Source organism: Streptomyces sp. NPDC005648, assembly GCF_040605395.1.
In the GTDB taxonomy this organism is placed as follows: domain Bacteria; phylum Actinomycetota; class Actinomycetes; order Streptomycetales; family Streptomycetaceae; genus Streptomyces.
Genome location: NZ_JBEXCS010000085.1, coordinates 1 through 42,960, shown reverse-complemented (window position 1 = coordinate 42,960; position 42,960 = coordinate 1). Strand labels below are relative to the sequence as shown.

Here is a 42,960-nt window from a genome sequence, read left to right as displayed (position 1 = left end):
GCCGCGTCAGTCCGCGGCGCCGGGGCCGTCGTGCTCCAGGCACAGCACCGGCACCCGCTGGACGAGGTTGTTGGCGAAGCCGCCGCGGTTCCAGGGCTGGCGCAGCGGCTGGGTGTGGCCCTGCTCGTCGGTGGCCCGCGCCATGAGCTCGTGCTCGCCCGGGGCCGCCGTCCACGGGTAGTGCCACCGGCGCCACGCCCATCGCCGCCCGTCGTCCGGCTCGAGAGCCGCCTCGTGCCAGCCGCGCCCGGCGTCCGTGCTGACCTCGACCCGGGTCACCGGCGCCCGCCCCGACCAGGCACGCCCCTCCAACGCGACCGTACCCGGCCGCACCACCCTGGCCCGGGACATGAAGTCCGGGAAGCCGGGCGGGACGAGCAGGGCGCGGGGCACGATCCGGGTGAGCGGCTCACCCTCCTCGCCGGACTCCTGCCGCAGCCGGTAGGCCACGGTCTGCTGGAATCCGGTGAACGGGGCGTCGACGACGGTGACTTCACGCAGCCACTTCACATGGGCCATGCCGTACCAGCCCGGCACGACCAGCCGCAGCGGCCACCCGTGCTGCGGCGGCAGCGGCGCGCCGTTCATCGCGTAGGCGACGAGCACCTCCGGCTCGGTGCCGGTGGCCACGTCGACCGGCAGGGCCCGCTGGTAGTCCTGCTCCACCCCGCGCTCGACCCCGTGGTCGGCGCCCGTGAAGACCACGTCCACGGCGTCGGCCTCCACGCCCGCCTCGGCGAGCAGCAGCCGCAGCGGAACGCCCGTCCACTCGGCGGTGCCGACCGCCTCGACGAGCCAGGGCTGGCTGACCGGGCGGGGGGTGAGCAGCGCCCGTCCGTTGCCCGCGCACTCCAGCGTCACGCGCGTGGTGACCGCGGGGAAAGCGCGCAGTCCGGCCGGGTCCAGCCGCAGCGGACGGCGCACCCGGCCCGCGACCGTCAACGGCCAGGGTGTGTCCTCGGGGACGTACGGGATGTCGTAGTGGGTGAGTACGTAGTGCAGGCCCGGTGGGGTCACGTCGTAGCGCAGGGCCTCCAGGGGGAGGCCGTGGTTGCGGGTGGCCAGCGCCAGTTCGTCGTGGCCGATGCCCTCGTCGGGGGCGGCCAGCCGGGCGGGTGTGCTCGTGTCGGCGAGTCGATGGCCCATGGCGGCATTATCGCCCTTTGTGACGGAATGCGGCCGGGTCCGTGCAAAACGGGGCGCGTTCCGGTCCGACGGGACCCGAACGGGAGTCAACCAGCGCATGATCACGGGGAGTTCGAGCCGGTCGTTGCCCGTTCACCCTTTCGAAGAGGGGCTTCGGGCTGACAGACTCCGGAGGGTGCCCGACTTCGACATGCTTGTCATCGGATCCGGCCCGGGCGGCCAGAAGGCCGCCATCGCCGCGGCCAAGCTCGGCCGCCGGGTCGCCGTCGTCGACCGCCCCGACATGGTCGGCGGGGTCTCCATCCACACCGGGACCATCCCGTCCAAGACACTGCGCGAGGCGGTGCTGTACCTGACCGGTCTCACCCAGCGCGATCTGTACGGGCAGAGCTACCGGCTCAAGGAGGACATCACCGTCGCCGACCTGACCGCGCGCACCCAGCACGTGGTCAGCCGTGAGGTCGACGTCATCCGCAGCCAGCTCTCCCGCAACCACGTCTCCCTCTTCGCCGGCACCGGCCGGTTCGTCGACCCGCACACCGTCGCCCTGCGCGAGGTGACCGGCCATGAACGCCTGATCAGCGCGGAGAACATCATCATCGCGACCGGCACCCGGCCCGCCCGGCCGGACAGCGTCGAGTTCGACGACCGTACGATCATGGACTCCGACAACGTCCTCGACCTCGAACGCGTCCCGCGCTCCATGGTCATCGTCGGCGCCGGGGTGATCGGCATGGAGTACGCCTCCATGTTCGCCGCGCTCGGCAGCAAGGTGACCGTCGTCGAGAAGCGCGCGGGGATGCTCGACATGTGCGACGTCGAGGTCATCGAGTCGCTCAAGTACCACCTGCGGGACCTCGCCGTGACCTTCCGGTTCGGGGAGACCGTCGCCGCGGTCGAGCGGCATCCGCGGGGCACGCTCACCATCCTGGAGAGCGGGAAGAAGATCCCCGCCGACGCGGTGATGTACTCGGCGGGCCGACAGGGCCTGACCGACGAACTCGACCTGGACAAGGCCGGGTTGACCGCGGACCGGCGCGGCCGGATCACGGTCGACGAGCACTACCGCACCGAGGTCGGGCACATCTACGCGGTCGGTGACGTCATCGGCTTCCCCGCGCTCGCGGCCACCTCGATGGAGCAGGGTCGGGCCGCGGCCTACCACGCCTGCGGGGAGCCGGTCGGCCACATGGACGACCTCCAGCCCATCGGCATCTACACCATCCCGGAGATCAGCTTCGTCGGCCGGACCGAGGACCAGCTCACCGAGGAACGCGTGCCGTTCGAGGTCGGCATCTCCCGCTACCGCGAACTGGCCCGCGGCCAGATCATCGGCGACTCGCACGGCATGCTCAAGCTGCTGGTCTCCCCCGAGGACCGCAAGCTGCTCGGCGTGCACTGCTTCGGCACCGGTGCCACCGAGCTGATCCACATCGGCCAGTCCGTGATGGGCTGCGGCGGCACCGTCGACTATCTGGTCGACGCGGTGTTCAACTATCCGACCCTCGCGGAGTCGTACAAGGTCGCCGCGCTCGACGCCACCAACAAGCTCCGGCAGATCGACCACATCGGCGACTGACACCGGCCGGCCCCGCGCCCGTTCACAGGTCGGGCAGTTCCCTGTCCTCGACGACGTGGACGGCGGCCTCCTCGGCGCCGGCCGCCCCGCCGTCGATGCCCACGTCCGAGGCGATCTCCTCCTTGTTGGTGTCGACGTGGGCGCCCTCGTCCGGGGCGACCAGGCGTCCGGCGCGCTCCTTGCCGGCCTCGGGGTCGACGGGTTCGCCCTCGGCCCCGGGCAGGTCGCCGACCTCGTCCCCCAGGGGCACGCTCACGTCGGGGACCTCCTCGGCGAGGCGTTCGTCGAGGCTCTCGCCGTCGTGCTGTTCCGCGGCGGTGACGCCGTGCTTCGTCACGCCGAGCGGCTTCTCGGGCGGCGAGTAGCCCTCGTCCAGGGTGTCGTCGTAGTCGCGCTCGTCGACGGCGTCCTGCAGATCCAGCGGCGCCGCGTCCTCCTGTTCCTCGTTGCTCCCGGTGGGCTGGTAGACGTCGTCGGCCATCGGGTCGGTGCCCATGGATTCCTCCTGGCGCCCTGCGGCGGGTTCGTTCTCCCTACGGTGTCCCGATCCGCGTTTCCCGCCTCGCGCGGTCCAACCCCGGGTGTCACGGGCGGCTCAGGAGGTTACCCCCTGGTCAATCTTGAAAGGTCAAGGAGTGGGGCTATCATCACTCGCACACACGCTGTGACCGCCCGGCGACGCACCGGCCGAGCGCGATCCTCCACGCCTTCCCCCATCCCTGCCGCGAGGTGAACCCCCGCCGGTCCGGGGCGGGTTCACCACCCCCCACTCCCCCAACGCCGTCGGAGCCGGGCCGGACTGACGTCGTGCACCAAAGGAAAGCAGCGCAACCATGAGCATCAACAGGGGAAGAGGGCTACAGGCCAACGCCCTCGGTACGTTCGACACGGTGGTGATGGCCGTCGCGGGCAGCGCCCCCGCCTACTCCATCGGCGTCACCACGGCGGTCCTCCTCGGCGCGGTCGGGCTCGCCAGCCCGGCCGCTCTTCTGTACTGCGCGATACCCATGCTGGGCATCGCCCTCGCCTTCAGCTACCTCAGCCGTATCGACGTGAACGCGGGCGCCAGCTACTCCTGGGTGGGCCGTACGCTCCATCCGTTCCTCGGCTTCATCAGCGGCTGGGCGCTGGTGATCTCGGCGACCATCTTCATGGTCGCGGGCTCCCTGCCGGCCGGCTCGATGACACTCGCCCTGTTCGACAAGCACCTCGCCGACAACACGGCGCTGTCGACGGTGGTCGGCGCGGCCTGGTTCGTGGTCATGCTGCTCGTGGTGCTGGGGGGCGCCCGGCTGACCGTCCGCGCCCAGCTCGTCATGTCCGGAATCGAACTCGCCGTCCTCGCCCTGTTCGCGGTGCTCGCCTTCTTCCACACCGGCAACGCCCGGACCTTCGAATGGTCCTGGCTCGGCTTCTCGCACTTCGACGGGATGGGCGGCTTCGCCTCGGGCGCGCTGATCGCCGCCTTCTACTACTGGGGCTGGGACGTCACCAGCAACCTGAGCGAGGAGACCCGCAACAGCCGTCGTACGACCGGACTCGCCGGCCTGATCGGGGTGGGCATCGTCTTCCTGCTCTTCGAGGTCTTCACCATCGCCGTGAACGTCGTCCTGACCTCGAAGCAGGTCGACGACAACGCGGCCAACGTGCTGGGCGTGCTGGGCGACGAGATCTGGCCGGGCCTGGGCGGCAAACTGCTGATCGTGGCGGTGATGCTGTCGACCGTCGCCACGCTGGAGACCACCCTCATCCAGGTCACGCGCTCCCTGTTCGCGATGGGCCGCGACCGTACGATGCCCTCCGCCCTGGGCCGGGCGCACCGCACCTGGAACACACCGTATGTGGCGATCGCCGTGGTCGGCGGAGTGGCGCTGGCGATGTTCATCGCCTCCAACGCGCTGGGTTCGGTGGGCGACATCCTCACCGACGCGATCGCGGCGATCGGGCTGCAGATCGCCGTCTACTACGGTCTCGCGGGCCTCGCGGCGGTCGTCGCGTACCGCAAGATGCTGCTGAAGTCGCCGGCCAACTTCCTCTTCGGCGGCCTGTGGCCGCTGTTCGGCGCCCTGTTCATGTTCTGGATCTTCGTGGAGTCGCTCAGCGAGCTCTCCACCGCCGCGATCTCCATCGGCATCGGCGGACTGGCCGTCGGGCTCGTGCCGATGTTCTGGTACTGGCGGCAGGGCAGTGACTACTACCGGCCGGCCAAACTGGACGCCAGCCGCACGGTGGAGGCAGAGTACGTCCCCGACGATCTGACGGCCACGAACTCCCGTGCCTACGAGGGTCTCCCCACCGACTTCTGAGGACGGCCCCGATGGCGCGAGACCGTTTCGCTCCCGACTTCGATCCCGACTGCGGGGACGCCGGCCTCACCGACGCCTCGCAGGACATCGTCATCGGCCGCTGGCAGGGCCTCAGGGACCTGCTGCGGACCACCGGTCCCGACTGGCTGGCGCGCGGTCACCGGATCCGGCTGCTCGCCCAGGCGTGTGCGGGCAGTTCCACCGCGGAGACCTGGCTGGCCGCCGAGCCCACCAGCGCCGACGCGATGGTGCTGCGGGCGGCGACCGAGACGGCCCGCGCGTTCAACGTGGCGATCGCGGCCGGCCGGGGCACGCCGATCGACCAGCACCGCGTCGACACCGCGGTGACGGCGTGTCTGCAGGCGGCGGGGGCCTACCTGGACGACCCGACGCCGTGGATCTCGCTGATCTCCGTGGCACGGCTGTATCCGCAGGGGGTGCGGCGGCAGGAACTGGCGCGCTGGTGGGACGAGCTGCACCAGCGCGACCCGTACAGCGTGGAGGGCCATCTGCAGGTCCTGCACTACTACTCGGCGCGCTGGCACGGCAGCCACGGACTGATGTACGACTTCGCCCGCGACGCCGCCGGAGTCGCGCCCCCGGGCTGCGGGCTGCCGGTGCTGGTGCAGTACGCGCGCGTGGAGGAGTACCGCCACGCCGTCGACGCCGGTCAGGGCGGGCGGACCTCCGTGGGCCTGGGGCAGCACTGGAGCAACGACGGCGCCCGCAGCGACGTACGCCGTACCTGGCAGCGCTGGATCGTGGGCCGCACCGACGGCACCGTCGCGCCGGGTGAACTGCGTGACGTGAACTATCTGACGCACGCCGCCTGTCTCTCGGGCGACAAGGAGGTCGCCGCCGCCCTGCTGCGGATGCTGGGTCCCCGGGCCACCCGGACGCCCTGGTCGTACACGGGAGATCCGGAGCAGCAGTTCACCAAGTGGCGCAGGGAGCTGAAGGTGCGCGCCTGAGCGCGTGCGGGCCTACTCGGCGGGCTGTTCGGCCGGCCGGGCCAGGCCCGCCGTCCACTTCTCCTCGATCCGGCCGAACTTCCACACCAGCAGGGCCACCACCCAGGTGGCGAAGAACAGGCCGACGATCACGAACCCGACGATGTTCAGGTCGAGTCCGGCCACCCAGTCCCAGAAGAAGCCGTGCAGGTCGAGCTTCTCGGCGAGCAGACCGAGGAGTTCGACGGTGCCGATGAGCAGGGCGACGGCGACCGAGAGGCCCGTGATGGTGAGGTTGTAGTAGACCTTGCGGACCGGCTTGGAGAAGGCCCAGCCGTAGGCGAAGTTCATGAACGAGCCGTCGATGGTGTCGAGCAGCGACATGCCGGCGGCGAACAGGACGGGCAGGCAGAGGATCGCGTACCAGGGCAGCCCGGAGGCCGCGCCCGAGCCGGCCAGCACGAGCAGCGCGATCTCGGTGGCGGTGTCGAAGCCGAGGCCGAAGAGGAGGCCGAGCGGGTACATCTGCCAGGACTTGGTGATCGACTTCATGACGCGGCCCAGGAGCCGGTTCATGAAGCCGCGGTTGTTGAGCTGCTCCTCCAGGGCCGCCTCGTCGAAGTGGCCGTGGCGCATCTGCCGGAAGACCTTCCAGATCCCGGCCAGGATGACGAGGTTGATCGCGGCGATGACGTACAGGAAGGTCCCGGAGACGGTGGTGCCGATCAGGCCGGTGACGTCGTGCAGCCGGGAGTTGTCGTCGCGGACGGGCCCGGCGACCGCCTTCACCCCGAAGGAGAGCAGCAGCGCCAGCACGAAGACGACGCTGGAGTGCCCGAGCGAGAACCAGAACCCCACCGACAGGGGCCGCTTGCCCTCGCCCATCAGCTTGCGGGTGGTGTTGTCGATGGCCGCGATGTGGTCGGCGTCGAAGGCGTGCCGCATGCCCAGCGTGTAGGCGGTCACGCCGATGCCGATGCCGAAGGACTTCTCACCGATGCTGTAGTGCTCGGGCGCGACGATCCCGACGAGCGTGAACCATCCGATGACGTGCAGGGCGATGACGAACGCGGCCATCCCGCCGACTCTGGCCCACTCCTCGCGCGTCATGGAGGTGCGGACGCGGTGCCAGGTGGAGCCGGTGGCGGGAGCGGGCGGAGCGATGTCTTCGATGGCCGTCACAGACGCCATGCTCTCGTACTTGCAAATGATGTGCAGTAAAGGCCGTGACCGCTCTCCGTCATGAAAGGGTAAAGGAGCGGTCGGCCGCTCCCCGCTCAGGGGGTCGCCCGCGGCCCGTCCGGGCGGCTGCGGCGCTGCTCCACCATCTCCCGGCTGAGCTGCTCGATCTCGTCCTCGGTCAGCCGCTCGAAGCCCCCCTCGGTGATGACCGACACCAGCGGGAAGATCCGCCGGCCGATGTCCGGCCCGCCGGTCGCGGAGTCGTCGTCGGCCGCGTCCCACAGCGCCTGGAGGGCGGCCAGAGCCGCCTCCCGCCGGTCCATGCCGGTGCGGAAGAGCTTCTTCAGGGCGCCTCGGGCATACGGCGATCCGGAGCCGTCGGCATGGAAGCCGGACTTCTCGTAGAGGCCGCCGGCGACGTCGAAACCGAAGATGCGGCCGCCCCGCCCTTCGGGGGCCGCGGGGTCGTAGCCGACGAGGAGCGGGACGACCGCGAGGCCCTGCATGGCCTGGCCGAGGTTCTGCCGGATCATGCCGGCGAGCCGATTGGCCTTCGCGCCGAGGGTCATGGGGATGCCCTCGATCTTCTCGAAGTGGGTCAGCTCCACCTGGTACAGCTTCACCATGTCCAGGGCCAGTCCGACCGAGCCGGCGAAGGCCACGGCGGTGTAGTCGTCCGCGGGGTGCACCTTCTCCAGGTCGCGCTGGGCGATGAGGTTGCCCATGGTGGCCCGGCGGTCGCCGGCGATCATCACGCCGTCGCGATAGGTGAGGGCGAGCACGGTGGTGCCGTGCGGGAAGCGGTCGGGCGCCGCCCGGACGCCGTCGGGGAACGGAGGGCGGGTGGGCAGCAGTCCGGGGCGGTGCGCGGCCAGGAACTCCGTGAAGGACGAGGTCCCGGGGGTGAAGAACTCCTCCCCCAGCTGTCCCGCCGTCTCACTCTCCGCCATGACACTCCCCCTCCTCGTCGTGCCGACAACGGACTCCTACCTGAAGCGGCGCGCCGGGAAACGCCGCGGTCGCTCACAACGCGCCCCGCCGGACGAGCACTCCCAGCACCACCAGGCCCGGCAGCAGCGGCAGCCAGACCGTCAGCAGCCGGTACCCGAGCACGACGGAGGCGGCCGCCGCCCCGGGCGCCCCCGCGGTGGTGAGCGCGAAGGCGAGGGCCGCGTCGAGGGAGCCGAGGCCACCCGGCGTGGGCAGCAGGGCCGCGGCACCACTCGCGGCGAGATAGAGAAGGGCCACCCTGGCCGGGGCGAGCGGCAGCGAGACGGCGCGGGTGACGGCGACGAGCACCAGGGCGTGGAGCGCGACGAAGGCGAAGGAGCCGCCCCACAGCGCCGCCGCCCGCGCCGGCCGGCCGTGCAGAACCCTGATGTCGGCCGCCACGACGGCCAGAGCCGGGCGGCACCGGCGCCACACCGGGACGCCCGCCAGGACCAGGGCGACGGCGACCACGCCGGCCACACCTCCCACGGACACCCGCGGCACCCTCAGCACACCGGGACAGAGCGAGGCGAGTACGGCGATCAGCGCGCCGCGCACCACGACCCCGGCCGCGGCCTTCACCGCGAGGGCGGCGACGGCGCGGCCGGCGGGCAGCCCGCAGCGCGTCAGGAAGCGCAGGTTGACCGCGCCCGCGCCGACACCCGCGGGCAGCAGGTGCCCCGCGGCGGTGGCGGCGAACTGGGCGGCCAGCAGCCGCCCCCGGGGCAGCCGTCGCAGCACGGCACCCTGCTGGGAGAGCGCCGCACCCACCCAGGTCGCCGCGGCGGACCCGGCCGCGATCAGGAGCCAGCCCTGGTCGGCGACGGCGAGCCGCAGAACACCGGTGTGCAGCACGGCCCAGTGCCGCCGGGCCAGATACCCGGCCCCGAGCAGGACGGCGAACGACAGGGCGCCCTGCAGCCAGGCCCGGCGGCGGCTCGGCGCGAGGGCGACCGGCTCGGACGTCATACGGGCCGCCCTTCGACGCCGTGGCGAAACCGTCGTGAACAGGCTCAAATTAACCCGGGACGGGCGGCGGTGCCCTGCGCGGTACCTCCAGGAGTCTGACGCCCCGCGTGCTCAGCGGGTGGTGGGCCTGCGGTGCGGCGGCTGTTCCGGAGCGGGGGGCGCCGGCGACTGCGGCACGGGACGCACGACGGGAGCGTCCGCGTTCACCGCCAGCGGCGTCCCGTGGTGGCGGATGGTCAGGGGCGGCCCGGACAGCAGGGTGTACGAGGCCTTGTCCGGGCCGATCTCCACCCGCAGGCGGCGGCCGAGGAGCTGGACGTTGAAGGCCAGTCGGCTGAGCCGCTCCGGAAGCCGCGGTGCGAAGCGCAGGGAGTCGCCGTCCCGGCGCAGTCCGCCGAACCCGGCGACCAGGGCGGTCCAGGTGCCGGCCAGGGACGCGATGTGCAGTCCGTCGCGGGTGTTGTGCTCCAGGTCCGCCAGGTCCATGAGGGCGGCCTCGGCCGTGTAGTCGTAGGCGAGCCGCAGATGGCCCGCCTGCGCGGCGATGACGGCCTGGACACACGCCGACAGCGAGGAGTCCCGGACCGTCAGGGGTTCGTAGTAGGCGAAGTTGCGCGCGATGTGCTCCTCGTCGAACCAGCTGCCGCACGTGTACATGGCGAGCACCAGGTCGGCCTGTTTGACGACCTGCTTGCGGTAGAGGTCGAAGTACGGGTAGTGCAGCATCAGCGGGTACCGGTCCGGCCCGGTCGCGGCGAAGTCCCAGCGCTGGTAGCGGGTGAACCCGGCGTGCTGCTCGTGCACGCGCAGTTCGGGGTTGTACGGGATGTGCATCGCCTCGGCCGCGTCCCGCCAGGCCGCGCTCTCCTCGTCGTCGACCCCGAGGTGCTCCGCGCGGTCCGGATGGCGTTCGCAGGCGTCGGCGGCGGCCAGCAGGTTCCCGCGGGCCATGAGGTTGGTGTACGTGTTGTCGTCGGCGATGGCGCTGTACTCGTCCGGGCCGGTGACGCCGTCGATGTGGAAGACGCCCCGGTGGTCGTGGTGGCCGAGCGAGCGCCACAGCCGGGCCGTCTCCACCAGCAGTTCGACACCGGACTCACGCTCGAAGCGTTCGTCCCCGGTCGCCGCCGTGTACCGCACCACGGCGTCGGCGACGGCCGCGTTCACATGGAAGGCCGCGGTGCCGGCCGGCCAGTACGCCGACCCCTCCGAGCCCTCGATGGTGCGCCAGGGGAACGCGGCGCCCCTCAGGCCGAGCTGGGCCGCGCGCTCCCGGGCCGCGTCCAGGGTGCTGTGCCGCCAGCGCAGCGCCTCGGCGACCGAGTCGGGCGCGGTGTAGGTGAGCAGGGGCAGCACGAAGGTCTCGGTGTCCCAGAAGGCGTGACCGTCGTAGCCGGAGCCGGTCAGCCCCTTGGCGGGGATGGCGCGCTGTTCGGCGCGCGCCCCGGCCTGCAGCACATGGAAGAGGGCGAAGCGGACCGCTTGCTGGATCTCCTCGTCGCCCTCGACCTCGACGTCCGCGCGCGCCCAGAAGTCGTCGAGGTAGGTCCGCTGGTCCTCCAGCAGGCCCTCCCAGCCGCTGTGTCCGGCCGCCGCCAGGGCCGCCTCGACCTGGTCGCTCATCGCGGGCCGGGAGCGGACGGCGGACCAGCCGTGGGCGACGAGCTTCTCCACGCGCAGGCGTTCGCCGGGCTCCAGCACCGAGGTGACCGTCAGCCGGGCCACGTCCACATTGCTCTCGCTGGCCGTCGTGGTCCGTTCCGGGCCGCTGACCTGGTGGTCGGCGGCCACCGCCACCCGCAGCCCGCTGCGCTTGGTGCGGTGCACCAGACGCAGCCGGTGGCCGGTGGCGACGTCCTCCTCGGCCTCCAGCGGCGATTTGAGGACCTGGGAGGCGCGCGGGTCGCCGTTCGGGCCGGGCAGGCTCTCGTTGGCGACCAGCTCCGACTGGATCACCACCCGGGAACGGCTGCCGACGGCCTCCACCTCGTAGGCGACCGCGGCCACGGCCCGCTGGGTGAGCGAGACCATGCGGGTGGAGCGGACCCGGACGGTGGTGCCGGCGGGCGAGGTCCATTCGCAGGTGCGTTCCAGTACGCCCCGCCGCAGGTCGAGGACCCTCTCGTGGGAGACCAGACGGCCGTAGCGCAGATCGAAGGGCTCGTCGTCGACGAGGAGCCTGAGGACCTTGCCGTTGGTGACGTTGATGACGGTCCGGCCGGACTCCGGATAGCCGTACCCGGCCTCCGCGTACGGCAGCGGGTGTGTCTCGTACACACCGCCGAGGTAGGAGCCGGGCAGCCCGTGCGGCTCGCCCTCGTCGAGGTTGCCGCGCCCCCTTCCGGTTCACCGGACCGGTGGAACGATTCCGAAAAGCCTTTCAGGCTGTTTCGGCGTCCAGTTCGAACCACACCGCCTTCCCCACCCCGTGGGCCCGTACGCCCCACGCGTCCGCGAGGGACTGCACCAGGACGAGGCCTCTGCCGTGCGTACCGTCGTCGGCGATCGGTACCCGCAGTCTCGGCCTTCGGGCCACGAAGTCCCTTACCTCCACACGGAGTCCATGTGGTCCCACGGTGGCGGTGAGCACCGCGTCGTGGTCGGTGTGGATGAGTGCGTTGGTGACGAGTTCACTGGTCAGCAGCTCCGCTATCTCGGAGCCCCCGGGCCTCCCCCAGTGCCGTAACAACTCGCGCAGCGCCCTGCGCGCCTCCGGAACCGCTTTCAGGTCCGCCCGTCCGAGTCTCTGCCGGAGCTGGGACGGCTGCCTCTCGGTGCCGCCGTCGGCCTTGTCCTCCACTGTCCTCGCCGTCTGAGCCGAGGAGGCCCCGATCGCCATGGGACCGCCCCCTCGTGCCTGCCTCTTCATGACCCCCGCCCGCGTGCCGATGTCGGTTCCCCTCCTTGTCGAACACGTTCACGGGATCCATGCCCCATGGCACACGCGCCAGTCATGTCGAATCGTCAACGACCAGGTGTTCGGCCACGGACGCCGTCGTTCCGGCCGGAGAGCGGCACCCCGGGCACGGCCGTACGCGCGGCGGTCGGCCGCCGCGCACGACGACCGACCGCTGGTGGAAACGCGCTGGGAACGGGCCATGAACCAGTTTCTACGGCCCGCGCGGTACGCGGTGTGCGTGCCGCTGGTCCGGTCCGATGGCCTGAGCCGGGCGAGCCGGTTCCCCCGGACCGGACGCCACGGACCGCCCTTGCCCCCTCCCCCACCGGCGAAGCACGGAAAACGCCCTGGTCGACGAGTCGGTTCCGGCGGCAGGGACGCGTCCTCACGGGTCCTGGAGGAGTGGGCGGGGCCACCACCCGGAGGCCGCCGCCCACGCCGGGATACGGTCGCGACGGGCCCGGTCCCCGGACCGAACGGCTGCTCCACGACGCCTCGGGCGTCCCCTTCGGGGGCGGTCGGCGACCCGGTCGTGCCGCACGGTGTCACGCCTACGCGCCCGTTGACGTTCCGACCACCGGGGATCCCCCCGTCCACCGATCCCGCCCTGCCGACCCGGCCGTACCCGTCGAACCCGTGTGGCAGTTGGTCCTGGACGTCGAGGTGCTGTCTCGGCGGATGAACGAACCGCCCCTGGACCGCCCGTGAAACTGGCCGGAATACGCCGCTGCTCGCAGACGCGGAGACCGCCGGGTCCCGCTCGCCCGAACGGCCGCAGCTCGAAAGCGACTTGGCTTTCGAGCTGCGGCCGTCGAAGGTCCTCACGCTGTCGCCGAGGCCTGCGGAGCGCGGGTCACTTCTTCGCGGCGGGCTTCTCCGCGATGCGGTAGATCTTGTGGCTGTCGCGGGTCACGTCGACGACGAGCCGGGTGCTGGTGCTGCTGCTCCAGGTGAGGGTGACGACGAACTCGGTGTGGTGCGCGGTGCCGTTGTCGGTGACCTTCCAGGCGAGCGGGACGTTCTGGGCGCGCAGGACGCCGTCGGCGTGCTCCCGCTCCTCCCAGGACTTCAGCTCCTTCTGGAAGGCGTCCGTCAGGTAGTGGGCGCGCAGCGCGGTCCCGAGGTTGCCGCTGTCCTCGTCGGTCACCGCGTCGATGTAGGCGCCGTAGAAGTCGGCGACACGGGTGATGTTGTCCGACGACCTGCCGCCGACGCTCTTCGGCGCGCCGGCGGAGGCGGCCTGGGCGGTGGCGCCGAGGCCGAGGGCGACGGCGAGGACACCGGCGGTGAGGGCGGTGCGGGTCTTGCTGTTCATGAGTGTTTCCCCGTTTCTGGAACGTTTTCCGGTCGGTCGTGGGGCCGCCCGCCCGACCCCCGTGCGGGAGGGCGGCCCCGGTGCTGCTCGGGTGGTGCGGTCAGTGGAGCTTGGTGACGGCCTTGGTGGTGGTCTTCTTGAAGGCCTTCACCGGGGCGTCCTTGAAGTCGCCCAGCTGCCCCCAGTCGACGACGGTCACGGTCCTGCCGTCCCGGCCGACGGACAGCAGGCGGATGTCGGAGGCGCCCCAGGAGGTGGCGGTGTGCAGCCCGTAGACATGGGCGCCCTCCTCGACGCGCAGAGTGCCGTAGTCCCGGAGCGTGGCCAGGATCTCGGGGTCGGCCTCCTCGATCCGGTCCGCGCATGACGCGATGTCCTGCGCGATCCGCCCGAAACGCCCCTTCGCCGCGGTGATGCTCGACGACTCGACGCTGACCTGACGGGCTCGGGTGTCCAGGTCGGTGTGGAAGTCGCGGTACCAGGTGTTCTGGCCGCCGCCGAGCGCCATCCCGAGGCAGGTGTCCTGCTCCACTTCCTCCGGTACGCCGTCGGTGACCTTGCCGGCGGTCCAGGTGGAGGTCGGGTGCGGCGGCAGGTCGCCGGCCGCGAGGAAGCCGGGTGCCCTGGCGGTGGCACCGGCCGGTGCGGCGAGCGCCGTGCCGAGGGCCAGGGCCGTGACGGCGAGTGCGGTGAGCGCGCCTGCTCGGGTGCGCTTGGGCATGGGTGTCCCCCGTGAGTGAGTGCATGGGTGTGGGCTGTCGCCGCGACGCCGGTTGGTCGGTCCGGCCCTGGTCGGTGCGACACCAAGAGCATCGGCGCTCACGCCCGCCCGCCGCAACGCCGGACGCCCCTTCGGCGACGGTGGAACCATCCCAGCCCGTCTGACGTGCAGGTACATGGAGTGCCTGGGATACGGAAATCGACAGAGCGACGGGGGAACTGTGTCGGGCGGGGACGAGGTCGAGGAGTTCGCGGCGTTACTGCGCCGTCTGAAGGACCGTACGGACCGGAGCTATGGCTCACTGGCCCGGCGCCTCACCATGAACACCTCCACGCTCCACCGGTACTGCGCGGGGGAAGCGGTTCCACAGGAGTACGCGCCGGTGGAGCGGTTGGCGGCGTTCTGCGGGGCGACGGCGCCGGAGCGACTGGAACTGCACCGGCTGTGGCTGCTGGCGGTGGCGGCCCGGCAGCAGGTACGGGCGGGGGCGAACGCGGAGGCGGGGACGGGGGGTTCATCGGAGGAAGCGGTTCCGGAAACGGACTCATCGGCGGAAACGCCAGCGGGGCCGACCCAGGAAACAGCGCAGGAAACAGCGCGGGGGCGGGCGCAGGAGACGGAGGCGGCACAGCGGCCGGCACGGGAAACGGAACAGAAAACGGAGCTGGAACAGGAACCGGCGGACGATCCTCGGCCGGGCGCGCCCTTCCCCTCCCCGGCTCCCCGGCCCTGGTACCGCCGCCGACGGGTCCTGGTGTCGACTGCCGTGGCGTGCGCTTTGCTCGCCACGCTGGGCAGTCTGTCCGCGCTGTCGAACGACCGCTCCTCGGCGGCGGACGCCGGCCGCCCCGACGTCCGGCGGGCAACCGCCTCCGGTTCGCCCCGTCCGTCGGCCAAACCGTCGGGGAGCGCTTCCCCCACGGCCCCTCGGGGCTCCTCGTCACCCGACGCCGGGAGAAAATCCGTGGCGTCGCCGCCCCCGAGCAGCGGTTTCACCGGAGGCGGGAAGCAGTCCACCGGCACCGGCACCCCCCTCGCCTGGAGCGCGAACTCCCAGATCTGGCAGGGCGGCTGCGGCCATGACTACGTCATCGACAAGCCACCCGCCCAGGTCCCCCCGCCTCCCGTCGTGCAGGACGCCGGGGCCTGGGCGGCGACGCAGGGCGCGGTGCACGGGCGGCAGACCATGGTCCGGATCTCCGTGCAGGGCCGGTCGTCCACGGCCGTCGTCCTGGAGGCGCTCCGCGTCAGGATCACCGGCCGCACCTCCCCGGCCCCCGGGACCGCGTATGCGATGGACCAGGGCTGCGGCGGCGGACTCACCCCCCGTGGCTTCGACGTGAACCTCGACATCGACCGCCCCATCGCCCACCCGGTCGCCGGCAACGACACCGGCCAGACCATTCCGGCGGTGCAGTTCCCCTACCGCGTCTCCGCCACCGACCCCGAGGTGCTGCTGGTCACCGCGACCACGGAGACCTACGACTGCAGCTGGTACCTCGAACTCGACTGGTCCTCCCAGGGCCGCACCGGCACGGTCCGCATCGACGACCACGGCCGCCCCTTCCGGACGACCGGCATCAAGGGCCTGCCCCGCCTCTGGTACGGCACCGACAGCTCGGGCGAGCGCGCGTGGGTGCCGTACGACAGCTAGGGCCGCGGCACGTTCCGCAGGTTCGAGCGGGCCATCTGGAGCATCCGGCCGACGCCCCCGTCCAGCACGATCTTCGAGGCCGACAGGGCGAACCCGGTGACCATCTCGGCGCTGATCTTCGGCGGGATGGACAGGGCGTTGGGGTCGGTGACCACGTCGACGAGGGCCGGGCCCTTGTGCCGGAAGGCGTCCTTCAACGCGCCGGGGAGGTCCTTGGGCTTCTCGACGCGCACACCGTGCGCACCGCAGGCGCGGGCCACGGCGGCGAAGTCGGGGTTCTTGTTCGTGGTGCCGTACGAGGGCAGTCCGGCGACCAGCATCTCCAACTCGACCATCCCCAGCGAGGAGTTGTTGAAGAGGACGACCTTGACGGGGAGGTCGTACTGCACGAGCGTCAGGAAGTCGCCCATCAGCATGGAGAATCCGCCGTCGCCCGACATCGAGACGACCTGGCGCCCGCGGTCGGTGAACTGGGCGCCGATCGCCATGGGCAGCGCGTTCGCCATCGAGCCGTGCGAGAAGGAGCCGATGACCCGGCGGCGGCCGTTGGGCGTGAGGTAACGGGCGGCCCAGACGTTGCACATTCCGGTGTCGACGGTGAACACCGCGTCGTCGTCGGCGAGTTCGTCGAGGACGGAGGCCACGTACTCGGGATGGATGGGAACGTGTTTCTCCACCTTCCGCGTGTACGCCTTCACCACCCCTTCCAGCGCGTCCGCGTGTTTCTTCAGCATCCGGTCGAGGAAACGGCGGTTGGTCTTCTCCCGCACCCGCGGGATCAGACAGCGCAGGGTCTCCCGTACGTCGCCCCAGACCGCCAGGTCCAGCTTGGAGCGCCGTCCCAGGTGCTCGGGCCTGACGTCGACCTGAGCGATCGTCACGTCGTCGGGCAGGAACGCGTTGTAGGGGAAGTCGGTGCCCAGCAGGATCAGCAGGTCGCACTCGTGGGTGGCCTCGTAGGCGGCGCCGTAGCCGAGGAGACCGCTCATCCCGACGTCGTACGGGTTGTCGTACTGGATGAACTCCTTCCCGCGCAGGGCGTGACCCACCGGGGACTTGATCTTCTCCGCGAACTTCATGACCTCCGCGTGTGCCCCGGCGGTGCCGCTGCCGCAGAAAAGGGTTACCCGCTCGGCGCTGTCGATCAGTTCGACCAGTTTGTCGATCTCCGCGTCGCCCGGACGGACCGTGGGCCGGGAGGTGACGAGGGCGGTCTCGGCGGCCTTCTCTGGGGCGGGCTGGTCGGCGATGTCGCCGGGCAGGGAGACGACGGCGACGCCCGAGCGCCCCACCGCGTGCTGGATGGCGGTCTGCAGGAGGCGGGGCATCTGCTTCGGGCTGGAGATCAGCTCGCTGTAGTGGCTGCACTCGCGGAACAGCTGGTCGGGGTGGGTCTCCTGGAAGTAGCCCAGGCCGATCTCGCTGGACGGGATGTGCGAGGCCAGCGCGAGGACGGGAGCCATCGAGCGGTGGGCGTCGTAGAGGCCGTTGATGAGGTGGAGGTTGCCGGGGCCGCAGGAACCGGCGCAGGCCGTCAGCCTGCCGGTGATCTGGGCCTCCGCGCCGGCGGCGAAGGCGGCGGTCTCCTCGTGGCGGACATGGACCCAGTCGATGCCGGGGTTGCGGCGGACGGCGTCCACCACGGGGTTGAGACTGTCGCCGACGACGCCGTAGAGGCGTTTCACTCCGGCGCGGACGACGATGTCTGTGAACTGTTCGGCGACATTCTGCTTGGCCATGGTGCTCTCATGCCCCTTCGGTCTCCAAGGATCCCTCGGGGTCCATCCATGCACGGCCCGCGCTCTCACGCCTCCCAAACGGCCGCAGCCGTACGGTCGTCGGCATATCCCTTGACCCTGACCTGGGTGTCGGCGAGGAAGGCCGCCAGGCCCGGCGGGACGGGACTCGACCACCGGCCGGTGAGATAGCGGCAGAGGTCGGGTTCCCCGCGCAGCGGTTCCGCGAGACCGCCGGTGCACATCAGGAGCGTGTCACCCGGGCGGGCTACGGAGGCACGGAAGCGGAAGGGTTCGCGGGGTGGTTCGGGGGCGGGCTCGTAGGGGCTCGGGGGGGTGGGGATGCCGAGGTCCATGGTGAGGCGGTCGCCCTCGGGGGTCTCGGCGGGCAGGGAGCCGAAGCCGAGGACCGGGTCGCCGGTGACGTCGGTGACGCGGGGTTCGATGTCCTGCCAGTCGCCGTCGCGGAGGCGGAACAGGCCGCCGGCGCCGACGCCGAAGAAGACACGGGTACGGCACTGCGGGTCGGCCGGCAGGAGCAGGCAGCGCAGGGTGGCCGAGTACTCCTCCGGGTCGATGCCCTGTTCGGCGGCACTGGCGCGGAGTTTGCCGAGGCTGCGGTCGGTGAGGCGGTGCAGGCCCGACTTGAGGTCACCGCGCCTGGCCGCCCTGATGTCCTCGGCGAGCCGGGCATGACTGCGGCCGACGGCCCGGCCGATCCAGTGGCACGCCTCGGCGGCGGCGCGATGGGCACCGGGGGTGGCACGGGCGCCGGTGGCCATCGCGACGAGGATCAGCGCGTTGTCGGCGGTGCCGAAGCGGGCGGTGAGGAGCGAGTCACGGCGGGGTTCGCCCCGGTAGCGCGCGGAGTCGCCCCGCACGGAGACGGCCCGCAGCGTGCAGGCGCCGTAGCGGGCACCGTCCAGCACGGTGTCGGCGACGAGGTCGTCCAGGTCGTCGGGATCGGCCGGCGGGAGGGCGGTGGGCTCGGCGGCGTAGGTGGGCGGCCCGGACCCCACGTAGTCGAGGTGGGGCGGGGGAAGCGCGGGAAGGTCCAGGTGAGTGGCTGGATGGGATGCCTGCGGGGGGCCGACGGGTGGGAGGTCGGTGGGCGGTGAGGCGGGAGGCCGGAAGTCGGCGGGCGGGAGATCGGTGGGCGGTGAGGCGGGAGGCGGGAGATCGGTGGGCGGGAGATCGGTGGGTGGAGGGGCCGTGGGGCGGAGGTCGGTGGATCGGAGGTCGGTGGGTGACGGTCCGGCTTGGGGGGCCGGTGTGGCGGGGGTGAGCGGGGCCGGCGCCGAGGGCTGGGGCCGTGGGGGTGGCTGTCCGGGGGTGTGCTCGTCGGTGGTCCGTGTCTCTGTCGTCCTGGGGCGCTGCGGCGGCACCCCCGGCCCCTCGGCCGACCCGCCGCCCTTCACCGCCCCGGCCGCCGAGGCGAAGCGGTCCTCCAGGGTGTCCGCCGCCGGAGCGGGGCCCGTGTCCTCGGCGGAGTCGCCGTACAACTGTGTCCACCAGTCGTCCTCGTGGCCGGTGGACCTTCCCCCCTGCTGGCTCATGCCCCTAATTGTCCACCGCACGGGCCGGATGAAAACGGGGCATGGGGAAAATCCGGCACGGCACGCCGTGTCGAAGGGCGTGTCGAGTGACTACTCGAACAGTGGTGCGGAAAAAGTCGCCGGACGGCCCCACCCCCCACGGGAGAGCCGCCCGGCGACGAAGGAGTGACCCGGGCCCGGTCACGTTCCGGATGGCCGGATCACGTCCTGATCCGGTCGAACCGGCTCCGAGTGTGGCCCGGTTCCCTGGAGATCAGCTGTGAGCCGCCCCCGAGTCGTCGGCGGACAGCGGTCGTACGGGCCGGAAGGGCCGGAAGGGCCGGATCAATGTCGGCCTGCCGTCGGGCGACGCTGGGCCCGGTGGTCCGGGAGTGACCGGAGCGACCTGGGTTGACCTGCGGTTTCCCGCGCACTCCGGCACCCTGGGCACATGGGAGTGTGGGAGCTCCTGCTGGTCGGCCTGGTCCTTCTGCTCGGCCTGTGCGGAGTGCTCGTGCCCGGGGTGCCGGGATCGTGGCTCGTGTGGGCCGCGGTTCTGTGGTGGGCGCTGAAGGATCCGCGGCCGGTCGCCTGGTGGGTCCTGGTGGGTGCCACGGTGGCGCTGTTCCTGTCCCAGGTGGTCCGCTGGGCGCTGCCGCCCCGCCGGCTGCGGGCGAGCGGGGCCACCCCTCGGACGGGGGTCTACGCCGGTGTCGGCGCGTTGACCGGTTTCCTGCTGCTTCCCGTGCTGGGCGCGATCCCCGGTTTCCTGGCCGGTGTCTACCTCTGCGAACGCCGTCGCGTGGGCCGGCACGCCGAGGCGGTGGCGGCCGTACGCACCGCGATGCGCTCGGGTGGCTCCAGTGTGCTGGCGGAGCTGTTCACCTGTCTGCTGATCGCGGGGGCGTGGCTGGGCGCGGTGCTCTGGGGCTGACCGCGCCCGAGGTGTAGGCCCACCGGCCTAGGCCGAGGATCCGATGTGCGCCGCGTCCGGGCGTGCTTCGCTGCTGCCATGACCGAATTCAGCGAGGCCGAACGCGCGTATCTGAAGTCGCAGCGGCTGGGGCGGTTGGCCACCGTCGACCCCCAGGGCCAGCCGCAGGCGAACCCCGTCGGGTTCTTCCCGCAGGAGGACGGCACCATCCTGATCGGCGGCCTCGCCATGGGCCGTACGAAGAAGTGGCGCAACCTGCAGAAGAACCCGAAGGTGTCCCTGGTCGTCGACGACATCGTCAGCCTGCGCCCCTGGAAGGTGCGCGGTGTCGACATCCGGGGCGAGGCAGAACTCCTCACGGGCCCGCACGAGTTGGGCCCGCACTTCAGCGAGGAGGTGATCCGGGTCCATCCGCGCCGGATCCACAGCTGGGGGCTGGAGGATTAGCTCAGGGGCTGGAGGACGCCTTCGAGGGTCAGCAGCCGCGTCTTGCGTTCCAGACCGCCCGCGTAGCCGGTGAGTGAGCCGTTCGCGCCGATGACCCGGTGGCACGGCCGCAGGATCAGCAGCGGGTTGGCGCCGATCGCGCCGCCCACGGCCCGGACCGCCGCCCGGGACACGCCGATACGCGCGGCGATCTCCCCGTACGTGGTGGTGGCGCCGTAGGGAACGGAGTCGAGCGCGGTCCACACCCGTTCCCGGAACTCACTGCCCGCGGTGCTCAACTCCAGTTGGAATTCCTTGAGTTCACCGGCGAAGTAGGCGGCCAGCTGTTCCTCGGCGGTCCGGAAGGGGCCGCGGTCGTGGCGCCAACCCGCCTCCACGTCACGGCCGTTCTTCTGGCCCGGCACGGACAGGGAGGTGAGCGCGCCGGTCGGGCCGGCGGTGAGGAGCAGCGGTCCGACGGGGCTGTCGACGCGGGTCCAGAGGGTGGTGGTCATCGCGGAGGGCATCACGGTTCAGTCCAACTCTCCTGCTGCGCGCAGGTGTTGCAGGGCGTAGGAGCGCCAGGGGCGCCATGCGTCGGGGATGTCGGGGTCGGGCGGGGCCGCGTCGGGGTCGCCGAGGGCGCGGGCGCGGATGACGGCGACCGTGGCGGCGTCGATGCCGGGCAGTGAGGCCAGCGCGGTCTGCGCCTCGTCGCGGTCGGCGCCGGGGTCGAGGCGTACGGCGCCGTCGGCGAGGGCGGCGGTGAGCGCGCCGAGGGGGCCGCCGGGTTCGGCCTCGGCGAGGACGGCGGGTTCGGGGAAGAGGTGGGTGAGGCTGCCGGAGGGCGAGTCCAGCGCCTTGCCGTACCGCCGCACCAGCCGCTCGCTCTCGTACGGTCCCACCAGCGCCCGTACGGCCGCCTCCTCCGCGTCGGCGGCGCCGGGCGACCGCAGGCCGGGCCGGGCGGCGACGAGCGGGGCGAGCCGCGGGTCGGCGCCGAGGCGCTCGTCGACGGCGTAGGGGTCGGCGTCGAGGTCGAAGAGGCGCCGCAGCCGCCCCACGGCGGTGGTCAGGTCGCGGGGGTCGGTCAGCCGCAGACGGGCGTCCAGCCAGCCGCCGGGATGCGATCCGGAGGCGGACCTGACGGCCCCCGCCCGCTCGTCGACGGCGACGATCCCGGTGCCGTGCGGGAGGCGGAGGGTCCGGCGGTACGTCCGCCGGCCGGGCTCCCCGCTCACCTCCTCCACGCCGGCCACCGCCTCGCCCGCGAGCAGGTCGAAGACGGCGGTGGACTGGTAGGAGCCCCGGAAGGCGAGCCGCAGCGGGATGCCGGTCGCCGGAGTGGCCGGCCGTCGGCCCGCCCGTCCCCCGCCCGGCGCCGCCGCGCGCAGTTCGCTCGGCGTGGAGGCGTACACCTCGCGGACGGTGTCGTTGAACTGGCGGACACTGGCGAATCCGGACGCGAACGCGATCTCGGTGATCGGCAGGTCCGTCGTCTGCACCAGCACGCGTGCGGTGTGCGCCCGCTGCGCCCTGGCCAGGGCGACGGGGCCCGCGCCGAGCTCCCCGGTCAGCTGCCGCTGCACCTGCCGGGCGCTGTATCCGAGCCGGGTCGCGAGCCCGGCCACGCCGTCCCGGTCGACGACGCCGTCCCCGATGAGGCGCATGGCCCGGCCCACGACATCGGCGCGGACGTTCCACTCGGCCGACCCCGGCACGGCGTCCGGGCGGCACCGGCGGCAGGCCCGGAAGCCCGAGCCCTGCGCCGCCGCGGCCGTGGCGAAGAAACGCACGTTACGGCGCTTCGGGGTCACGGCCGGGCAGCTGGGGCGGCAGTAGATACCGGTTGTCTCGACGGCGAAGAAGAACTCGCCGTCGAAACGGGCGTCGCGGCTGCGTACGGCTTCGTAGCGGGTGTCGTCGTCCGTCATGGGTCCCAGTCTCCGCCCTCGGCGGGAGCGCCGCTGGCGGAAAACGGACACGACAGCCGTACCGGTTACCGGTTACCGGCGCCGGTACCGGCCCCCGGACCCGGACCTGGTCCTGGACCGCTGTCAGCGCCGGCGCCCCCGCTTCGCCTCCATCGCCGCCTTGCCCTCCGCCCCCCTTCGCTTCCAGTCCTTGCGGAGCTCGGCCCTCAGGCGGGCGTCGGTCTTGGCCACGATCCGCTGGTTCTCCCGGACGAGTTTCCGGTAACTGTCCAGCCGCCGCTCGGCCAGCGCCCCGGATTCGATCGCGGCCAGCACCGCGCACCCCGGCTCGGCCTCGTGCGCGCAGTCGTGGAACCGGCACCGCCGGGCCAGCTCCTCGATCTCGGAGAAGACCTGTCCGACACCGGTTTCGGCGTCCCAGAGTCCGACCCCCCTCAGCCCGGGCGTGTCGATCAGCACACCCCCGCCCGGGAGGGCGAGCAGGTTGCGGGTGGTCGTGGTGTGCCGCCCCTTGCCGTCGGCGTCCCGTGTCGCCTGTACGTCCATCACGTCGGCGCCGACGAGCGCGTTGGCGAGGGTCGACTTGCCCGCGCCGGACTGGCCGAGCAGTACGGACGTACCGCCGGAAACGGTTGTGACGAGAAGGTCGAGCCCGTCGCCGTGCAGGGCGCTCACGGGCAGGACGGTGACCCCGGGGGCGGACAGTTCGACATCCTGGACGAGGTGTGCCCGTGTCACCGGATCGGGGACGAGGTCTGCCTTGGTCAGCACGACGAGCGGCTGGGCGCCCGACTCCCAGGCGAGAGCCAGGAACCGTTCGATCCGCCCGAGGTCGAGTTCGGCGGCGAGGGAGACGGCCACGATCGCGTGGTCGACGTTGGCGGCGAGGATCTGCCCCTCTGACCGCTTGGAGGAGGTGGAGCGGACGAAGGCGGTGCGGCGCGGCAGACACGTCCGTACATAACGGGGGGTGCCGCCGGGTTCGACGGCGACCCAGTCGCCGGTGCACACGACCCGCAGCGGGTCGTGCGGGGTGACGAACGCGGTGTCGGCCCGCAGCACACCGCCGGCGGTGACCACGTCGCACTGGCCGCGGTCGACCCGGATCACACGTCCGGGCAGCAGTCCTTCGGTGTCGTACGGGGCGAACTCGTCCGCCCATGCGTCGTCCCAGCCGTAGGGGGCGAGCGCGGAGAAGACGGAGGAAGCGTGACTGGAAGTCAAGGGTGACCCTTCACAAGGGTGGCCCCGGCGAAAGAAGGTGAGGTCGAGGTCAGCCGGAGACCACAGGGGTGGGATGGATGAGCTCCTGGATCTGGGCAGCGCCCAGCGCAACAACGGCCATCACGGTCCTCACCTCCTGTTCCTGCCACGACACACGATCGCCCAACGGCTTGCGCGGAGCCTACGGGACGGGCCCGCCGGGATGCCAACCCTTTTTGCGCGGAAGCGGTCAGCCCGTGGTGTCGAGGTGGACGACCACCTTGCTCACCGCCTCCTCGATGGCCGCGGTGATGGACGCGACCAGCGCGGCCGGGTCGATGTTCTGGTCGAACTTCGCGATGGCGGCGGCGAGTTGGGTGATGACGGCGCTCTGCGCCGCCTCGGTCGTCTGGACCGCCCGCAGCCGGGCGTTGGTGTCCTTGATGTAGGACTGCAGCGCCCAGTACTGGTTGGTCTTCGCGTCAGGGGCGTCGGCGGGGGCGGCGATCACCCCGTCCATGGTCAGCACCGCCTTCGCGGAAGCGGTGGCGATCTTGGCGATCTCGTCGGCGGTGAGCGGCATGTCGTTCTCCGTTCCGGCGGCCCACGCGCGCAGCGCGGACTCGCTCAGGTAGCAGATGGATCGGTCGAGCGGTTTCGAGGTGAACTGCCAGAACAGCGGCGAGCGGCCGGACGGGGCGGGCCGCGGGTGCGCCTCGGCCTGGGCGTAGGTGGCGGCACCGGTCCAGGGATAGGCCGGGTACCACAGCGGTACGCCGGCCGGGGCGTGTCCGGCGGCCAGGTCGCTGCCCGAGGTGTACACGCCGACGCGCTGGCCGGGGAACGCGGCCTGGACCGCGGTGATCCACGCGGTGGCGTAGGCCTTGATCCCGGCGGCGCCGATGCCCGCGTAGTTGGCTCCGTCGGACCGGCGTTCCAGGTCGAGCCAGTGGACGAAGCCGGGCCCCGCGTGGGGTTTCACGGCCGCCACATAGTTGGCCGCCTCGGTGGCGGCGTTCTGGTTGGGCCAGCCGAAGTGGTAGGCGCCGGGGACGAGCCCGGCGCCCTGCACGGAGGTGATGTGCTGGACGAAGCGCGGGTCGTGGGTGTGCTCGCCCTCGCTCGCCTTGACGAAGGCGAAGACGACTCCTTCGGCCTTGCGGGCGGCCCAGTTCTGGGCCGCCTGGTAGACGGAGACGTCGACACCACGGCAGGTGGCCATACGGCCTTCCCCCTTTCGGATCTCGGGTCGGTTTCGGATGGTCGTGCGGTGCGGGTGCCGGCCCCGTCACCCGGGACGGTCGTGCCGCTCGGGCGGCGCGGCCAGGGGCGACGGTCCTCGTGCACCTCCCTCGGGCCGGTGGGGGAACTTGGCGGCCAAGTGCGTCGAGGGCTCGATGCCCAGTTCGTCGCGGAGCAACCGCCTGAACACCTCGTAGTGCCGCATCGCCTCTACGACGTTGTGCTCGGCCAGGTGGACGCTGACCACCGCATGGTGGGCGCTCTCGCGCAGGGGTTCGATCGCCACACAGGTGAGCGCGGCCTCCAGCGCGAGGGCGTAGCTGCCGCGCCGGATGTGCCAGGCGCTCAGCGATTCGAGCGCGTGCAGACGGAGTTGGCGCAGCCGCTCGCGCTCGAAGCAGATCCACTCCTCGTCCCACCCCGGGAGCAGTTCGCCTCTGTCCAGGAGGCCGAGCGGGGGCGGCGTCCCGTCCGTCTCGTGCGCGGGGCCGGCCAGGCGCAGGGCGGCCCCGGTGAAGTCGTCGACGTCGACGTGGACTCCGTCGGCGAGACGGAGGATGTCGCCGTCGCTGCCGATCGCCGGGTGGGGCGTGCGGCGCAGCCGCCAGAGTGTCGTGCGCAGACTGCCCTGCGCGTGTTCCTCGGTGACGTCCGGCCACAGGGTCCCGGCGACCACCGAACGGGGCGCACGCCGGTGCAGCCCGAGATAGGCCAACAGCCGCTGCTCGTTCGCCGGAACGGGGATGCTCCCGCCGGCGTCCTCCAGCCCGAACGCGCCGAACAGCCGCAGCCTGGCGAGCGCCGGGGTTCGCGGTGCCGGCGTCTGTGGTGCCGGGGTCTGTGGTGCCGGGTGCCGTCTTCGTGGTTGCGCGGTCAGTTCGCTGTGGCCCATCCCCGTCCCATCCCCGTCCCCGTTTCCCCGGTGTGCCGCCGCCCGCCGAGCGCTCGGCGGGTGCCCGGGCCGGCGTTCGCGGCCGCCCGGGGCGATCAGCCTGCGAGGGCACACCGGGGTCTGTCACGCGCGGTTCCGCTCATCGGACCGGCAGGGGCGGGTGGGCGGGTGTGGCCGCCGCACGGGGCCGTGACCCCGGGCGGCTCGACGGACGACCCGTCAGAGGTTCTCCGGATCGGGCTCCGGCGTCCGGAGGCCGGAGACGGGCGCCGGGCGGGCGAGCCGTGTGCCCGCGCGGTTCCGCTCATCGGACCGGCAGGGGCGGGTGTGGCCGCCGCATGGGACCGTGACCCCGGGCGGCTCGACGGACGCCCCGTCAGAGGTTCTCCGGATCGGGCTCCGGCGTCCGGAGGCCGGAGACGGGCGCCGGGCGGGCGAGCCGTGTGCCGGCCGCTTCCGGTGGTGTGGCCCTGTCCTGTCCGACGCGCTCGCGTGGCTCGGGGCGGGAGTCGGCCGCGGGGGCCGGTGTCCCTCCCGGGGCGGTGTCCCGCACCGCGGCGCGGACGGCGGCCACGATCAGCTCCCGCAGCGCCTGGGCGTCCCGGGCGGGCAGGCCGTCCGGCACGGTGATGTCGGTGGGCAGGTGGTAGCACCGTCGCGGTGCCTCGGAGCCCGGGGCCGTGGTGTGCGTCCGTCCGGCGCTCATGGCACCCTCTTCCCCTCGAGCAGTCGATAGACCGTGCTGGTGTCGTCGGCGGTGACCTCGAAGAAGATGCCGGGATGGCGCGCGCTCAGCTGGAGCAGCACCCCCGCCCGGGACCCGTCGCGCACTCCGGCCGCGCAGATCGAGCAGACCTCCTGGTCGACGCGGATGTACACGGTCCGCCCCTGCGCGGCCTCCCGTTCGGCGTCCGTCAGACGGCTCAGACGCTCGTCCAGCCGCTGAGCGAGGGCTTCCTCCGCGTGCCCGTGCGCGTGAGGAACGACGTTGTCCGCCGGCCTGATCTCATGGGCGGGGTCGTAGGAGCCGAGGGCCCGGGGCGATCCATCGCTGAAGCGCTCGTCCTTGAGGGCGGAGATGTCCGACCGGGCGACCGCGATCGACCCCTCGTATCCCGCCTCGGCCTTGGCGGTCGGCTGCACGCTCTGCTCGCCCACCTTGGTCTTCACTCTCGGCCAGGCACGCTCGCGGGGTGTGGGGCGGATCAGGCCCTCCTTCTCCCGGCGTCTGCGCTCGGCCTGCGGGGAACGGCGGCGCAGGCCGGCCTCCTCCAGGCGTCGGCGCTCCGTCTCCACCGCCTGGCGCGCCTCGTGCAGGTCCCCACGGAGCCGGTCCTGCATCGCGAGGTCGGTCGGCCGGTCGGGCCGGTAGGGCCTGTCCTCTCCCCCATACCTTTTGTCGAGGAGCTCCTTGGCGATCGGGTCGTGGGCCTCCCGATCGTGCAGTTGCCTGTCGCTCGCTTTGTCGTACCAGGCTTTGGCCTGTCCCGCCTCCGGGTCCTTCGCGGCGGCCCGCTCGAGTTCCCGGACAGTCCTCCAGCGGGGCGCCGTGCCATCGGCGGGAACCGCCTCCGTACGCTTCGGCCCCCGGCCGGCCTTCGGTTTCTCCGTCCCGGGCTTCGTCGGCCCGCCGAGGGACTGCGCCGCCTTCCGCTCGGCCTCGGCCTCGGCCTGTCGGTCCGTCGCGGAGCGCCAGGCCCGCATGTCCTCCAGGAGTTCCTCGAACGCGCCCTTGCCGATGGACCGCTCGGCGGCCAGCCGGTCGACGTAGCCCAGAAGGGTCGCTTCGTCCATCTCGCGCCGCGTTCCGAGGTCGACGACCTCTTTGACTCGCTGGAACGCCAACTTCAGTTCCTCCCGCTCGACACCGCTCAGGCCCGTCACATCGCCCATGAGGGCGAGCAGCCGCGCGTCCGTGCGGAGCTGGGCGAACTGCCTCGCACCGGTCCTGACCGCGTGGTACAGCATCTTGAACGGTACGGTCGGATCCGCGCCGGACAGGACGCGGCCGGCGGCCCGCCGGAGATCGAGCGCCGCCGCCGCATGCGTCTTGAGCGCCTTGCGCAGCTCTCCTTCGAGTCCGTGGACCGTGTCGATCATGTCGGTGAGCGCGCCGAGCCGCGCGGCGGCCGTCCCGGCGTCGGTGGCGGCGGCGAACTCGCGCAGTGGCGCCGCGAGCCGGTCCAGGCCCTGCGCCGACCCCTTCAGCAACTCGCCGACCGTGGTGTGCAGGTCGAGGGCCGCCGCCGCGACGGCGACCATCACCCAGCCGAGCGAGGGCTCGTCGTCGAGGAACGCCAGCCGGTACGCGACGGTCTGCTGCCGGTAGTCGTCGATCGCCTCCACGACCTGGTAGGTGCTGAGCGCGGTGTTCGCGAGGAGAGCGGCCATGGCGATCTCACCGCCGACGGGCACGAGTGCCGCGAGGACCAGGGCGAGCAGGGCGAGGGCGAGGGTGTGCGTCGGCGGCTCGTAGTCGCGGATGATCCAGGCGTAGACGGTGTTGTCCCGCACCCCGTGACGCTCCTTCGCCGCCTCGATGAGCTTCGGCTCGCCGAAGACGCTTTCGGGGTGGTGGGTCAGCTCGTGACGGGCCGTCGCCGTCTCCGAGAGCCGCTGCTCGGCGAGGCCGAGCAGGTGGCGCTGGGCCGCGGGCACGTCGAGCCGCGCGAGCTCCTCAAGGTCGGTGCCCCGCCCGAGCCGGCCCGGGTCCACGAGCAGGTTGCCGCCGGAGCCGACCACCACGGCCCGGTCGGCGGAGGCACGCAGGGAGCGGACCCGCGCCATGGAGAGGTCCGATTCGTCGCCGTGGAGCAGCACGGCCCGGTCCTGCTGCTCCCAGGCCGCCTCGTAGTCGGCTCGGGCGGTGGTCCCCGCGATGCCGGTGACGATCGCGCGGACGTGGGCGATGTCCCGCAGCTCGGCCTGCTCCCGGTGGAGCAGACGGTCGTAGACGGCGAGGATGTCGGTCCCGAGGATGACCGCCTCGTCCCGGAAGCGGAGCCGGTAGGTCTCCATCGCCTCGACGAACGCCCGTTCGTCGGCGAACCGGTGGCGTGCCAGGGCCTCCCGGAGCTGGGCCTCGGTGTCGAACAGTTCGCCGACGTCGGCCGAGTATCCGGAGAAGGCCGCGCCGTCGTCGACGTACGCCGTCTGTGCCCGCAGTTCGTTCCTGCGGCGCCAGAGCAGGTACAGGTCCTCGCATCCGTCGAGCGTGCTCTTCGCGGCGGCGGTGCGGCGCGCGGCGGACGCGCGTGCGCGCTCGGCCGCCAGGTACCGCTCGACGGAGGCGTCCAGTTCGGCCCAGTCGGTCGTCGACGCCTCCACCCCGGCCAGATAGCCCGCGCGCTGGGCCGGCGTCAGACCGCTCAGCTTTCGTGCGAGGCGCAGCAGGGGCTCGTAGTCGTCCAGGGTCGTTGCCCGGCCGCCCGCGAAGAGGATCCTCCTGACGTCCTCGGGCAGGGCGGCGACCACCCGGCGCAGGTCGTGCTCGCGCAGGACCTCGGCCCGCGCGGCGATCCAGCGGGCGCGCAGGACGGCGTCCTGCGGGCCGGTGCCGAGCATCGCGTCCGGCGCGAGGTGGTTGTCCCGCCGGAACCGGTCGTCGGCCGCCGCGTTGATGTCGGCCCGCTCGGCCGCGGACAGCCGTTCCAGCCCCAACTCGGTGACGTCGGTGACGTGCAGTTCGTGGAAGCCGAGGCGCGCGTCCTCGGCGGTGGCCGAGGGCCCGGGCGGGACCTGCCAGCGCCACAGCGGAAGCAGCCGGTCCACCTCGTGCTCGTCCGTGGCCCGGTAGTACTGCCGGACGAACTCCCGCAGCAGCTGCGGTGGTGACATCGGCCGCCGCAGCCGCACCCGGAACCGGCGCGCCGCGGGCCGCCGGGTCGGCACCGCCACCGGCTCGCCGCCGTGCCCGAAGGAGGGGACGGCGTACCCGCCGTGGACCTCGCGGGCCGGGTCGTAGGCCTCGCGGACCTCCACGGACGCGGCACCGTGGTGGCCGTGCCGGTGGGCGAGAAGGCGTTCGGCCTCGGCGAGCCGGGCGGCCACCGCGCGGGTCAGCGCCCGGCCGGCCGCCGCCAGTTGCTCGTCGGTGGGCACCCCGATGATCCGCAGGGTGATCGGGACATGGCAGTCGATGCGCACGGCGCCCGCTCAGGCCGCGGTGTAGGCGAGCTGGACGGTCGTCAGACCGACGACGTCGTCCGTCTGGATGTCCCGCCCCGTGGCCACGACGCAGTAGCGGTACGTCTCCGGGTCGACGGCGGAGAACGCGGGGTCGACGGACACGGTGATGTCGAACGGGTTGGTGACGGTGGACGTGAAGTTGTCGATCTCGGCCAGCTGGTCGGGGGTGCCGCCGGCGTCGGCCAGCGGGGTCCTGATCAAGGCGATGCGGAACTTGCCCGGGGCGCCGTAGCAGAGGCCGATGATGCGGAACGAGAGCAGGTTGGTGTTTCCCGGGAGGCTGAGGCCCATCACCGCGACGCTGTCGTCGCCGCCGACGGCCGGGTGTGCCGTACCGGTCTCGTCGTAGGTCCACCCGTTGCCCGCTCCCGGCACCGGGACCAGGTCGAGGCCGGGGGTGAGCAGGTGCCGGCCGGTCGGTACGCCGACGGGCTGGGCGAGCGCGGCGTCGATCTCGGTGATCACGGTGGCCGCCCGGTGCAGGTCGCCCTGGATCGCGTCGAAGCGCACATTGAAACCGTCCGGGCCGTCGGCGGTGATGAGGCTGACGTTGTCGATCCAGTCGGTCGGCTCGAACGTGGGGGTGTAGCTGAGGTCGGTCACGGGTGTCCCTTCCGGTCAGGGCGACGGTACGAAGGTGAGATCGAGGGCCGCGATCGACATGCCGCCGAAGGTGATGGTGATGTGGCTCGCCAGGAAGAAGTAGCGGAAGACGCTGGTGTCGATCAGGGTGCGCGAGGCGGTGAGCGCCATCTGGGTGTCGAAGGCCCCGCGGAACGGCAGGCTCTGGACCTCGCCCACCACCTCGGGAGCCGGCGGCGGGACGACCAGCCGGAGAGGGGTGCGCAGCAGCGAGATGCTGCCCCCGCCGGCTCCGAAGGAGTTCGTCGACAGACTGCCCACGACCCGCGCGGACGACAGCCGGAACCCGTCGGGCAGGGTCAGGTTGGCCACACCGATCGCCTCGCCGCCGAAGGTGGCGGCGGTGCCCTCGGCGTCGTAGGACCACTCGCCCGTCGAGGACGCGGTGGTCCGCAGGACCGGGGTGAAGCTGAGCCGCCGGGGGCGCGGTGCCGGCGGGGCGTTCGACGCGTCGATCGCGGCGCCGATGTCGCCCACCACCCTGGACAGCAGGCGCAGGTCGCTCGCGATCGCGTTGAAGCGTCCGTTGCAGCCGTTCGGGCCCGCCGCCCCCACCCGGTCCCTGCGGTCCTGCCACAGGACATGACGGAACGTCGGGACGTAGCTGATGTCGGCCACGTTGACTCCTAGCTGGTGGTGTAGACGATCTGGAAGCCGGCGATGGTCACCGGAGCGGTGGTGGAGGCGACGGTGGCCCGGACGAGGTAGCGGAACGTCGCGGTCGAGGTGGTGGCCAGGGACAGGTCGATGTGCTGGGTCCGGTCGAACGGGTCGCTGTCGCCGGAGACCGAGGCCAGGGTGTCCTCGGGGGCGTCGAGGATGGAGGTCCGCACCAGAGTGACGGCCGCCGTCCCCACGGAGCCGGTGCCGCCGCGGCCCCTGGCGCGGAACGAGACCAGCTGGACGTTGTCGGGGAGCGCCATCTCCATCACGCCCGACACCCCGTTGCCGACCGCCTGGGCCGCGCCCCCGGCGGTGATCCGCCAGGAAGCGGGGGTGATGGGGCCGTCGACGACCGGCAGCAGCCTCGGCGGCAGGTCGAGCAGGTGCGTGACCGGCCCGGTCCCCCGCTGCGCCACCGCGACGGCGATCTCGTCGACGACTCCCGACAGCCGGCGCAGATCGCTCTCGATGGCGGTGAACCGCTTGTTGAGGCCGTTGGGTTCGTCCGCCCTGACCCGGTCGCCGTCCGGACCGTCCACGAACTCCGTGTGCGTGAAGGTGGGGTTGAAGACGATGTCGGTCATGCGGTGGGCCTTCTCACTCGGGGCGGCAGTGGGCCGCGGACACGGAACCTCGGATACGTGTAGTCGGGGTTGGCCTGTGCCAGGTCGCCCTGGAGTTCGACCACGTGCGCGCGGATCGCCGTGGTGTCGACCTCCACGCCGACGGGGTGCAGCACATTGAGGCAGTTCATGATCAGGTCGTGCTGGTCCTTGGTGACGACCGTCGCCGGGACGTCCAGCTCCGGCCGCAGCCGTACCTGGAAGGTGTACGGGACGGGCCGGCCGCCGAGCAGGTAGCTCGCCTGCACCCAGGCCATGCCGGCGGCGTCGGCCCGCAGGGTGACGGTCCGCAAGGTGCTGGAGCCCACGGTGATCGCGGCCGTGTCGTAGGTTCCCGACGCCCAGGCCAGGCGCGGCTCCTCCCCCGGCATCCGGCCGAAGAGGCCCGCGGCGGCCAGGTCGGCGGGGGCGGGGCTCGCGGTGAGGTCGACGGTGCACCCCTCGTCCAGTTCGACGACCGCGCCCGGGTCCGCGGTGGCCGTCCCGCGCACCTGGACGAGTTGTCCGGGCGGCCGGCGGATCTCCAGGCTGTCACCGCTGTTGCTCAGGTGGCCCGAGTCCACCGCGAACGCCACGCGGGCCAGCGCCGAGGGGTCCAGCACGGTGTGCCGCAGGACGAGTCTGCGTCCCTGGGCGGCGGCCGGGTCGGGCGGGTCGCCGCTGTCGTCGAAGGCGGCGGTCACCGCGAGCCGGCCCCCGGTCCCCCTGCGGGCCAGTTCGGCCAGCAGGGCGTCCAGGACCTCGGCGACCGCGGGCTGCATCCGGTGGGCGTCGTCGCCGGCGTAGTCGACCCGGGGATCGGCGTGGCGCAGCAGGAAGGCCTGGTGGAAGTAGGTTCCCGGGCGCTCCACGACGGAGGCGGGCGCGCCGGGGGTCCCGTCGGCGGCGACCGTGGCGCCGGCGTCCAGGCCGGGCAGTCCGACGCGCAGGACCCGGGTCGCCGACGCCGTGACGGTGTGTCTGCCCCGTGCCACGTCGGCCTTGACGATCAGCCGGCCGGGCGCGGTGGCCGTGAGGGAGGCGGTGCGGTGCCGTGCTCCGGCGTCGCTCAGCGGGGTCAGCGTGCCCCGCCCGGCGCCCCCGGGCACCACCAGCCAGGTCAGGAAGGCGTCCGGCGGGGGCGGGGGCCGCAGGGACAGCGTCAGCGGGGTGCCGGTGCCCAGGTCGGCGGGATCGATGCCTGCGTCACCCGTGCCGGCCGCTTCCTGGTCCGGCACCGCGGTGCCGGCCGGGGTCAGGTCGATCCGGAAGTAGTCGCCGAGGGCGGTGGCGGCGTAGACCTCCCGGGTGTCGGCGCGGTGGACGACGTAGTCGAAGCCCGCCCGGTGGGCGAGTGCCGCGAGCCGCCCCGTGGCCACCGAGCTGTGCCCGAGCAGCACCGCGCGGCCCGTGGCCCGCAGATCGGCCGCCGCGGGATCGTAGGCGGCGCCGATCAGCAGGCGTCCCGGTGGGGTCGTCTCGCCGCCGACCAGGGTGACCAGCGTGTCCAGGCACTCGGCCACGCCGACCTGCATCAGGTGCGGGTCGGCCGGCGCGGTCCCGGCCGGCGGCGGGGTGAAGTCCACGTCCGTGCGGTCGTAGCGCAGCAGATAGGCCGGGTCGAAGGTGTCCTCCTGGCCGGGGCCTCCCACCACGGAGGCCTCGGTCGTCCGGCGCCGTCCGGCCGCGTCGACGCTCTCCCCCGGCAGCAGGGAGTACGGGCGGACGCGGACCAGCCGGGTGCCGCGGACCAGGGTCGCGTCGGTGTCGTCGACCACCAGCGCGTCGCTCCGCCCGGCGATGGGCCCGGTGAGCCGGTTGAGGAGGCCGGTGAGGTTGGCCGGGGTGGGCAGCGTCCAGCGGCGGAAGAGCTCCAGCCGGCGGCGGTAGTGGTCGTCGCCCTCGCCGAGGACGGGCGCGAAGTCCGCCCGCGCCGCGGAGCTGATCCGTACCTCGTCGACGACCCCGCGGAAGCCGCCGGGCAGGACCGAACCGATCATCAGCGGGGCGGGGCTCGCGACCGGGCCGAGCGGGTAGACGTAGCGCCAGTCGCGCAGCCGCCCGTCCAGGAACAGCCCCAGGCGGCCGGTGATCCGGTCGAGGACGGCGGCGACATGGGTGAACGCGTCGGTGGGCAGGGTGGTGTCCGCGAACAGGGTCAGATCGTGGTGCGGGTCGCCGTCGCCGATGGTGAACCGGACGTTGCGGGCGAGTCCGCGGCCGAAGTCGCCGATGGACAGCGCCCAGCCGGGGCCCGGTCCGTCGGGCGCGGCGCGCCGGCTGAGCACGGGTCCGTCCTGGGGTGCGGGGTCGGACGGTGGCTCGGGCCGTGGATCCGGGGCGGGGTCGGGGCGCACGAAGCACTCGACGGTCGCACCGGCCCACACCTCGTCGCCGATGTCGAAGTCGGGGCCGGCCGGGACGAGGACCGCCGCTCCGTCCGCCCGGAACGCCATGGCCCGGCCGTACCTGCCGGGCACGCCCAGTTGCACGGGGCCGCTGAGCGTGCCCGGATGCCCGGTGAAGCGGCCCGGGTGCGCGGCGGTGGCGTCCGCCACCTGCGGGGTGGAGCCCGCGGTGTCGTCCAGGTGGTAGAGCGCCACGGTGTCGTCGTCGAAGCCGTGCGGCAGCGGCGGGAAGCGCGGCACCCCGAGGTCGGCGCCGATCAGGTCGAGGCTCGGCCCGAGCGCGGACGGCAGATGCCGCTGTGCCAGGGTCCTGACCGCGTGCCGGCGCAACTCGTCGCGTTCGGCGCCCGTCGCCCACAGCAGCTTGGCCGTGGTGCCGAGCAGCGCGGTCAGGGTCCAGCAGTCCTGGGGCCGGTTGTCGAACGGCGACGTCCCCATGGTCAGCAGGACCAGCCGGGCGGTCGCGGACCGGGGCGCGTCGAGCAGGAACGAGGTCCCGGCCACCGTTTTGGCGGGCACGGTCAGCCGGGTGTCCTCGGAGGCGGCGCCAGGTTCCTCGTGGGTCACCGTCAGGGTGGTGTCGACGTCGATGTCCCGGGTGGTGACGACCACGTAGCGCGGCTCGGGCGGCACGCCGAAGCGGGCCTCGTGGCGGGTGAAGTCGTAGGGGTCCACCGTGGCCCGGGAGCTGTCGAGGGGCAGCAGGCGCAGTGCGAGCGTGTCCGCTCCGCGGGCGAACGGCGGGGTCAGCCGGGCCGCCATCCGGGCGGCGGCGAGCGCGGGCGCCGAGGGCGCGGCCGGGTCGGTCATCCCGTCACCACCGTGACGTCGAAGGAGTCCCCGTCGGGCGCGAAGACCGCCAGTTCGGTCGGGCCCATGACCAGGTTCTCGCCCACCGCGGTCTCCGCGATCACGCGCTGGAACGGCACGTCGCCGAAGGTGATCCGGCCGAACGCGGCCGGGACCCTGCGCAGACGCAGCCCCTGTACGTCGAGCACGCCCGGCTGCTCGACGAACGCGCTCACCACCCGCGCGTACAGGACGTCGCCGCCCAGACGGAGCCCCGCGATGTCCGCCGCCAGCCGGCGGCGGACCGCGGACAGCAGTGCGGTGTGGTCCGAACCGGGCACGACCACGAGGGTCGCCCGCACCCCCACCTCGATGTGGTCGGCCTCGACGATGTCGGCGTGCACGCCGATCGGCCGGACCGCGTCGACCGCGGCGCCGACCCGCTCGAAGACGCCGGGCACCGGACCGGTGGTGTTCCACGGCCAACGGAAGTCGTGCGCCACCACGACCGTGAAGAAGTACGGCTGCCCGACGCGGCGTTCGCTGCTGAACGCCCGCTGGTCGAAATTGAACAGGTCGAAGTAGCTCTGTGACACGTCGACGCCGCCGAGCGGGTCGGACACGACGACGTCGAGGACGCCGCCGACTCCCAGGGCCGCCTGCGCCACGGATTCCACCGTCCACAGGTTGCGGGCCAGGCCGAGGAGTCTGCCGCGGTAGGCCGCGTCCGGTTCGCGTCCGGTGCCGCCGCTCGTCCCGGCGGGATTGGTCACGGTGAAGTCGGCGGCCCCCAGGTCGGACAGATAGACGGACCGGTACGCCGGGTCGATGCCGGTGATGGTCTCGTGCCCGACGTCCCCGTCCGGTCCCGGCTCGAACGCCACCACGTCCACGTCGGCGCCGGGGTGGTCGCGGTCGAGCCGGACCGCGGCGACGGTGCCGAACGCCCGGACGGGGTCGGTGCCGGTCGCGGCGGTCACCAGGACGGCCCCTTCGGGCAGTACGTACGTCCGGCCCTCCAGCCCGTTCTCCAGCGTGACGTGGACCGTGCCGGTGCTCGCCAGGGCCGCGCGTTCCAGGCCGGTCTCCTCGCCGAGCAGGCTGAGGGCGTCACCGGCCGCCGTCGACAGGAAGTTGGCGTAGTAGAGGTCCTCCAGGCGCTTCCACAGTTCGCCGTCCTCGGCGGCGGCCGTCTCCAGGAGCTTGCGCAGTGCGCTGGTGCCGGTCAGGTCCGCGCCGGGGAACACCGCCCTGGCCCGTTCGAAGGACTCGCTGAGAATCACGTCGAGAGGCTTGAGCACGAACCCGTCGGCGGTCACCCCGTAGTCGGTCACGGTCGTCATACCTCCACGTTCACACGCAGCGTGACCGGTACCTCGGCCACCGTCTCCAGGTCGGCCTCGACCCGCCAGGCGCGGTGGACGCGGGCGGCCCGGGCCTCGGCCACCGCGCCGGGACCGGCCGCCAGCCGTGCGGGATCGTCGTCGAAGGTGATCCGGCCCACCGCGCTGACCCGCGGGTCCGTGCCCAGCGTGGCGATCAGGTCCAGCTTCAGGAGTTCCTTGACCATGCGGGCGCTGTTGGGTTCGGTGAACGCCCGTGTGACGTCCAGCCCGTAACCGGTGTCGAACCGGTCGGAGCCGAGGGGCGTCAGGACCCGCAGGGTCAGGGCCTGGACGAGATTGGCGATGCCGCTCACCTCGGCCAGGTCCCCGCCGTCGAGCACGAGGTCTCCGTCGTCCACGCGCAGGCCGCGCCCGAACGGATCCGGGGACGTCGGCGTTGTCATGTTGCCTCCAGTGTGGTCTGGCCGGCCGAGACGACCTGCCAGGGCGACGCCGCCAGGGTCGATCCCCGGGCGGTCTCCAGCGCGACCGGCTCCCCGCCGACCCGCAGGGTCGTGGCGAGGCCGGCGTCGACGGAGGCGACCTGGCCGCAGGGCGGTGTGCTCGGACAGGCCGGGACGGTCGCGCCGAGCAGGTCGGCCCGGGTGAGTACGGGGTGGCCGTCCACGGTGAGCAGCCGCCCGCCGGGCACCACCAGGAGCGGTGCGCCGTGCGGGCACTGCAGGGTGGCCGCGGCGGTGAGGACGGCGGCCATCAGGACACCGCCACGGTGGAACCGTCGAGTCGCAGGCCGACCGTGCCGTTGGTCAGCGTGATCGGGTGGTCGTTGGTGCTGATGGTGACCGCGCCGTCGGCGGCGACGGTGATGGTCGTACCGCTGTGGTGCTCGATGGTGATCGTGTCGTCGTCGGGCGGCTTCGGCCGGGTGCCCACCTCGGGCAGCGCGTCCCCGCCGACCAGGATGTGCAGGCCCGCCGTCTGGATCACTCGGCGGCCGGACCGGTCGGTGAGGTCGTTGGCACCGGGACCGGCCGGCCGGCCGTCGTCGCCGAGTCCGGTGGGCAGCGCCAGCCAGTAGTCGCCGGGCTCGTTGGCCGGGCGCCGCGTCGCGGGGTTGTCCGGCCACAGGAAGCCGGCCAGTACCGCGTCGTTGACGTCACCCCGGTTGTGGGCGAGCAGTGCCCGCATGCCGGGGTAGACCGGCACGACCAGGCCGGTGCGGTCGAACGCGAACGCCGAGGCGATCGGCTTCTCGTGCAGGTCAGCCCCGGTGCCGACCGGACTGGCCACGCTGGGCGCGGCCACTCCGGGGGCCGGGACCTGGGCGTAGTGCAGGGACGCCAGGTGCTTGCCGACGCCGGCGGTGTAGCGGGTGACCTCGCCCACGTCGATGGCCGGATGGTCGCCGCGGGCCCGGTCCACCATGCCCTGCAGCCGGTCCACCGCCACCTGGACGCCGGTGGTGGCCTGGGCCCGTTCTCCGGCGGCGGCCGCGATCAGGCCGAGTTCCGAGGTGTATCCGCCGGCGATGGTGAACCGGTGGACCACCCGCGAGATCCGCAGGGTGCCGTCGGGCACCCCGGACAGTCCGGTGAGCTTCGCCACCTGGCCGACGCGCAGCCCCGGATGCCCGAGCACGGCCAGGTTCACCGCGGCCCGCACCGGCGGGGACGGCCGGCCGCCGGTGTCCTCCGCGTAGGACGTGTCCAGCCATACGATGTTGGTGTCCGGGTCGAGCGCCACCGGCGCCGTGTCCCCCGCCGCGCCCACCGAGGCGCCGAAGTAGACCGTACGGTCCCGGACCACCAGCGGTACGTCGCCCCGCTCGGTCAGGATGCGCAGCGCGTCCAGCGTGGTCTCGCTGCGCACCGTGAAGCCGCTCAGGTCCCCGGGCAGTGTCGATCCCTTGGCGACCTGCACGCCCAGCTCGGTGACCATGGTGCGGGCGAACTTCTCGGCGCTCGTCCCGGCGGGGCTGCCGAGGGCGACCGATGTGTTGCGCAGGCGGTAGCCGGCCTCCTCCTGCCCGGACAGGACCGTGCGGGCGTAGCCGTCCTCGCCGACGCTCCCGGAGACCCTGGTGACCCGCCCCACCAGGACGGGGCCGGTGCCGCCCGTCCTGGTGGACGGGTCGTCGAAGTAGCCGAGACGGATCGAGACGGTGACCGGGGTCGTCGCCTGGACGGCGCGGATCCGGTCGGTCACGTCCGTCGGCAGGTTGATCAGCGTGACCTCGAACGTGTCGGTGGCGGCGCCCTCCGTCATCGTGACGGTGATCTCGGCGTCGAGGACATGGGAACCGGCCAGTATGTCGTTGGACACGGTCACCGGCAGTCCCGGCCCGAGGCCGCCCGGTGCGCCGGGGGCCGATATCTCGACGTGGTACCGGATGACGAAGCTCATGCCGTGGCCTCCCGGGGCGGGGCCGCCCGTCCGCTCATCGCAGAGCCACCCCTCCGACGACCTGGGAGCCGAACGATCCGGCCCCGTTGAGGTTGCGCGGGTGCAGCCGCATCGTGGGGAACGTCAGGGCCAGTTCGGCCGCGTGGTACTCCACTCCGGGCGCCAGTTTGCGCAGCAGGATCGTCGTCAGGCCGGCCGGTTCCTCGCGGGCGACCGACAGGACCAGGAACCCGCCGTCGACCGGCAGGTCGAGGACGCCGTCCGGCGCGTCGCGCAGAAGGTCCTCCGCCACATTGGCGTAGAGCCGCAACCGGTAGGAGCGATCGGCCAGGGCCAGCCGGAAGGCCTGCGGAAACCCCTCGGCCGGGTCGATCGGCAGGGTGAGATAGGTCAGGGCCGCCATATCCGGCCTCCTTGGTCATGACGGGGTGGTCGCGGGCTCACAGCGGGGCGCCCGGGACTCGGGGGACGGGGGCGGCGGACGGTCCGGTGGGCACGACCGCGGTGCCGGCGGCGAGGCCGAGGTCGCCGACCTCGCCGAGCACCGCGGCCGGGAGGGCCGGCGGGATCTGCTGGAGCGCGATCGACACGTCCAGGGCGTCGCGTCTGGCCACGCCCTGGGTGAAGCGCAGATCGGTGATCTGCATGTTCAGGCTGACGGTCAGCCCCGACACCACCGCGATCCCGACGGCGGACTCCCCCCGGGCGACGGCGGCGACCAGCAGCCGTGAGGTGAGTGCGAGGGCCTCCAGGGCTTTCTTCTGTTCCAGCCGGCGCGGGCCGGGCAGGACCGCCTCGATCGCGATCGTCAGGTTCGTGGGCTGGGTGGCCTGGGAGAACCGGCTGCCCATGATCCGCTCGATGCGGTAGCCCTCGTTGACGGTCATGCTCTGGACGTAGAGCAACGGCACCGGGCCCACCAGCACCGGTGGGTTCGCCGCGTCGGCCATCGGGTTCCTCCCCCTTCACACCCGTCAGATCCGGGTCGACAGTTCCCGGTCGAGCTGGTCGAAGACATGACCGGCCACGCGGCGGACCTCGGCGTCGGGCAGGTTCCCGACGATCTCGATCCGGACCGGGAAGTGGTAGTTGACGACCGCCGACCCGCTCGGCGGCGAGATCACGGCCTCGCTGCCGGCCTGCGGGACGATGTACTCGCCCTCGTGCACCAGCGCGATGCCGGTGCGTTCCACCCGGCCGCCGGCCGCGAAACCCGGTACGGGGAACACGTCCTGTCCGGGCACGCCCTCGACGCCGTCCGGAGTCTCGTCCGGCTCGCCGTCCACGGGCTACGCCTCGACCCCGACGGACAGCGCGAGGCAGGTGAAGCTCGCCTGCGGGACGCCGTCGATCACCACGTTGCTGGGGTTCGCCGAGGTGACGACGCAGCGGGCGAACCTCATCGAGTTGAAGGCCCAGTCCGTGCCCTTCTTCTCGGCCACGACGATCTGGAACTCGGTTCCCTCCGTGGCCAGTTGGGTCAGGTCGGCGACCACCGTCGCGACCGCCGGCACGCCCATGGTGAACGTGAAGGTGGCGGGTTGGCGGACGAACCCGACGTTGTCCGCCTCGATGCTGTGCAGCACGGTGTGCGGCGCGTTGAAGGTCGGGGTGAACGTCGAGATGGGGGTGATCGTGGAGTCCCCGAGTTTCACTTCGAGGCGGGTGTTCCAGTCGGCCATCAGCGTGCCTTCCTCGGTCGGACGTGCCTAGTCGAACTTCAGGGCGAGGGACATCCGGTGCACGGCACCGGCGTACTCGACGGCGGCCAGCACCTGTACGAGCCGCTGCGCCTCGGCGGTGCGGATCCGGTTGGCCTCGTCGGCGGTGAGCGTGGCCGGGTCCTTGTCCAGGAGGGTGAGGACGGGGACGACGATCTCGAAGCCGTTGAGTACGCCGTCGTCGACGAAGGGGCCGAGGACCGCCTCCATCTGGGCGATCAGCGCGCGCAGCCCGGACCTGCTGATACGCACGTTCCCGATCGACCCGATGAGCTGTGCCTTGAGCAGGAAGGACAGGTGGTCGACGAAGCGGCAGATGTCGATGTACTTCTTGGGGCTGCCGGAGTCGCCGGTGTAGCCCTCGCCCATGTACACGCCGTCGCCGGGGATGAGCGCGGGGCTGGCCAGCCAGTTGACGCCGCTTCCGGTCGGTCCCGATCCGGACACCTCCGACGGCCCGTTCAGGGTGTCGATGTCGTCGGGGCCGAACGGCGGGCTGACGATGTTCACCTGCTTGAGCAGCAGCGACACGAAGGGCTCGTAGCCGGCGATGGTGCCGGCGACGGCCGCCGCGGCGTCCTGGTCGCTGTTGTGCGCGATGTAGACCATCCGCTCGTTGGGCAGGATCACCTTGGTGTCGACGCTGCTCTTGGGCAGCATCGCGACACCCATCCGTTCCATCCCGTCGGCACCCGTGCCGGACACCGAGGTGACATGGGCCGAGAGCAGGCCGATCGGTCCCTGGGGGGCCCTGGTGGTGGCGTCGACCGGGGTGCCGGCGAGGACGACGAGCTGTGCCTGAAGGCCCGCGACGACCGACAGCGCGCCCTTCCAGTCCGGTGCGGTGGCGTCGACGGGGACTCCGTGGACCAGGGTGGGACCGGGCGTCTGCGCGAACGCCAGGGCGATCGCGTCGCCCAGTTCGCCCGGGAAGGTCTCCTGTGCCTTGTCGGGGCTGCTGAACGCCACGGGCGTCGGCGCCACGGCCGTCGGCGCCGCCGCGGCGGCCGTCTTCTCGGCCGGTGCCGACTCCGCTGCCGAGGACGACGCCGGTGCCGAGGCCGTCGTGGCGGGGGCCGCCACCCGGCCCACGATCGCGATCGTGCCGAAGGCGCGGACGGCCGGTGCGAACAGGTTGACGGTCGGGTCAACCCGGATATACCGAACGGGCATCAGGGTTCTCCTCCAGGGTGGGGCCGGTCAGGCCGGGTCGGTGGCGGGCAGGGGTGCGGGAGAGGCCGTACCGGGTGCGTCGCGGTGCCCGGCGCGGGCCGGCCCGCCCGGCGGCCGTCGCGGCCCCGCGGCTTCCTCACGCGGCCGGCAGAAAGAGGCTCACCACGCCCTCGCCGGCGCAGAGTTGTTCGACGTCCGCTGCGGTCAGACCGTCGGGCAGGCCGTCGGCGGCGAGGACGACGGCCGTCGCGTACGCCTCACCGGCCTCGGCCGGCAGCCCGGCGGGGGGCGGGACGGTCAGCGACCGGGCGGCCTCCCGTACGAGCCGGGTGGCGCGCAGTCCGCCGGCGAGGTCGAAGGGATCGACGACCACGGCCGCCAGGGTGAGGGGCAGCGTGTGGGTGTTGGCCGGGTCCCCCGGGTCGAACGGCGGGGGCGTACGCAGCCGTATGTCCGTGACCAGGTAGTGGAAGGAGTCCTTCAGCTCCGCCACGGTGCTGATCCCGTGCTCGGCGAGAAAGGCGTCGAGATCGAAGAACGTGAACCGCGCCCGGAACTCGTCGAAGGTGGTGAAGTCGTCGAACGCCCGGGTCACCACCGATTCCGCGCCCGCCGGGTCGACTTCGGCCACCAGGGTGACGTCGATGCCGGCGCGCACGTCGATCCAGACGGGCCGGGCCGGCGCGGGCACGTTCAGCGTCAGTTCGGTGCGGGAGTAGGCCGGCACGATCTGTGACCACACCCCGTCCTGACGGGCCGTCGGGAACAGCGGCCGTTGCAGGGCGATCTCCCGCACCCGTGTCCCGGTGACCGTGTCGATCCGGACCGCCGCCAGGTCGTAGGCCGTGGCCAGCATCGTGCGCAGGCGCCGGTCGCCCGAAGCGCCGGTGGGCGACAGCAGCGCCCCCAGCGCGACGGGGTCGCTCAGCGCGAGCAGCGCCCTGTCCCTGAATGCCGTCATGTCTCCCCCGCTGCCGGCCGGGCCCCGGCGAGGTGCCTCCCCGCCCGTCCGGCAGCGCCACCTTCGCAGGGGCGCCGTCACACGGGCGTCACCACGACGTCAGCGAGGCCCTCGGCCACAGCCGCGCGGACAGTCGTCACCAGCTCCACCCGCCACCACACCCCACCGCGACCCGCCGCGCCGACGGTGCGCCGCGCGGTCTCTGCGGGACGGCGGCTGAAGTCGGGGCCGGAAGCCGGGGGGCCGGAAGCCGGAGGCCGGGGGGCCGGAAGCCGGAAGCCGGAAGCCGGAGGCCGGGGGGCCGGAAGCCGGAAGCCGGAAGCCGGAGGCCGGGGGGCCGGAAGCCGGAAGCCGGAAGCCGGCGGGCCGGAAGCCGGAAGCCGGCGGGCCGGAAGCCGGAAGCCGGCGGGCCGGAAGCCGGAAGCCGGAGAGCCGGAAGCCGGAAGCCGGC

General features: G+C 72.6%; 37 protein-coding genes and 1 pseudogene. 6 read left to right on the top strand and 32 right to left on the bottom strand.

Features of this window, described 5'->3' with window-relative positions; all coding sequences use genetic code 11:
- Positions 1-6 precede the first annotated feature (6 nt).
- Entirely contained in the window at positions 7-1,146 is a 1,140-nt protein-coding gene (locus ABZT17_RS35235) for a sulfite oxidase (protein WP_356355147.1), read from the bottom strand.
- 175 nt (positions 1,147-1,321) lie between these two features.
- On the opposite strand from ABZT17_RS35235, the gene sthA reads away from it, so the two are divergent.
- Complete coding sequence (sthA, locus tag ABZT17_RS35230) at positions 1,322-2,725, top strand: Si-specific NAD(P)(+) transhydrogenase (protein ID WP_356355145.1); 1,404 nt, start codon at positions 1,322-1,324, stop codon at positions 2,723-2,725.
- A gap of 22 nt (positions 2,726-2,747) precedes the next feature.
- On the opposite strand, the gene ABZT17_RS35225 is transcribed toward sthA, so the two are convergent.
- Positions 2,748-3,221: a DUF5709 domain-containing protein gene (locus ABZT17_RS35225; RefSeq protein ID WP_356355143.1), complete on the bottom strand. Its 474-nt coding sequence runs from the start codon at positions 3,219-3,221 to the stop codon at positions 2,748-2,750.
- 337 nt (positions 3,222-3,558) lie between these two features.
- On the opposite strand from ABZT17_RS35225, the gene ABZT17_RS35220 reads away from it, so the two are divergent.
- Complete coding sequence (locus ABZT17_RS35220) at positions 3,559-5,031, top strand: APC family permease (protein WP_356355141.1); 1,473 nt, start codon at positions 3,559-3,561, stop codon at positions 5,029-5,031.
- 11 nt (positions 5,032-5,042) lie between these two features.
- Entirely contained in the window at positions 5,043-6,002 is a 960-nt protein-coding gene (locus ABZT17_RS35215; protein WP_356355139.1) for a hypothetical protein, read from the top strand.
- A 12-nt stretch (positions 6,003-6,014) separates the two neighbouring features.
- On the opposite strand, the gene ABZT17_RS35210 is transcribed toward ABZT17_RS35215, so the two are convergent.
- The 7 genes and pseudogenes from ABZT17_RS35210 to ABZT17_RS35180 all read right to left on the bottom strand — a co-directional run bounded on the left by ABZT17_RS35210 (position 6,015) and on the right by ABZT17_RS35180 (position 14,057).
- Positions 6,015-7,091, bottom strand: a complete 1,077-nt coding sequence (locus tag ABZT17_RS35210) for a HoxN/HupN/NixA family nickel/cobalt transporter (RefSeq protein WP_356355149.1) — start codon at positions 7,089-7,091, stop codon at positions 6,015-6,017.
- Between the two features lie 167 nt (positions 7,092-7,258).
- Positions 7,259-8,113: a proteasome subunit beta gene (gene prcB / locus ABZT17_RS35205; RefSeq protein WP_356355137.1), complete on the bottom strand. Its 855-nt coding sequence runs from the start codon at positions 8,111-8,113 to the stop codon at positions 7,259-7,261.
- Positions 8,114-8,186: 73 nt separating this feature from the next.
- Positions 8,187-9,122, bottom strand: a complete 936-nt coding sequence (locus ABZT17_RS35200; protein ID WP_356355136.1) for a lysylphosphatidylglycerol synthase domain-containing protein — start codon at positions 9,120-9,122, stop codon at positions 8,187-8,189.
- Between the two features lie 111 nt (positions 9,123-9,233).
- Positions 9,234-11,456 (bottom strand): annotated as a pseudogene (locus ABZT17_RS35195) (glycosyl hydrolase family 65 protein); the annotation flags it as partial.
- A gap of 46 nt (positions 11,457-11,502) precedes the next feature.
- Positions 11,503-11,961, bottom strand: a complete 459-nt coding sequence (locus tag ABZT17_RS35190) for an ATP-binding protein (protein ID WP_356355134.1) — start codon at positions 11,959-11,961, stop codon at positions 11,503-11,505.
- A 913-nt stretch (positions 11,962-12,874) separates the two neighbouring features.
- Positions 12,875-13,336: a hypothetical protein gene (locus ABZT17_RS35185; protein ID WP_356355132.1), complete on the bottom strand. Its 462-nt coding sequence runs from the start codon at positions 13,334-13,336 to the stop codon at positions 12,875-12,877.
- A 100-nt stretch (positions 13,337-13,436) separates the two neighbouring features.
- Positions 13,437-14,057 carry a hypothetical protein gene (locus tag ABZT17_RS35180; protein WP_356355130.1) on the bottom strand — a complete coding sequence of 207 codons (621 nt, stop codon included), beginning with the start codon at positions 14,055-14,057 and terminating at the stop codon, positions 13,437-13,439.
- A 175-nt stretch (positions 14,058-14,232) separates the two neighbouring features.
- On the opposite strand from ABZT17_RS35180, the gene ABZT17_RS35175 reads away from it, so the two are divergent.
- The gene (locus tag ABZT17_RS35175) at positions 14,233-15,711 is read left to right on the top strand and encodes a helix-turn-helix domain-containing protein (RefSeq protein WP_356355128.1); all 1,479 of its coding nucleotides are present in this window, start codon (positions 14,233-14,235) and stop codon (positions 15,709-15,711) included.
- Here ABZT17_RS35175 and ABZT17_RS35170 read toward each other — a convergent pair.
- Positions 15,708-17,450 carry a pyruvate dehydrogenase gene (locus tag ABZT17_RS35170; RefSeq protein ID WP_356355126.1) on the bottom strand — a complete coding sequence of 581 codons (1,743 nt, stop codon included), beginning with the start codon at positions 17,448-17,450 and terminating at the stop codon, positions 15,708-15,710. The genes ABZT17_RS35175 and ABZT17_RS35170 overlap by 4 nt on opposite strands.
- Positions 17,451-17,515: 65 nt before the next feature.
- Complete coding sequence (locus tag ABZT17_RS35165) at positions 17,516-19,003, bottom strand: protein phosphatase 2C domain-containing protein (protein WP_356355125.1); 1,488 nt, start codon at positions 19,001-19,003, stop codon at positions 17,516-17,518.
- Between the two features lie 430 nt (positions 19,004-19,433).
- Between ABZT17_RS35165 and ABZT17_RS35160 the strand changes: the two genes are divergently transcribed.
- Both ABZT17_RS35160 and ABZT17_RS35155 read left to right on the top strand, forming a co-directional pair.
- Positions 19,434-19,916, top strand: a complete 483-nt coding sequence (locus tag ABZT17_RS35160; RefSeq protein WP_356355123.1) for a DUF456 domain-containing protein — start codon at positions 19,434-19,436, stop codon at positions 19,914-19,916.
- Positions 19,917-19,994: 78 nt separating this feature from the next.
- On the top strand, positions 19,995-20,363 hold the full coding sequence (locus tag ABZT17_RS35155) for a PPOX class F420-dependent oxidoreductase (protein WP_356355121.1): 369 nt from the start codon (positions 19,995-19,997) through the stop codon (positions 20,361-20,363).
- Here the strand turns inward: ABZT17_RS35155 and ABZT17_RS35150 are convergent.
- From ABZT17_RS35150 to ABZT17_RS35050, 21 genes are all read right to left on the bottom strand, one after another.
- Positions 20,360-20,857, bottom strand: coding sequence for a methylated-DNA--[protein]-cysteine S-methyltransferase (locus tag ABZT17_RS35150; protein ID WP_356355119.1), 498 nt, complete (start codon positions 20,855-20,857; stop codon positions 20,360-20,362). The genes ABZT17_RS35155 and ABZT17_RS35150 overlap by 4 nt on opposite strands.
- Before the next feature lie 18 nt (positions 20,858-20,875).
- Positions 20,876-22,276 carry an AlkA N-terminal domain-containing protein gene (locus tag ABZT17_RS35145; RefSeq protein WP_356355117.1) on the bottom strand — a complete coding sequence of 467 codons (1,401 nt, stop codon included), beginning with the start codon at positions 22,274-22,276 and terminating at the stop codon, positions 20,876-20,878.
- A 123-nt stretch (positions 22,277-22,399) separates the two neighbouring features.
- Positions 22,400-23,500: a ribosome small subunit-dependent GTPase A gene (gene rsgA / locus ABZT17_RS35140; RefSeq protein WP_356355115.1), complete on the bottom strand. Its 1,101-nt coding sequence runs from the start codon at positions 23,498-23,500 to the stop codon at positions 22,400-22,402.
- 229 nt (positions 23,501-23,729) lie between these two features.
- A complete protein-coding gene (locus tag ABZT17_RS35135) occupies positions 23,730-24,701 on the bottom strand; it encodes a glycoside hydrolase family 25 protein (RefSeq protein WP_356355114.1) in 972 nt (323 codons plus the stop codon).
- 66 nt (positions 24,702-24,767) lie between these two features.
- Positions 24,768-25,613, bottom strand: a complete 846-nt coding sequence (locus ABZT17_RS35130; protein ID WP_356355112.1) for a BTAD domain-containing putative transcriptional regulator — start codon at positions 25,611-25,613, stop codon at positions 24,768-24,770.
- Between the two features lie 376 nt (positions 25,614-25,989).
- Positions 25,990-26,319, bottom strand: coding sequence for a hypothetical protein (locus ABZT17_RS35125; protein ID WP_356355111.1), 330 nt, complete (start codon positions 26,317-26,319; stop codon positions 25,990-25,992).
- Complete coding sequence (locus ABZT17_RS35120; protein WP_356355109.1) at positions 26,316-29,759, bottom strand: hypothetical protein; 3,444 nt, start codon at positions 29,757-29,759, stop codon at positions 26,316-26,318. Before ABZT17_RS35120 ends, ABZT17_RS35125 begins: the two co-directional genes overlap by 4 nt.
- 9 nt (positions 29,760-29,768) lie before the next feature.
- Positions 29,769-30,404 (bottom strand): hypothetical protein, encoded by a 636-nt coding sequence (locus tag ABZT17_RS35115; protein WP_356355107.1) that lies wholly within the window; start codon positions 30,402-30,404, stop codon positions 29,769-29,771.
- Positions 30,405-30,419: 15 nt separating this feature from the next.
- Positions 30,420-31,061: a hypothetical protein gene (locus tag ABZT17_RS35110; protein ID WP_356355105.1), complete on the bottom strand. Its 642-nt coding sequence runs from the start codon at positions 31,059-31,061 to the stop codon at positions 30,420-30,422.
- Between the two features lie 8 nt (positions 31,062-31,069).
- Positions 31,070-31,690, bottom strand: a complete 621-nt coding sequence (locus ABZT17_RS35105) for a hypothetical protein (RefSeq protein WP_356355103.1) — start codon at positions 31,688-31,690, stop codon at positions 31,070-31,072.
- Positions 31,687-34,926 (bottom strand): LamG-like jellyroll fold domain-containing protein, encoded by a 3,240-nt coding sequence (locus tag ABZT17_RS35100; RefSeq protein ID WP_356355101.1) that lies wholly within the window; start codon positions 34,924-34,926, stop codon positions 31,687-31,689. Before ABZT17_RS35100 ends, ABZT17_RS35105 begins: the two co-directional genes overlap by 4 nt.
- The gene (locus ABZT17_RS35095) at positions 34,923-36,248 is read right to left on the bottom strand and encodes a baseplate J/gp47 family protein (RefSeq protein WP_356355099.1); all 1,326 of its coding nucleotides are present in this window, start codon (positions 36,246-36,248) and stop codon (positions 34,923-34,925) included. Before ABZT17_RS35095 ends, ABZT17_RS35100 begins: the two co-directional genes overlap by 4 nt.
- Positions 36,245-36,694, bottom strand: a complete 450-nt coding sequence (locus ABZT17_RS35090) for a hypothetical protein (RefSeq protein WP_356355097.1) — start codon at positions 36,692-36,694, stop codon at positions 36,245-36,247. Before ABZT17_RS35090 ends, ABZT17_RS35095 begins: the two co-directional genes overlap by 4 nt.
- Positions 36,691-37,005 carry a hypothetical protein gene (locus tag ABZT17_RS35085; protein ID WP_356355095.1) on the bottom strand — a complete coding sequence of 105 codons (315 nt, stop codon included), beginning with the start codon at positions 37,003-37,005 and terminating at the stop codon, positions 36,691-36,693. Before ABZT17_RS35085 ends, ABZT17_RS35090 begins: the two co-directional genes overlap by 4 nt.
- On the bottom strand, positions 37,005-38,654 hold the full coding sequence (locus ABZT17_RS35080) for a hypothetical protein (protein WP_356355094.1): 1,650 nt from the start codon (positions 38,652-38,654) through the stop codon (positions 37,005-37,007). The genes ABZT17_RS35085 and ABZT17_RS35080 overlap by 1 nt, the downstream gene beginning before the upstream one ends.
- Before the next feature lie 34 nt (positions 38,655-38,688).
- Positions 38,689-39,057, bottom strand: coding sequence for a hypothetical protein (locus ABZT17_RS35075; protein ID WP_356355092.1), 369 nt, complete (start codon positions 39,055-39,057; stop codon positions 38,689-38,691).
- A gap of 37 nt (positions 39,058-39,094) precedes the next feature.
- Complete coding sequence (locus tag ABZT17_RS35070; protein ID WP_356355090.1) at positions 39,095-39,604, bottom strand: hypothetical protein; 510 nt, start codon at positions 39,602-39,604, stop codon at positions 39,095-39,097.
- A gap of 24 nt (positions 39,605-39,628) precedes the next feature.
- Entirely contained in the window at positions 39,629-39,940 is a 312-nt protein-coding gene (locus tag ABZT17_RS35065; protein WP_356355088.1) for a hypothetical protein, read from the bottom strand.
- A gap of 3 nt (positions 39,941-39,943) precedes the next feature.
- Entirely contained in the window at positions 39,944-40,336 is a 393-nt protein-coding gene (locus ABZT17_RS35060; protein WP_356355086.1) for a hypothetical protein, read from the bottom strand.
- A 27-nt stretch (positions 40,337-40,363) separates the two neighbouring features.
- Complete coding sequence (locus ABZT17_RS35055) at positions 40,364-41,548, bottom strand: hypothetical protein (RefSeq protein WP_356355084.1); 1,185 nt, start codon at positions 41,546-41,548, stop codon at positions 40,364-40,366.
- Positions 41,549-41,684: 136 nt separating this feature from the next.
- Positions 41,685-42,509: a hypothetical protein gene (locus tag ABZT17_RS35050; protein ID WP_356355082.1), complete on the bottom strand. Its 825-nt coding sequence runs from the start codon at positions 42,507-42,509 to the stop codon at positions 41,685-41,687.
- Positions 42,510-42,960: the final 451 nt, after the last annotated feature.

What these genes read in the sequence shown, in the direction of transcription:
- ABZT17_RS35060 (WP_356355086.1), bottom strand. Translation starts at nt 40,336, where the DNA reads ATGGCCGACTGGAACACCCGCCTCGAAGTGAAACTCGGGGACTCCACG.
- ABZT17_RS35100 (WP_356355101.1), bottom strand. Translation starts at nt 34,926, where the DNA reads ATGACCGACCCGGCCGCGCCCTCGGCGCCCGCGCTCGCCGCCGCCCGG.
- ABZT17_RS35055 (WP_356355084.1), bottom strand. Translation starts at nt 41,548, where the DNA reads ATGCCCGTTCGGTATATCCGGGTTGACCCGACCGTCAACCTGTTCGCA.
- ABZT17_RS35135 (WP_356355114.1), bottom strand. Translation starts at nt 24,701, where the DNA reads ATGGCCACCTGCCGTGGTGTCGACGTCTCCGTCTACCAGGCGGCCCAG.
- ABZT17_RS35145 (WP_356355117.1), bottom strand. Translation starts at nt 22,276, where the DNA reads ATGACGGACGACGACACCCGCTACGAAGCCGTACGCAGCCGCGACGCC.
- ABZT17_RS35165 (WP_356355125.1), bottom strand. Translation starts at nt 19,003, where the DNA reads ATGAGCCAGCAGGGGGGAAGGTCCACCGGCCACGAGGACGACTGGTGG.
- prcB (WP_356355137.1), bottom strand. Translation starts at nt 8,113, where the DNA reads ATGGCGGAGAGTGAGACGGCGGGACAGCTGGGGGAGGAGTTCTTCACC.
- ABZT17_RS35210 (WP_356355149.1), bottom strand. Translation starts at nt 7,091, where the DNA reads ATGACGCGCGAGGAGTGGGCCAGAGTCGGCGGGATGGCCGCGTTCGTC.
- ABZT17_RS35105 (WP_356355103.1), bottom strand. Translation starts at nt 31,690, where the DNA reads ATGACCGACATCGTCTTCAACCCCACCTTCACGCACACGGAGTTCGTG.
- ABZT17_RS35185 (WP_356355132.1), bottom strand. Translation starts at nt 13,336, where the DNA reads ATGAACAGCAAGACCCGCACCGCCCTCACCGCCGGTGTCCTCGCCGTC.
- ABZT17_RS35215 (WP_356355139.1), top strand. Translation starts at nt 5,043, where the DNA reads ATGGCGCGAGACCGTTTCGCTCCCGACTTCGATCCCGACTGCGGGGAC.
- ABZT17_RS35160 (WP_356355123.1), top strand. Translation starts at nt 19,434, where the DNA reads ATGGGAGTGTGGGAGCTCCTGCTGGTCGGCCTGGTCCTTCTGCTCGGC.
- ABZT17_RS35075 (WP_356355092.1), bottom strand. Translation starts at nt 39,057, where the DNA reads ATGGCGGCCCTGACCTATCTCACCCTGCCGATCGACCCGGCCGAGGGG.
- ABZT17_RS35200 (WP_356355136.1), bottom strand. Translation starts at nt 9,122, where the DNA reads ATGACGTCCGAGCCGGTCGCCCTCGCGCCGAGCCGCCGCCGGGCCTGG.
- ABZT17_RS35150 (WP_356355119.1), bottom strand. Translation starts at nt 20,857, where the DNA reads ATGACCACCACCCTCTGGACCCGCGTCGACAGCCCCGTCGGACCGCTG.
- ABZT17_RS35220 (WP_356355141.1), top strand. Translation starts at nt 3,559, where the DNA reads ATGAGCATCAACAGGGGAAGAGGGCTACAGGCCAACGCCCTCGGTACG.
- ABZT17_RS35180 (WP_356355130.1), bottom strand. Translation starts at nt 14,057, where the DNA reads ATGCCCAAGCGCACCCGAGCAGGCGCGCTCACCGCACTCGCCGTCACG.
- ABZT17_RS35175 (WP_356355128.1), top strand. Translation starts at nt 14,233, where the DNA reads ATGGAGTGCCTGGGATACGGAAATCGACAGAGCGACGGGGGAACTGTG.
- ABZT17_RS35130 (WP_356355112.1), bottom strand. Translation starts at nt 25,613, where the DNA reads ATGGGCCACAGCGAACTGACCGCGCAACCACGAAGACGGCACCCGGCA.
- ABZT17_RS35155 (WP_356355121.1), top strand. Translation starts at nt 19,995, where the DNA reads ATGACCGAATTCAGCGAGGCCGAACGCGCGTATCTGAAGTCGCAGCGG.
- ABZT17_RS35095 (WP_356355099.1), bottom strand. Translation starts at nt 36,248, where the DNA reads ATGACGACCGTGACCGACTACGGGGTGACCGCCGACGGGTTCGTGCTC.
- ABZT17_RS35070 (WP_356355090.1), bottom strand. Translation starts at nt 39,604, where the DNA reads ATGGCCGACGCGGCGAACCCACCGGTGCTGGTGGGCCCGGTGCCGTTG.
- ABZT17_RS35190 (WP_356355134.1), bottom strand. Translation starts at nt 11,961, where the DNA reads ATGGCGATCGGGGCCTCCTCGGCTCAGACGGCGAGGACAGTGGAGGAC.
- ABZT17_RS35225 (WP_356355143.1), bottom strand. Translation starts at nt 3,221, where the DNA reads ATGGGCACCGACCCGATGGCCGACGACGTCTACCAGCCCACCGGGAGC.
- ABZT17_RS35235 (WP_356355147.1), bottom strand. Translation starts at nt 1,146, where the DNA reads ATGGGCCATCGACTCGCCGACACGAGCACACCCGCCCGGCTGGCCGCC.
- ABZT17_RS35125 (WP_356355111.1), bottom strand. Translation starts at nt 26,319, where the DNA reads ATGAGCGCCGGACGGACGCACACCACGGCCCCGGGCTCCGAGGCACCG.
- ABZT17_RS35085 (WP_356355095.1), bottom strand. Translation starts at nt 37,005, where the DNA reads ATGGCCGCCGTCCTCACCGCCGCGGCCACCCTGCAGTGCCCGCACGGC.
- ABZT17_RS35090 (WP_356355097.1), bottom strand. Translation starts at nt 36,694, where the DNA reads ATGACAACGCCGACGTCCCCGGATCCGTTCGGGCGCGGCCTGCGCGTG.
- ABZT17_RS35170 (WP_356355126.1), bottom strand. Translation starts at nt 17,450, where the DNA reads ATGGCCAAGCAGAATGTCGCCGAACAGTTCACAGACATCGTCGTCCGC.
- ABZT17_RS35050 (WP_356355082.1), bottom strand. Translation starts at nt 42,509, where the DNA reads ATGACGGCATTCAGGGACAGGGCGCTGCTCGCGCTGAGCGACCCCGTC.
- ABZT17_RS35080 (WP_356355094.1), bottom strand. Translation starts at nt 38,654, where the DNA reads ATGAGCTTCGTCATCCGGTACCACGTCGAGATATCGGCCCCCGGCGCA.